Consider the following 57,671-nt stretch of genomic DNA (forward strand, 5'->3'; position numbering starts at 1 on the left):
ACAATTTGATCTTCATTGTTAGTAGGGGCTCTATGCTTGCCACCAGCGCTCAATCACCCGCAACCCATCCAGCTCACCATAAGGCGCGGTCAGCGGCCCATGGCTGACGCGGTTCGAACGCGCCGCCACAGAGCTGGCGAACAGCGGCACAATCGCGCCGCCATCGTCCCGGCACAGGGCCTGCATTTCGTTGTACATCTCCTGGCGCAGTGGCGCGTTCATCTCGCCACGCGCGGCCACGAGCAGTTGGTTGAAGCGCGCGTTGTCCCAGTGGGTTTCGTTCCACGCCGCGCCTTTGGCGTAGCCGATGCTGAACATGCGGTCGGCGGTCAGGCTGCTGTACCAGAACGAGGTGGTGAACGGCTGCTTCATCCACACATTGGAAAAGTAGCCGTCGGCCGGCTCGCGCACCACGTCAATGTCGATACCGGCCTGGCGCGCCTGCTCCTTGAACAGCACCGAGGCGTCCACCGCGCCGGTGTAAGCCGCGTCGGAAGCTTGCAGGCGCACCTTGAGCGACTCCACCCCGGCCTTGCGCAAGTAGAAGCGCGACTTGTCCGGGTCGTAGGCGCGCTGCTCCAGCGCGGCGTTGATAAAGCGGCTGCCCGGCTGGATCGGGTGGTCGTTGCCCACCAGGCCATAACCATGCAGCACCGACGCCAGCAGGGTTTCGCGGTTGATCGCGTGCTTCATGGCCATGCGAATGTCGTTGTTCTTGAACTCGTTGCTGTCGCACAGCATCGGGAAGGTGTAGTGCTGGGCGCCCTTGGTTTCTTCAATCACCAAGCCTGGGTTGCGCTTGAGCAATGCCACGGTCTTCAGGTCGACTTTGTTGATCACATCGACTTGCCCGGTGACCAGCGCATTGACCCGCGCGGCGCCGTCGGCGATGGCGAGCAACTCGGCACTGGCGAAGTGCGCGCGACCGGGTTTCCAGTAATCGGGGTTGCGCTCCAGGTCCATGCGCACGCCCGGTTCGAAGCTTTTCAGGCGATAGCCACTGGTGCCCACACCGGCCTGCCAATCGGCGGCGCCGTCCTTGGCGGGCATGATCACCAAATGGTAATCGGCCACCACATAGGCAAAATCCGCGTTGCCCGAATGCAGCTCGAACACCACCGCGTCGTTGCCGTTGGTGCTGACGCTGGCGACCTCACCGAGCACCGTCTTGGCCGCCGACGTGGAGTCCTTGCTCAAGTGATGATTGATCGACACCACCACGTCTTCGGCGGTCAGGGTTTTGCCATTGTGGAAGGTCACGCCCTGGCGCAAGTGAAAGGTCCACACGCGCGCGTCCGCGGTGGATTCAAAGCGCTCGGCCAGTTCGGGGATTGCACTGCCGTCCACGGCGATTTCAGTCAGGGTGTTGTACACCGCCGAGAAGCCGACGAAGGTAAACGTGTCGACCCAGGAGCCGGGATCGCGCGAATCGGTGGTGCTGCCGCCGGCCAGGCCCAGGCGCAGCACGCCGCCCGGTTTGGGCGCTGCGTCTTCGCCGAAGGCGTGCACGGGCAGGCCCATGGAAAACGCCGCCGCCACCGCGCCGGCCACGGCGCTGTGTTTGAGGAAGTCCCGTCGGTGCATCGCTTGAGTCATTTTGTTGTTGTTTTCGCTCATGGTCTCGCTCCTCTAAAGGTCAACAGGCATAGGCATGTTTCAACTCGATCAAGGTCACGCCATTGCGTTTGAAGCCGTTGCGCAAGTCCGTTTGCAATTCATCCAGGTTCTTTGGCTGGTTCACGGTGCACCCGAACGCCTGGGCGAACAGCGCGAAATCCGGGTTGCGCGGCAGTACGCCGATGGGCTCGATGTCGAGGCTGAGCATGTCATCGCGAATTTGCCCGAGGGCATCGTTGTTCCACAGCAGCACCACCAGTGGGCTGTCCAGCTCTTCAACGGCGGTGGCCAATTCCTGGGCGGTGTAGAGGAAGCCACCGTCGCCCACCAGCACCAACCCTGGCCGCAGAGGCGCGCCGAACGTGGCGCCGATGCCCGCCGGCAAGCCATAGCCCAAGGTGCCGTAGCCGGTGGGGTGCAGCCAGCTGCGCGGGGTGCGGCTGCGGTAGGCATAGTTGCCGGTGTAAGCGAGTTGGGTCATGTCAGTGCTGATAAAAGCATTGGCGGGCAGTTCGGCCTCGATGCGGTCGAGGATGGCTTGGTGGATCGACTGCAAGGGGCCGTGTCCCAGCTCAACGGCCTGGAGCAATGTGGCAACTTTTTTGATTGCCGCTTCAGCGTCTCGCGGCGCCGTCGGCAAGCGCTCCAGCAACGCCAGCACAGTGCTGTTGGCATCGCCGTGCAGCGCCAGCGTGCACGGGTAAAAATCATTGAATTTGCGTGGGTCGATGTCCACGCGCAGCAGCTCACCGGTGATGGGCAAGCGCTCACGCCAGTAATCGGTGTCGGCCATTTCCGTGCCGACCGCCAGCACCACATCGGCCTCGCTGATCAGTTGCCAGCCGGGTTCGACGCACAGGGTTGAACCGGCATTCAGCGGGTCATTGACCGGCACCAAACCCTTGCCCGCGACACTGGTAAAAAACGGCGCCGCCAGTTGCGTGCTCAAGCGCTGCAAAGCCTCCCCCGCCGCCAGCGCGCCGCCGCCGGCAATGATCATTGGCCGTTTGGCCGAAGCGAGCTTGGCCACCGCCTGATCCAGCACCTCGGCCATTGGCACGCCACGCCCTGAACCGCGTACTACCTCATTGCTCCAGTCCCTTTGAATCGGCGCCGCCAACACATCCAGCGGCACCGAGATATGCACCGGCCGTGGCCGCTCGCTGTCGAACACCGCGTAGGCACGCGCGACCAGCTCGGGCAAATCCTCGGCGCTTGACGCCACCGCCGAAAACGCCGTGATTGGCGCGGTGATTGCGCGCTGGTCCTGGGTTTCATGCAGGCTGCCCCACCCCTTGCCAAGGCTGGCGGTGTGGTTGACGCTGGAAATCACCAGCATCGGGATCGAGTCGGCGTAAGCCTGGCCGATTGCGGTTGCCGCATTGGTGACCCCAGGGCCGGTGATCACAAAGCACACGCCCGGCTTGCCGCTGACTCGCGCATAGCCGTCGGCCATGAAACCTGCGCCTTGTTCATGGCGCGTGAGCACATGCCGAATGCCGCTGCCGGGCAAGCCGCGATACAGCTCCAGCGTGTGCACGCCGGGAATGCCGAATACCGTGTCGACGCCATAGTTGGCGAGCAACCGCACCAGCGCTTGGCCACCGGTGATTGTTTTAGCGTGCATGACCATCTCCTAGGCGAATCAATGCATCGACCGCCGTGGCGCCGCGGGCACTGACCAGCAATGGGTTCACATCCAGTTCCAGTAACTGCCCGGCATTCGCGCAGGCGTAGTCGGCCACCGCGCGGATGGCCGCGACCAGCGCGTCCATATCCGCCACCTCACGGCCACGAAAGCCTTGCAGCAACGCCGCGCTGCGCAGGCTGAGCAACGCGTTGCGAATCGCGCCGTCGGTGGTCGGCAACAACAGGCTGCGGCTGTCCTTGAGCAACTCCACGAGGATGCCGCCAGCGCCAATTACCAAGGCCAGGCCGAAGTCGTTTTCACGCTTGATGCCCACGATCAGCTCCGCCAGCGGCTGGGTTGCCATCGACTCCAGCAGTAATTGATCGAAGGCGACACCCGGTGCGTACGCGGCGATTTGCCCGCGCATGCGCTCGAGTGCGGTCGCCAGCGCCACGTCGTCTTCGAGGTTCAGCGCCACGGCACCCGCTTCGGTTTTATGCGGCAAATCAGCGCTGACGGCCTTGAGCACCAACGGGTAGCCCAACAGCTTGGCGTCCACGATCGCCCGCCCCGGCGTGCTCAATACAGCAGCCGGCGTATTCAGGCCGAAGGCGCGCAAGGCTTGTTTGGACGCCCACTCATCCAGCGCCAAACCCTGGCTCTCAAGGGGTTGCGGGCACAGCGGCGCAAGGATCGATTCGCCTCGTTCGAGCAACACGCGACGATTATTTTGGTAGTCGGCGATGCGGCCCCACGCGGCGAACGCGTCCTCCACGCCTTGCAGCGCGGCGATGCCTTGGGCATGCAGACGCTCGCGTGCATGGGCCGGCAGCAATTCGGGAAAGGCTGAGGTGACGAAGCCGGTCTTGCCATGCCGCGCAAGCGCGTCGCAGAACAGCGCCAACAGCACGTCACATTCCTTGCGCTCGCCGGTGAATTCAGCCGGGTAATCCAGCACCAGCATGGCCGCATCCGCGTCGGTACGCAGGGCCGTGTCGAGCATGCTGCCGAGTGCGTCGCGGTCGCCCCAGATGGCGGTGGTGAAATCCAGCGGGTTGACCAGGTTGGCGTAGCTGGGCAACACCTGCGCCAGCTCGCCGCGCTGGCCTTCGTCCAGTTCTGGCAGGGCCAGGTGGTTGCGCTCGGCATAGTCGGCAATCAGCCCTGCATCGCCGCCGGAACAAGCCAGCGCGATGAGGCGATTGCCCGCCGGCAGATGGCCGCACGCGGCGGCTTTCAGGGTTTCGACAAAACTCACCGGGCCGCTGACGCGAATCACGCCCAGCCGTGCAAACAGGCTGTCGTACAGCGCGTCCGAACCGGATAGCGAGCTGGTATGACTCAACGCCAGCTCGGCGCCAATCTGCGACACGCCGGTTTTCAGCGCGATGATCGGGATGCCTTTTTCCAGGGCCTTGTGCGCCGCGCGAGCAAACGCCGGCACATTCTTCAAGCCTTCCAGGTGCAGGCCGATGGCGGTGACGCGCGGCTCATCGAGCAACACGTCCATCAGTTCGGCCACCCCCAGTTGCGCCTGGTTGCCCACCGACGCCATGTAGGCCACCGGCAGCGAGCGGTCGCTCATCGACAGGTTGTAGGCGAAGTTGCCGCTCTGGGTCAGCACCGCCACGCCCTTGTGCACCGCTTTGCCGCCATGGGCCACCGGCCACAGGGCCGAGCTGTGCAGGTAATCGAGCAGGCCGTAGCAGTTGGGGCCGAGCAATGCCATGTCACCCGCGGCCCTCAGCAACTGCTGTTGCAGGGCTAGGCCGGTGGCCCCGGTTTCGGCAAAACCCGAGGCGTAGCAAATCGCGCCGCCGGTGCCGATGGCGGCGAGTTCCGCCACGCAGGTCAGCGTCAGTTCACGGTTGGTGGCGATAAATACCGCATCCGGGCCGCAGGGTAAATCGGCGATGCGGCGCACACACGGGATACCGTCGAGGCTGTCGTGCTGCGGGTTGACCAGCCACATGGGCCCGGTAAAACCGCCGTCGGCGCAGCGCTTGAGCGCGCGCGCCATGCTGCGCCCACCGACGAAGGCCAGGTGCCGGGGCGCCAGCAGGCGCTTGAGGTTGTCGCGAATAGCCTGGGACATAAGCGTTCTCCGCGCCGATCAGCGCAACAGCGGCCGCAGCAGTTCACGGGCGATGATATGGCGCTGGATTTCCGAGGTACCTTCCCAGATCCGTTCGATGCGTGCGTTGCGCCAGATGCGCTCCACCGGCCCTTCGTCCATCAAGCCCATGCCACCGAAAATCTGCACGGCTTCATCAGCGACGTTGCCCAGGGTTTCGCTGGCAAACAACTTGGCCATGCCGGCCTCGCCGTCGGTCATGCTGCCTTGGTCCATCTTCCAGGCGGTGTGCAGGGTCAGCAGCTCGGCGGCGCGAATCTGCGTGGCCATGTCGGCGAGTTTGAAACTCACGCCCTGGTAGGTGCCGATGGGCTGGCCGAACTGCTTGCGGTCGGCGGCCCATTGCAGCGACACATCCAGCGCGCGCTGAGCCTGGCCGACGCAGTTGGCGGCGACCATCACGCGCCCGGCGGTGAGCCAGGCATTGGCAACGTCCCAACCCTTGCCGACTTCGCCGAGCACCTTGGACGCGGGCACGCGGCAGTCGTCGAAGAACATTTCATAGGTGTGATAACCACGGTTGCTCACGCACCTGGGGCCACGGCGGATGGTCATGCCGGGCGTGCCGCGATCGACCAGAAACGAGGTCACCGCATTGCGCTGACGGCCGTTGTGCTCATAGGTGTCGGTCACCGCAAAGACGATGGCGAAATCGGCGTGGCCGGCATGGCTGATGAAGTGCTTGCTGCCGTTGATGACGAAGTCATCGCCGCTGCGCACGGCGCGGGTCTTGATGGCGTTGGCGTCGGAACCGGCACCCGGCTCGGTCAGCGCGAAGCAGTCGATTTTCTTGCCCTGCACGCACGGCAACAGGTAGTCCTCGATCTGCGCGCCGGTGCACGCCATGAGAATTTTCGAAGGCCGCGCAACGAACACGTGCAGTGCCCACGAGACCTTGGACAGCTCCCGCTCGATCAGTGCCTGGGACAGGTAGTCCAGGCCGCCACCGCCCACCTCTTCGGGCATGTTGAAGGCATAGAAACCGGCGGCAATCGCCTTGTCACGGATCTGCGCGGCAAGCTCGGGCGACACCTCATCGGCACGGTCCACCGCCTCTTCGTGCGGCAGCAACTCCTTGGCGACAAAGCTGCGTACGGCGTCCACCAACATGTCTTGTTCTTGGCTGAGTTGGAAATTCATGGCGCTACCTGCTCGGGGTGTTGTTGTTATTGGCCGCAGAAATTCGGTGAACGCTTTTGCATGGACGCGCGCAGGGCTTCGGCGCCATCGACACTGCGCCCGCACAACAGGCCAGCCGCCAGTTCGGCGTGCAATTGCTCGGGCAGGCTGCGGGCGGCGCCTTCGCGAATCAGCGTCTTGGTTTGGGCGAACGCGAAGGTCGGGCCATTGGCCAGGCGGGAGGCCAGCGCCATGGCGTGGGCGTGCAGGTGCTCGTCGGCGACCACCTCACCGACCAGGCCGGCGGCCAGTGCGCGGTCGGCACTCCACAGCTCATCGAGAAACAGCAGGCGCTTGGCTTGCTCGCTGCCGATCAAGCGCGGCAGGTGCCAGCTGGCACCGGCGTCCGGCGAGTAAGCCATGCTGGTGTAGCCGGCCTTGAAGCGCGCCGATTGGGCGGCGATGCGCAAGTCGCAGCACAAGGTCAGGTCCATGCCAGCGCCGACCGCCGTGCCGTTGATCGCAGCAATCGTGGGTTTGTCGAGGGTGTGCAGGCGGGTCATCAGGGCGTGGGCGGTTTCGGTCCAGCCGTAGGTTTCCAGGGCGCCACGCGATTCGGCTTCGGCCCACTCCGCCAGGTCGGCGCCGGCGCAGAAGCTGCGGCCGCTGCCGGTCAACACCACCACGCGCACGGCGGGGTCGCGGTTGAAGGTGTCGAGCAAGGCATGCAGGTGCTTGAGGGTTGGGATATCCAGGGCATTGCGCTGGGGACCACGGTTGAGGGTGATCCAGGCAACGCCTGCTTGCACATCGGTGAGCACGGGCGAATCGGTAGTCATGGCTTCCTCGAATTATTTTAATTGGCGTGAGGGGTGCGACATGGCGAGATACTAAACGAGTGTTCAGCAAGGAGGCAATCGGCAAACTGCAAATATTTTCAGACGGGAAATAGCCGCCTGAACCTTGCGTTCAGACGGCGAGAGAGGCTCAGGGTTTGAGCAGGTAACGCTGGCGACCGCCGCTTTGCAGGCCATCGACCCACGCCTCGCAAATCTGGATGCCCTGCTCCGGTGTGAAGGTGCCGGGGTTGAGCCCCGACTCCAGCCACAGACCGTCGAGCAAGGCGCTGAGGGCGATGGCGGCAAGGTCGGCGTCGAACTGCTGCCAGCCCTCTTCCCTGGCCATGTCGGTCAGGGCGCAGCGCATGATGGTGCGGTACTCGCCGTAGGAGTGTTCGTGGGCCTGGTTGATCGCGGGCGCCGTTTTCACCGCGCCCCAGAACACCAGCCACGCATCGAGCAGTTGCGGGTCGAGCAATTCAGGCGAAAACGACCCCCGGAACAACGCCGACAGGCGCTCGCGAGGCTCGGGCGGCGCCTTGGCCATGGTCTCGCGCAGCAGGCTCATGACTTGGCCGGTGATCGTGCGGTAAGCCTCGGCCACCAGCTCATCCTTGCCCGAGTAGTGGTGGCTGATCAGCCCGACCGACACCCCGGCCTCGGCGCTGATCTTACGGATCGATGCCCCCTGGAAACCGTCGCGCTTGAGGCACGTCAGCGTTGCCTGGACCAGATTGGCCTTGCGCAATTGCGGTTCCATCCTGGAAAAACGGGATTCCTGGGTCATGGGGCGATGTCCTTCGGTTGAGTCGGCTGCACGACTCTACATCAGTCCCTGTAACCGGGCGACACGCGATCGAGCCTCCGCAGCAACGCCGCCCATGCCAACTGCGTGGCGTCCGGATCGGTCAATTCGCCTTCCTGCAGCGCGCGACCGGGGTTGTTGAATTGCTGTTCGGTGTGAGCGCAGACCTCGGCGGGCGGCAGGATCAATGCGCCGCAAGCCTGGGCGGCAATCTGGATATCGCAGGCCTTTTCCAGGTAGTACATGCGCAGGAACGCTTGGCTGACCGTCTCGCCCACCGCCAGCAAACCATGGTTGCGCAGCATCAGCACCGGCTTGTCGCCCAGGTCGTGCACCAGCCGGCGCTGCTCGGCCATGTCCAGGGCGACGCCTTCATAATCGTGGTAGGCGACCTTGCCGTAGAACTCCATCGAGATCTGGTTGACCGGCAATAACCCGCACGCCAGCGCCGCCACGGCGCAGCCCGCACGGGTGTGGGTGTGCAGCACGCACTGGGCGTCTTCGCGCGCACCGTGGATGGCGCTGTGGATGACAAAACCAGCCGGGTTCACCGCATAAGCCGACGGCTCCACCGCGCGGCCATCCAGGCCGATCTTGACCAGACTGGAGGCAGTGATTTCATCGAACATCAGCCCGTAAGGGTTGATCAGGAAGTGATGCTCAGGCCCGGGAATGCGCACCGAGATGTGGGTGAAGATCAAGTCGCTCATGCGGTAGTGCGCGATCAGGCGATAGCAGGCGGCGAGTTCTTCGCGCAGGTGCTTCTCGGCGGAGTCAGTCATTTTTATTCTCCAGGCACGCGGTTGGTGAAGGCGACGCTAAGCCAGGCGCCAGTAAAAAAACAAGTTGATTTTTTACTGGCGCTCGCCTCCTATAGAAAAATAACAATAACAGCGCCTGGAGTATCCGCACCATGTCGCACCCCGCCTTTGCTCACCTGTTCGCGCCGTTGCAGCTGCGCGGAAAACGCCTGAAAAACCGCATCATGTCCAGCGGGCATGACACCTCGATGCCCACCGACAACCGAGTCAACGCGCAGTTGATCGCCTATCACCGTGCGCGAGCCGAAGGCGGCGTGGGGCTGATTGTGCTGCAGGTGGCCGGGGTGCATGACAGCGCGCGGTACACCTCGCATGTGCTGATGGCCACCGACGACGCCTGCATCGAGGGCTACCGCGAATTGGCCCAGACCTGCCATGCCCACGGCACTGTGGTGCTGTCGCAGATCTTTCATCCGGGCCGCGAAATCATGGAGTCGGCAGACGGTTTGCTGGCAGTGGCGTACTCCGCGTCGGGGGTGCCCAACGAGCGGTTTCGGGTGATGCCTCGGGCGCTGGATCACGCGATGATCGATGAGATCGTCACCGGCTACGCAGCAGCGGCCAGGCGCTTGCATCAGGCGGGGATTGACGGGGTGGAAGTGGTTGCCAGCCATGGCTACCTGCCGGCGCAGTTTCTCAACCCACGGGTTAACCGGCGTACCGATCAATACAACGGCGCGCTTGAGCAACGTCTGAGGTTTTTGAGGGAAGTGCTTGCGGCGGTACGAGCAGCGACCGATGAGCATTTCATCATCGGCCTGCGTATTTGCGCTGACGAGCGCGATGCCGAAGGGCTCACCGAAAGCGAATCCCTGGAAGCCGTGCTATGCCTGCAAACTCAACTGGACTATGTGCACATCGTCGCCGGCACGTCGGCGTCAACGGGCGGTGCGATCCATATCGTGCCGCCCATGGCCATTGCTGCCGCGTACCTCGCGGACGAAGCCGCCAGGTTCAAGGCCAGCCTGTCGATTGCGTTGTTTGTCACCGGGCGGATCAATCAGCCTCAGGAGGCCGAGTTGATCCTGGCGCGCGGCCAGGCCGACGTGTGCGGCATGACCCGCGCCTTGATTTGCGACCCGCTGATGCCCGCCAAAACCCTCGAAGGCCGCGTCGAAGATGTGCGCGCATGCATCGCCTGCAACCAGGCGTGCATCGGGCATTTTCACAAGGGTTTGCCGATTTCCTGTATCCAGCATCCTGAAACCGGGCGCGAACTGAGCTTCAGTCGTCTGCAGCCAGCGTTGACGCGCAAACGCATTATGGTGGTCGGCGGTGGCCCGGCCGGCATGAAAGCGGCGGCCGTGGCCGCGCAACGCGGCCATGACGTAACGTTGTATGAGGCCAGTGCGCAATTGGGCGGGCAGGTGCTGTTGGCGCAGTTGCTGCCACGGCGCAGTGAATTCGGTGGCGCCAGCACCAACCTGCAACGCGAGATGGCGCTGGCGGGTGTTCGCGTGGTGCGCAATACCCGCGTCGACCGTGCGCTGGTGGAACAGACGCAACCCGATCACGTCATCATCGCCACCGGCGCCGAGCCCTATTGGCCGGCCTTCGAGCAAGGTGGAGCGTTGCAGGTGGTGGACGCCTGGCAGGTGTTGCGCGATCAAGTCACGCTGGGGCGTTCGGTGGTGGTAGTCGACTGGCGTTGCGACTGGATCGGGCCCGGTATTGCCGAACGCCTGGTACGCGCTGGCCATCACGTGCAATTGGCGGTGAACGGCACCCACTGCGGGGAAAACCTGCCGCTGTACGTCCGCGATCAACTCGCGGGAGAGCTGCATCGACTGGGCATCCCGATCATCCCCTATGCGCGTCTGTACGGCTGCGACGACAACACCGTCTACCTGCAACACACCGCCAGTGGCGAGCCGATGCTGCTGGAAAATATCGACAGCCTGGTGTTGTGCCAGGGGCATCAGCCAGTGGACACTCTGGGCGCAGAACTGGCGGGGCGGGTGCCCTTTGAGCGCATCGGCGACTGCCTCGCACCGCGCACCGCCGAAGAGGCGATTTACGAAGGACTCAAGGTCGCATGGAACCTTTGAACGACGAACCGCAGCAACTGTTTCTCGGCACGCGCATCCGTGGTTTGCGCAAGGCGCGTGGCATGACACTGACCGAACTGGCTCGCAGCAGCGCGTTGACCGCCGGCTACCTCAGCCAGTTGGAGCGAAATCTTGCGTATCCGTCGATCCCGGCGCTGTTCAACATCGCCCGCAGCCTCGGGGTAACGATCCAATGGTTTTTCGCCAGTCAGAGCATGCCCGCCGAGGCGGATGAAGGCTATGTGGTGCGCCAGGACAATCGCCAGAGCATTCGCTATGAAGATGGCATCGTCGACCAATTGCTGACACCGTTGCCCAACCATCAACTGGAAATGCTGCAATCGAGCTTTCCGCCCGGCGCCTACAGCCAGCAGAGCTACAGCCATGAAGGCGAGGAAGCGGGCTATGTGTTGAGCGGGCAGTTTGAGCTATGGGTGGGCGATCGGCATTTTGTGCTGGATGCCGGTGACAGCTTCAGCTTTGCCAGCAGCGAACCGCATCGCTATGGCAACCCGGGCAAGGTCGAGATGCGAGTCATCTGGGTGATTACGCCGCCAACGTTTTGAGCCGCTTGCGCTGATAAACGGTGCGGTATGAAGCTACTGGCCCAGAAAGCGGTAATCGGCGCTGTAGGGCTCGACGTGCAATTGGCCGGCCTGCGCGCAGCTGCCGCTGAACACACCGCCCAAGGTGTGCAAGCGCTCCACCGCCACCACGTGCGCGAGTCCGCCCTCGCCCAGGTGCGTCACCACATCAAGACGCAACAAGGGGATATCGGTTGCACGGGCGCCAGGCGCCTGAGCGATGACTTTGCCGACCACCGCACTGCGATCATCCAGTTGCCACGTTGGCCCCACGAAGTGTCGGCCAACGGTCTTGCCGTTGATCATCAGCGTGGCCAGCGGCTCGCGGAACTGCCAGGTCAATTGGCCGCTGCTGTCCTTGGTGCAGGTGTAGATCTGCACGCCGCTGGCCTGCACGGTCATCAGCACGTTTTTCGCCGTGCCAGCCGCTGGCTCCGGCAAGTCCTGGGCCTGGGCCCGTTGGGCATCGATCGCGCAAATCACCAGCACAATCAGGCCGATGACCTGCAGCACCATCAGTAACAGGCGATTGCGGCGCGCCGCGATAGCGGAGTCGGTGCTGCTCATTTTGCGCCTGCCGAGAGAGGAGTCGAAAAGGGTCGGGTTCGTCATCAAAAAATCCGTCAGTGGCCGAACGTGGCTGGTTATCAGCCTCTGCAGGATGAACATCCGACCCCAAGTGTTTATTCCCGACTATTTTTCAAACCGGGTAAAAACGCCTCGCCTACCAGACCTCGACCTTCAACTCCGCGCGCTGGCTGGTGGGCATGGCAAGCGCCTTACCGCTGTGCACCACGCCATGGCGCGGTGACTCGCGCTTGAGGTTGGGCACCGGTATCCGCCCGCCGCCACGCACGGTCTGCGCGCCATTCATCTGGAACTTGCCGTAGGCGAAATTGAGCCCCACACCGTTTTGACGCTGGAAGTAAATCCACCAGCGCCCTTCTTCGAACTTCATGAAAGCGAACCCGCGCGGATAAGCATCCTCGCCATAATCGTCAAACGTCATGGCCGTCGCGAAGCCCAGCCCGTGCCCGTCAAAACGGTTCAGGTATTCCTTGTTCAGGTAATCGCTGCCGCCCTGCACGTGGAACACGCGGTAGGTGGTGTCATCGATATGATCGATCAGGATCGAGCACCCGCTGAAGTCCGGCGTGAACACATACCCGGTCGCACCGGGGTTGGCGGGGATGTCGCAAAAACTGCCCTGGGGCACCCAATGCGCCATCAGCGGACGCTCGACCTTGCCGTACTCGCCCGGCTTATCCAGGGTCGCCAGCCGATAACCGCCGGCCTTGTGGTCGTTGACGTCAAATACCGTGAGGCCGGCCACTATCCCCGAGGGAATGCGCTTGGCCGTCATGAAGTTCTGTTGCAGGAAAGTCTTGGTGGACGAAAACGCGTTCATGCATTGGGTAGTCATAGGGGCTCCGGGCAGAGGGAGTTGCGGGCGTGTTGCCGGTCCAGCGCAAACGCCGTTCGAATCACGGGAAACCATGAGAAGAACACCCGCCTCGCAGGCTTTATTCCATGATTTCGCTTAATCGAAATCAGCCTTTTCCATGCAGATAATTGTCTTCTTCATACGCCTCTTCAGCCGGTAGCCTTCGGCCCTGCGACGCCTTGCGCACGCACGAACACCGGCTGCACACAACAGCATCGGTGCCAGCCCCCAGCAGCTCGACAGATGGCGCCCACGTGAAAAAACTTTCGATAGCCCTTTTGCTCGCCAGCCTGGCCCAGCTACCGCTGGCGCAGGCCGCGCCAGCCAACATCGGCGTGATCGCCTACGCGGAAAAACCGCTGACGCTGATTCGCGCCACCAGCCTCTACACCGTGGGCCCCGGTACGCGCCTGCAAGGTGGCGATATTGTGCAAACCGGCGCCGCCGGCATACAGATCGAAGGTCTCGCGGCGGCTGACCTGGCATTGGGGCCAAACACGCGCATTCTCATCGCCACCAACAGCAAAGCGGCGCAAATCAACGTGCTCGATGGCTGGCTGAAGCTGCAACCGGTCGCGGGTAACAATCACGCGAACCTGGCGGTGACCACCGGCGGATTGGCGTTCACCCTGACCCACAGCGCCAGCGTGATTCATGTCGGTAAGCGCCAGACCGAGATCTTTGTCGAAGATGGCAGCCAAGTGGTCAGCGAACTCGATAGCCACAGCAAGGCCGGTCGCGATGTCACCCTCGGCCATGAAGATTTCGCCCAAAGGGTCGGTGATGCACCGCTCAGGATCGTGCCACGCCCCGAGCAAGCTTTTATCGACGCCCTGCCCCCGCAGTTCCTTGACCCGCTGGTGCCCCTGGGCAAGAAAACGCCCAAGGCGCCCGAGCTGAAAAAACAGCGTGAGGTGACCTACGAAGACATCGCCCCCTGGGTGGTCAGCCCGCTGAACCTTAGCCAGCAGATGCTCGCCAGCCGCTTTGCCCCGCGCCTCAACGACCCGGCATTTTTGCAGGCGGTGAAAACCAACCGAGGCGGCGTACTGGCGTGGGAGCTGGAACTGTTGCGCCTGGAACGCCGCAGGAATGCGCACTGATCCTCACCACGCCGTTACCCGAAGGTCCTTATGAAATTGTCGCTCGCGGTTAAATTCAACGTGGTGTTCCTGGCGGTGTTTATCTTAGGTTTTATCGCCACCAGCCTCTCCACTCACTACATGCTCCAGCAAAGCGCACGCCGCGAAACCCTGGAAACCGCGCGCATGCTGATGCGCTCGGCCTCTGCGGCCAGCACCTACACCGCCGAGCAGATCGTGCCGCTGTTGGAGAACCGCCTGAAATTTCAGTTCGTGGCGCAATCGGTGCCGGATTTCGCGGCCATTTCGCACTTGCAGGAGCTGCTCAAGTCCTACCCGGACTACGCCTACAAGGAAGCCACCCTCAACCCGACCAACCCTCGCGACCTGGCAAACGACTGGGAAAAAACCCTGATCAACTCGCTGCGCGGTCAGCCGCAAACTGCCGAAATGGTCGGTGAACGCAACGACGACAAAGGCGCCTCGCTGTACATCGCGCGGCCGATTCAGATCAAGGACGGTGCCTGCCTGGCATGTCACAGCACCCCGGACGCCGCGCCGAAAACCATGGTCGATATCTACGGCGCGGTTAACGGTTTTGGCTGGAAGCTCAACGACACCATTGGTGCGCAATTGGTCACGGTGCCACTCGACTTGCCGCTGCAACGCGCCAGGAGCCTGCTGCACAGCTACATGGTGTCGATGCTGGGGATTTTTGCGGTGTTGTTTGTGGCGTTGAACGTGGCGGTGCACCTGTTTGTCACCCGGCGCCTGCGGCAGATGTCAGCGCTGGCCGACCGGGTCAGCCTGGGCGACACCGATGTGCCGCAGATGGACGTCAGCGGCAACGACGAACTGGCGCGCCTGGGCCAGTCGTTCGGCCGTATGCGCACAAGCCTTGTCAGCGCCATGAAGATGCTAGAGGAATAGGTCCGCGATCATGCTTGAACAACTGGGCAAATACCGCATCGACAGCGTGCTCGGCAAAGGCGCGATGGGCACGGTATACAAGGCGTACGACCCGAACATCGCCCGCACCGTGGCGCTCAAGACGATCCGCAAGGAACTGTTCGGTGACAGCCAGCACGCCGAGTTGGTCAGCCGCTTCAAGAACGAAGCCCAGGCGGCCGGCCGGCTGATGCACCCCAACATCGTCGGCGTGTACGACTACGGCGAGGACGAAGGCTCGGCGTACATCGCCATGGAGTTCGTTGAAGGCACACCCCTCAATACGTTGCTGGCGGCGCCAACGCCGCGCGACCTGAGCCACAGCCTCGGCTGGATGCGCCAGTTGCTGTCGGCATTGGAATACGCCCACTCCAAAGGCGTGGTGCACCGCGACATCAAGCCCGCCAACCTGCTGATCACGGCCGAAGGCAAGGTCAAGGTCACCGACTTCGGCGTGGCTCGTCTGGATTCCTCCACGCTGACCCAGACCGGCTCGATGATCGGCACGCCCAGCTACATGTCACCTGAGCAGTTCTGCGGCGACGTGATTGACGGGCGTTCCGATGTGTTTTCCGCCGGCATTGTGCTGTACCAATTGCTCACCGGCGAGCGCCCGTTCTCGGGCTCGGCGACCATGGTCATGCAGCAAATTCTCAACCAGACCCCGGTGGCGCCATCGAGCCTGAACCTGGCGCTGGACCCGGCGCTGGACAGCGTGATCGTGCGCGCGCTGGCCAAACGCCCCGCCGCACGCTACCCCTCGGCACAGGCATTTCTTGACGACCTGGAAGCCTTGCCGGGCACCACCACCGGCACCTGGATCAACGCCGAGATCGACGACGATCGCACCGTGCTGATGCGGCCGAACCCGCCGCTGAGCAGTGGCGTCAACCACCTGCCCAGCGCCACGGTCGCCATGACGCAAGCCGTGGAGACGCTCACCCCGTGGAAGCTCGCGGTGATGCCTGAGCTGGAGTCGCTGCTGTCCCATCAGATCGGGCCACTGGCGCGCTTTCTGGTGCGTAAAAGCCTGAATGGCGCGGACGATTTCGACGCGATTTGCGCGGCGCTGCTGCCGCACATTCCGTCCGAGCGCGGCCGTGAGCAATTCACCCGCGCCAGCCAGTCATTGTTCTTGCGGCTCAACCCACCGACAGCCGTCGAGCCCGTCAGCGAACCCACCGCTGTCGAGTTGCCCGCAACCGTCACCAGCGTCACCGAAGCAATGCCGGAGCCTATTGACCCGGCCCTCTCACACATGGCGGAGAAACGCCTGGCCGTGCTGATCGGCCCCATTGCTCGCATCGTGGTCAGCCGCGCCCTGCGCGCCACCTCACTGCGCCAGCCGTTCCTGCAACAGCTGGCCGAGCACATCGAGAGCGAGGCCCAGCGCCTGGCGTTCCTCAACAGCTTCGAGCCCCTTCCATGACCGATTCTCCACTCAGCGCCTGCGGGCCTCATTGTCTGGCCTCTGCGGTTGCTTATGGGGTCAGTGATGTCGGTTCGGTGCGCCAGCGCAATGAAGACAACTTCCTGATTGAGCCGGCCATGGGGCTGCTGGCCGTGGCTGACGGCATGGGCGGTCACGAAGCGGGTGCGTTGGCCAGCGCCGAGGCACTCACCCGTTTGCGCCAGGCGCTCAAGGCTCACAGTGTCGAGGTGGTCAATGACGGCGCCGACCCGGACGCCACCTGGTCGGACCCGGACATGCAAGCCGCCAGCCTGCTGCACAACGCCATTGATCAGGTGAACCACTGCGTCTACCAGCAAAACGTGGCCCGTCACATGAGCGAAGGCAGCGGCATGGGCACCACCCTCACCGGCGTGTGGCGCCCACAGGGTGAAGGGCCGCTGCTGATATTTCACGTGGGCGACAGCCGCCTGTACCGCTACCGCGACGGCGAGTTGAGCCTGCTGACCCGCGATCAGACCTGGTACCAGCAAGCCCTCGAAGCCGGCAAGGTCGACCGGCTGCCCGCGCGTAATCTGTTGCTGCAAGCCGTTGGCCCCGCACCACGGGTGGAGCCGCAAGTGCGTGTGCAACCCGTGCAACCGGGTGATCTGATGATGCTGTGCAGCGACGGCTTGCACGGCTGCGTGCCCCACCAGGAAATGCTTCAGGTCCTCGCCATGGCCCGTCGCGACACGCTGGAAACCGCGTGCCAACGCCTGATCGACCTCACCCGCGAATACGCCGGGCGGGATAACGTGACGGTATTGCTGGCGTGGTTCGACCGCTGAGCAATGTCACGGCCACTTGAATACCTCATCGACCGGCACGCGATAACCGGTGGCCAGGCGGTTGGTTTGATTGGCCATGCCAACCACCGCCTGCAACTCGCCGAACATCGCGTCCGTCATACCGGCCTTGCGCGCGGCGGCCGTGTGGGAGGCGATGCAATAGGGGCAATTGTTGGTCACGCTGACGGCCACGTAGAGCAACTCCTTGGTCAGCGGGTCCAGTGCGCCGGGGGCCATGATTTCCTTGAGGCTTTCCCAGGTGCGGCGCAGGGTCGGCGGGTGGGCGGCCAGGCATTTCCAGAAGTTATTCACCTGGTCAACCTTGCGCGTCTGCATGATGTCGTCATACACCGCGCGCACCTCGGGGCTGGCGTCGGCGTATTCGGTCAAGTGTTGGGTCATGGCATGTTCCGGGCTGACAATGGGTGTTCTGGAATACCGTGCGGCGCCCACCTGTGGCAAGTGAAGCCGCATTTTTTATCGCGGCGAGACTCGTGACTTCTGGTAAAGAGTCCTTTTCGGGATCGGCGGTTTTTCCAAAGGAACGTCGGGTGGATACTCGACTCCATTGTTCACCCCCCTTCAGGAGTTACAGATGTCTATCCCTACGCAAAACGTTCCCGCCTTCGGCCTTGGCACCTTCCGCCTGCAAGGCCAAGTGGTAATCGACTCTGTGAGCACGGGCCTGGAACTGGGCTACCGGGTCATCGATACCGCGCAGATCTACGAGAATGAAGCGGATGTCGGCCAAGCCATTGCCGCCAGCGGCGTGCCACGTGATGAACTGTTCATCACCAGCAAGATCTGGATCGCCAATTTCGCCGAGGGCCAGTTGATTCCCAGCCTGCGTGAAAGCCTGCGCAAACTGAAGACCGACTACCTGGACCTGACCCTGATCCACTGGCCGTCGCCGGAAGACCAGGTGCCTGTCGCCCAATTCATGGGCCAGTTGCTGGAAGCCAAGCGCCTGGGCCTGACGCGCCAGATCGGGATTTCCAACTTCACCATCGACCTGATGAAGCAGGCGATTGCTGCGGTGGGCGCCGAAAACATCGCCACCAACCAGGTCGAACTGCACCCCTACCTGCAAAACCAGAAGGTGGTGGATTTCGCCACCGCCCACGGTATCCAGATTACGTCGTACATGACCCTGGCCTACGGCGAAGTGCTCAAAGACCCGGTAATCCAGCAGATCGCCGAACGCCACCAAGCCACTGCGGCGCAAGTGACCCTCGCGTGGGCCATGCAATTGGGCTATGCGGTGATTCCGTCGTCAACCAAGCGCGCCAATCTGGACAGCAACCTCAAGGCCCTGCAATTGACCCTGAGCGCCGCCGACATGGCGCAGATCGCCGGTCTGGAGCGCGGCCATCGCCTGACCAGCCCTAAAGGCATCGCCCCGAAATGGGACTAAACCCCGGCCGCCGGCGTGCGGGATAGCTCCCGCAGCCACGGCAATACCCGCAGGCCCCGGTGGGCCTCGGGCGGGTCGATGATGTCCATGAAGTGCTCAAGGTTGACGGTGTCCGGCATGCCGGGCAGCCGGACCAGCAGCGTCGGCGGTACGCCGCCTGGAATATCCAGGTCCTGATGGTCATAAACCAGTACATGGCGCACCTGGGGCTGCGGCTCGCCGGCCTGGGCCGCCAACCCCGCATTAATGATCAGTACGTCGAATGGCTCGGCCGGGATGGCGGTAAGAACCTCCACTTCTTCAAGGGTTTGCACCGGAACAATCCGGTGGTACCCCAGTTGGTTGAGCATTTTTTCGATGTACAGCCGTTGCAGGTGCTGTTCATCGGCAATCAGGATGGTCAGTGCTTTGTTCGGCATGGCAAACCCCTGGGCAGGCTGTGCTCGTCAGTGAGCGTGGCCCATTTTCCAGACATATCCCGAAGACAAAATCAGGTATGTTCCCCCTTGATGTAGGAGTTCTCCCAAATCCACTGAACGGCCATCAACCGCGCTCAGCGCCGAGCGTAAAACTGCTCAGCCGCCGATGCAGATCGTCGAGGGCTTCGCCTACCGCTTCAACCGCCATGCCCAGTGCGTCGCCCTCCTGGCGTTGACACACCTCCTCAAGCGTTTCGCAACGGGTTATCAGCGTGTGCGCCTTGACCAGCCGTGCGCCGCCCTTGGCGCGGTGGGCGAGGTCATGCAGTTCGTGAAAATTCAATTGGCGGTGCAGCACCGGCAGCAGCGCGCGGTCTGCCTCAAGGCTTGAGAGCAAGGGTATCAACAGTTCATGGAGCGCCGCGTCATCGTCCCCCGTCAGCGTGATCAGGGCGCTCAAATCAAATGCCTGCTCAACGTCTGATACCCCTGGGCTGGTCGCAAGCGCAGCCAGTGCCGAGCGCAAGTCCTCAAGACCTGCGGGTTTGAACAAGCACGTATCCATGCCTGCCTGTCGGCAGCGCTCGGTTTCCTCCGGTTGCGCGTTAGCGGTAAAGCCCAGCAGCAAGCACGGCACCAAGCCTTGAGCACGCTCCTGCGCGCGGATATCACGCGCCAAGGTGTAGCCATTCTTGAGGGGCATGTTGCAATCGGTGATCACCACATCCGGGTGCTCGGCTTGCCAGCATTCAAGCCCTTGCACACCGTCTTCGGCCAGGGTGATGCGATGCCCCAGAAAGCGCAATTGGCGCGCCAGCAGCAAGCGATTGGCCGGGTAGTCGTCGACCACCAAAATGCTCAGTACACGGCCCGGTCGGGCCACTGGCGCCGGCCCGGCACGCTCGACCGGCGCTGCGGTGGCCCTGGCCAACGTCAACGTCATGTCCACGCGCGTGCCCTGCCCGGGCACACTGCTCAACTGCAGCGTGCCGCCCAGCATTTCACACAGGCTGCGGCTGATCACCAGCCCAAGCCCCGAGCCGCTGCGCGCTGATTGTTCGGTGTTGCTGCCCTGGAAAAACGGGTTGAACAGACGCTGCTGGTCTTCACTGCTGATGCCAATGCCGGTGTCTTCCACCCATAACACGAGGTCCAGATGGCCAGTGTCATACCCCGATGCACTGCGCCCGCCCAGACGTACCTGGCCCTGGGCCGTGAACTTGATCGCATTGCTCAGCAGGTTGGACACCACCTGCTTGAACCGCAAGGAGTCGATCAACACCGGATAATCAATCAGCGGGTCGAGTTCCACCTGCAACGCCAGGCCTTTGGTTCGCGCCAGCCCCTCGAACACCCGCGCCACCGAGGTGAGCAATTCATGCAGATTGGCCGGCGCCAGGGTCAGGGACAAGTGACCGGATTCGATCCGGGAAATGTCCAGAATATCGCCAATCAGCTCCAGCATGCCGCGCGACGCAACCGAGGCGACCTCCAGGGCATCGCGGTCGACGCGCCCCTGTTCGGCGTTGGCGAGCGCCAGTTCAATCATGCCGATCACCGCGTTCATCGGTGTGCGAATCTCATGGCTCATGGTTGCCAGAAACGTGGTCTTGGCGCGGTTGGCGGCATCGGCGTCTTCCTTGGCCTCCTGCAACTGGCCCAACAGCCGTTGGCGTTCGCTCACATCCACCCAGCCGGCAATCATGCCCACCACGTTTTCGTCCCCATCACGGTACGGCAGCATCCAGTGGTAAATGGTCAGCACCTTGCCACTCGGCAACGTGAGTAGCCGGTCATTGATCTGCGGCTCGCCGCGCGCCATCAACCGCAGGTAATCCTCATGGAAGGACCGCGACTGCGCAGGGTTGCCGCTGTCGGCTTCTATCACGGTCTTGCCGATCACCGCCTCGGCCTTGAAGCCGAACACGTCCAGGTAAGCGCTGTTGCACGCCATCAGCCGGCCCTGGCGGTCGCGCACATAAATGGGATAGGGCGTGCCGTCGATCAATACGCCCATAAAACGCATCTGGTCGCTCAACGCCCGTTCCGCCTGCGCGCGCTTGCGGATCAGGCTGCGCAGGTAAATCGCCCAGCCGGAGGTGATCAGCAGCAACAACGCCGCCAGGCCAAAGCCTTGAATGATCGCGCTGCGGTGACGCAACCAATGGTCTTCAATGATCACATCCGTGCGCCATTGGCTGACCAGCTCATCCATCTCCTGCGGAGGGATACTCAGCAACGCTTTGTCGAGTATCGAGTACAGCTCCAGCTGGCCGCGATTGACGCCGAACGTCATGCGTGCCGGCTCGGCGCCGACGGTACTGGTCACGCGCAAGCGGTCGCGGTACTGCTGGGCGATCAGGTAACGCGCATTGATCAATGAGTTGACTGCCCCTTCGGCAGCGCCGCTGGCCACCAGCGCCATGGCTTCGGTGGGGTTTCGCGCCGTCACAAAGTTAATCCCCGGGTAATCGCGGTTGATGACGTCGCGCACGGCATTGCCACTGCTGATCGCGAGGCGTTTGCCGACCATGTCCTCCAGAGTCATCGTGCCGGGGTCGTCATTGCGGGTGACCAGCACCACGGGGTTGGTCAGGTAGGGTCGGGTAAAGCGCACCTGATCAGAGCCTTCGATACTGGGCGTTACCACCGCCATCATGTCGGCGCGGCCTGTACTGACCGCGTCAATCTGCTGAGGCATCGAGCCGCCGGACACGACATCGAACTTCAAGCCGGTACGCAGGCTGATCCGCGACAGTACATCGGCACTCAAACCCTCCAGTCGCCCTTGTGCGGTGAAGGACGCCAACGGCAGCATCTGTTCGGACGCCACTACCCTGACCCGCGGGTGTTTCTCCAGCCAACGCTGCTCACTGGTGCTCAAGTGCAACCGCTCGGCACCGAGCAGGCCCAGGTTGTCACCGTTCCAGCGACGCAATATTTCCATCTGTTCGTTCGCCGGGATAGCCCTCAGCGCAGTGTTGACGATGCGCAGCAAGCGCGTGTTGTCCCGGAGCACGGCAAAGGCGAAGGAATTGGATTCCAGCGTGGAAAAATCCGCCATTTGCACATTGTTCAAGTGGTTGCGGTTGATCTGGTAATTGGCAGAGATGGCGTCGCCCAGGTAGACATCGGCGCGACCGAACGCGACGGCGCCAATGGCTTCGAAAATAGACGGAAACAGCTCCACGTGGGCCTTGGGGTAAAAAGCCTCTACCACGTCGGGCGGCATGTAGTGATAGAGCATGGCGATGCGCTTGCCTGCGAGGCCGACACTCAGGGATTGGCTGTCGCCGGTGCGGGTAACCAGCACCGGCTGGTCATTGGCGTAAGAACGCGAAAGCACCAGTTGCGGGTCGCCCGCCTCAAAACCATTGGACGTCCCAAGCAGGTCAATGGCGCCTTGCTTAAGGGCTTCGAGCACCTCATCGCGGGTGTCGTAGCGCCGCACTTCAACGCTGATATTCAGCGCCTGGGCGAGCAACCCGGCATAGTCCGCCGTGATGCCTTCGATTTCGTCGTTGTTGTTGGTCAGTTCGAAGGGCCCGTAGTCGGGCGCGGAAACGCCCATCAGCAACACACGCCGCCCCCGCAACCACTGCCAGTCGGCTTCGCCCAGCGTTACGGAGTGGCCATTGAGGCTGGAGTGCCCCAGCAGGCGCAGGTTTTGCGGCTGATCAAGGGCACTGGCGATCATCGGCAGCACGCCCATCAACAGCGCAATGATGAACCGCCGCATCGGCGCAAGGATCATGTCGAATCAGATCAGATGATTACGCTGTGCAAACTTGGCCATGTGGACCACAGACGACATGCGCAGCTTCTCCTTGAGTCGCGTTTTATAGGTGCTGATGGTCTTGTGGCTGAGTAACATCTGATTGGCAATTTCGTTATTGCCCAAGCCCAGGGCCAGCATCTGCAACACCGCCAACTCGCGATCTGAAAGGGCTTGCACCAGTTCCTGTTCCGTGGACTGCAGATCGTCACGGCGCACCGAACTGCTCGGCAAGCTGGGGAAGCAACTGTAGTTGGACATCACCGCTTTGATAGCCTTTTGCAGCTCATCGAGCTCACCGGTCTTGGCCACGAACCCCATGGCCCCGGCACGCATGCAACGCGCCGAAAAAAACTCCGGAAGGTACGAAGTCAGTACCAGAATCTTGCACGGCAGCCCCAACGCCTTGACCCGGCTGATCACCTCAAGCCCCCCCAGCTTCGGGATGGCCAAATCAAGAATGATCAACGCCGGACGCCCCTCTCTGGCCTTCTGCACAGCGTCCGCACCGTTGCCCGCTTCATCGATTTCGGTGAACCCTTCCAGCGTCAGCAGGTGCCGGACGGTTTTACGGATAAACGGATGATCATCAACTATTAGCGCTTTAGTCATAAAACTCCCCTGAGAGGATAAGTACCCTTACACATGACACGGGACACAGGTACCTGTGAGAAATGACAGTGCCGACCAGCGGTGCTGCACCTACTCAGGACAATAACCAGGCTGTTCCTGGTCCCTTCGATTGAAACCGGCCGAACACGTACAGCCAAACCGATGCCGCCGGCTAGCTGCAAGCGCGCAACCTTAGCAACGAAATGACGTTTCATCGGAAGGGATAGTCCCAAGCGTATGTAGGACTTTTCCTCACGAAACATGACCAAGCCAGCGCCTGGTCATGCGTGAGGCGCGCCGGTCAATCAGTGGTACTCGGGCTCCAGAAGGCCTGCACCACCAGGGTCGATGTGGAAATACGCGCTACCAGCGCATCCAGTTCGTCGCCGTCTACCGAGGTGGCGACCAGGGTGGCCTCGATCTCCACTTCCTCACTGCCAAATGGCCGAACGTCAACGTCGCTCGCCGGGTAGTTGCAGCGCGCCAGCTCGGCTTCGAGCAACACCATCACCGCCTGTTGCTGGCTGCGCCGCGCGATGACATAGAGGATGTTGGTCACCTCTGCCGACACCACGTCCAGAGGCTGACGGTTGATGTTGTTGACGATCGGGCGCAGCAGCGTGTTCGCCGCCAGCACAAACAGCGTGCCCAGCAACGCTTCGAGGATCAGGTCGGCGCCCGCACAAGCACCCACGGCTGCCGAGGCCCAGAGGGTGGCGGCAGTGTTGAGCCCGCGCACGTTGCCTTCTTCGCGCATGATCACGCCAGCGCCCAGAAAGCCGATGCCCGAGACCACATACGCGACCACCCGAACCGCGCCTTCCGCGCCGCCCAGCCGGTTGGCCATGTCGACAAAAATCGCCGCGCCCACGGCCACCAGCACATTGGTGCGCAAACCCGCCGTGCGTTGGCGGTACTGACGCTCGAAGCCGATCAAGCCACCGAGGATAAACGCCGCGCTGAGGCTGACGACCGTATCGACCAAGGAATTGAGGTTGATGTTGTTGATTGCTTGCATAGGAAATCCTCCCTGTTTATTGCCAGCCAAACTTACAGATATAGAAACCCTTCCCCGCCTGGGTCAGCGACTGTGCAGAAACGGGATGTTTGAGGTGCGGATCATGCGCACGATCAGCGTCCGGGTCGGCAGCCGGTTGAATGGGTGCCACACGGGCACTCGCCGCACCAGCAGCCTGCTCGTGCTCGACCTCATTGAGACCGTACTGCACGCGCAAGGCAGTGGCATTACGGGTGCTGACACCCTCGCACGAGCGACAGGCCCGGTCCGCAGCAAGCCGGCGAAGAACGCCCTGAGCCGTATGAGATGCATGGTGTAACTCCTGCGCGAGGAAACCTTCGTGCAGGTACGACCGTGTGCGCCGCACCGGTTTGACCGGCACAGTCAGCTTGGCCCGCCCACCGTAAAAGGCAGGCGCGTCCGTAGCAGCCTGAATGCTTTCAGGTGCTGGTCAGCGTCGATGAGAGGGATGCAGGCAGGTGCCAGGACTGGCCGCTGCCGGAATGCCGCTTCTCGCTTTTTTCAGGCGAGACAACGGCACAGGAAGAATGCGCGTTATCTTGCCAAGGATGTGCCGGTTACTGAAACCGGCCGACAACTGTCACTCGAACAAGTACCCACTGAGGGTCTCCGCTATTGATGAAAACGCGCGGAGTTTACGCCGCGTTTTCGCGTGAGTAAACCGTAGGAAAGTTTACCGATGACGAACAGGCCGCTTCTTCAGGGTGAGTTCAGGAACCCTTCTCCGGACGTCACCCCGATCAAAGATGAGAGTGAAATGGCCCCTGTGCACCAGGTTTATGTACACCGGTTATGACGGCGTACCCGGCCGATCGCGCTCGACCTTCTCCAGGTATTCATCCATCCGGCCACCCGCCACTGCCTTGACCTGAATCGACACTGTATTCACCTGTCGCCCCATCGTGATGCCCTCGCGGGTACGCACCTGCACATACCCAAGCTTGGGCCAGAACCGCTCGGCCCTGGTGTTGCCGACCACCACCGTCAGCCGCAGCCATTGGGCGCCTTTGCTCGCCGCCCAGGATTCGAGATCGGCATGCAACTGTCGCGCAAGCCCGGTGCCGTGCAAACGCGTATGCACCAGCAGCAATCCGATATGCCAGACCCCGGCGGCGAGCAAGTCCGCGGCAATGTTCACCACGGCGACCAACTGATCCTGCGCATCGCGGTAACCCAGCCAGTACATCCGGCTGCAGCGCCACCCTGCCGGCAAATAACCCTGCAGTTCTTCGCGCGCTTCAGTCGGCGTGGCCGGCTCGCCATTGACCGCGATGAAATAGGCCGGCGCCTGTTCGAAAAAATGCTGCAGCTCAGCCGCATCGCTGCCCAGCAATTCGACCACCCGGATGCCCGCGACGCAGCAGCCCGGCAGCGCCTCAACATCAACGTCCATGTTCATTTTCCCTCAGTCATCGCGCGTCAGCACTTCCAGCAACTCGATTTCAAAACGCAGATTGCTGTTGGGTTTGATGTGCGCGCCCATCGAACGCTCGCCATACGCCAGGTGCGCCGGTACATACAATGTGCGTACACCGCCAACGCGCATGCCCATCAAGCCTTGGTCCCAGCCTTTGATCACGCGTCCGGTGCCGATCACACACTGAAACGGCTTGCCGCGTTCCCAGGAGGAATCGAACACCGTGCCGTCTTCCAGGGTGCCGGTGTATTGGGTGGTGATCAGTGCGCCCTTGACCACGGTTTTACCGTCGCCCAGGCGGATGTCAGTGATCTGAAGGTCTTGGTTGCTCATGGGGTGCTCGTTGAATACCAGAAAGTGGGCGTTTTCCCAGAATCACCGGCGTTTGGCAAGTACCTGCGCACGGCCCAACAAAGTGCGGGCAGCAATGCCCCCTGCCCGCTCGCAGCCACTTAAGGCGCCGGGCGCAAGCCCATGTGGAGTTGCAGCGCCTCGATCAAATGGAATTGATAAAGATAGCGCTCGTGTTGGAGCGGCGCCCACCGATCAATAAAGAAGTGCCCGCGCTCATCCACCTGAATCGGCGTGGTGACGATGTCGCCGCTGCGCGAGCGATGCACCAGCAGCGTCTGGTCGGGCGTCGGACGCTCGATCAAAAAATGCCCGGTGTGCCTCAGACGTGAGCGGTCGGCGGGCTTGAACGCCTCCGGCGGTGTGCGGCCGGCCACCGCGACATCAAGGGCAAAGTCACTGCGCATGGCTACCCATTCATCGGGGCGCAGGGGCTTGTTGGCCGCCTCCCATTTTCCCACCCGCAAGCCGACAGGCTGGCTGGGCGCCACTTCGTTGACATGCAGGCTGATGGCGCCCTGCAACCTTGCCAGGCCAGGCACGCCCAGGAACGTGTCGGTGTGGGTGTTGCCCATCAACGCCACCCAGCGATGCGGGCCATGGGCAACTTGATCCTGAGTGATGACCTCATTGGCAAAATAGCTGAACATCGCCGTGCGCGACGTCGCTTTATCCGGCATGCCATCGACGCAGTAACTGGCGAAGCAATCCAGCGCACGCACGCGAATCTTGTACTTGGCGGCCGTTTCGATCACCGCGGCGTAAGTGTGCGGCCCTTTATAGCCCAGCATGTGCCCACGGTCCTGTATCCGCAGATAGTCCTTGAGCGCCTTGGACATCGGACTGCCTTGGTACAAGGCATCAAGGTCCCCCTGATGCAGGTCCGTCAGCAGGTGCTCAACATAGAGCGTCTTGACCTTCATGGTCTTCAATTCCTTGATCAACAGCGCCTTGCTCGATTGCAGGCTGTGCGCCTCGCCGATCAATACCCCGTTTGAATGGGCGTAGGCGCGCTCGAAGAACTCCCGCACGGTGAGGCCCGGCGCCAGCTGTGGCTGCGGCGCGCTGGCGGGCGACGCATAGGTTTTGAAGTGCGCGCCGGCCGCCGCGTCGAGACGTTCGCGAGTCCGTTGGAAGGCCGCGTAGGCCGGTCGAAGCGCTGGGTTGCCGGGGAAGTACCGCGAATCCAGACCCTTTGGCGAGTCTTTCAGCGTGCGCAACGCTTCACGCAGCGCGCAGGGCATTTCGAACACACTGTAACCGTGCTGCGCCGGGGGCGCCAACGCCTGCGCCTGGGGCTGGGAGTAAGCGGTCTGCAGGGTGATCCTGAAATCAGCCTTGGCCAACGCATCGTCGGGAATCGAGCCGGGTGTGTCCTTCCACACCCCGACCGGCGTGCCAACGCTGACATCCTCGACACGCAGGCTCACGGCGCTGTGCAGATCGGCCAGGCCAGGGACTTGCCCGTGGGTACTCATGCGCCGGTGATCCACCAGCGCCACCCAACTGTCGTCAGGGTGGGCCGCCACGTCGGCGGCGATCACCTTGTGTGAATAGAAGTTGCGCAGCCGGTTCTCCCGAGGCGTGAGCACCGAGGTGGTGCCTCCCGCCAACGCATCGTCCAGATAGTAGGAAGTGGACGCATCCAGTGCCCTTACCTCGATGCCGTTGTCAGACGCCGCCTGCACCAGCGCCTGATAGGAATAGGCGCTGTCCTTGGGCATGCCCAACGCTTTATCGACGCTCTTGAGGTGCGTGTCGATGCTCTTCGACGCCTTGGCGCTGTGGCGTGTTTGCAGCTTGACCCGAAACACATCGGCGGGCAGGTACTCGATGTACAGACGCCGCACGCCACGCTCATGCAAGGTTTGCAGGGTATCGATCAGGAACTGCTTGCTGGCAATCGAATCCACACTCGCGCCGATCACCAGCCCTTTGCTTTCACTGAGCAGCTTTTGCAGGATGACCTCATGCAGGGCGTCAGGCTCAACACTCAGTACATCGGCCCGGGGCACAATCGGGGCCAAGGCATCAAAGTAAGCGTTGGCGTCACGGGTCAGGTTGTCCACTGCCGTGCCATACGGCGCGCGCAGGTGGAACAGCTGCTTGCCCATGATATCCCTGGCGACCTGTTCGCCATACGGGTCGGCGATGCGCGCGAAGGCCGCCTCCACGGCGCCAGGGGTCACCACATGCTCAAGGTCTTTCAACAGCGCCTGCGGGGTTTCGTAACGCTCCAGCGGGCTGGCGGCGACGGGCAGTTTTTCATATTTGGGGGCACCGCCCGTAACACCGGCACGCCTCCACTGGCCTTAAGTATTACGCTGGACCAGCCTGCCAGTGGACTGCAAATGCCCGGTTGCAGCATCCTGCCTGAGCAGCAGGAAACGCCCCAGAGCGTCGGGCGTTTTGCGGGTCCATAACGCCTGGCCTTGGAACATCACCGCTTGCAGATCATCGAGGGCCGGCGTTGGCGCCTCCAATTGCTTGATCAACGACAACGCCTGTTCCTGCGGCGCGGTATGCCGCAGCGGACGTATCGGCTTGCCCAGCGGGCTGATCAGCGCCGGGCGCAAATCGGTGAATACCGCGCCGGCGCTGTTGAGCAGGTAGCCAAGGTAGTGCCCGAAGGCTTCACCCATCTGCCCTTGGTTATACGCGTGCAGCGCGAGCATCCCATCCTTGAAAGCCAGCAGCATGCCCAGGCTCAGGCTCAGCACCGGGTAAGGCGCGGTGGCGACGGCAACGAGGGGTTCGATAACGCTCCACACCAGGTCCATGATCATGTGCGCACGGTTGACGAAGGTTGCCTCGACGTCGTCTATCTTGCGCTGCAACTTGGCGTCGTACAGCGCCTGGCGCAGGTTGATCACCACCGTCTCACGACTGATCGGATCATACCGGCCAGGGCTGGGATGGCTGCGATCCAGGATTTGCGGCAGTTGTTTTCTGGCGTTCTCCAGAAACCCAAGCACCCGGGCCTGTGCCTGCGTGCCCACCCGCTCGGCGAGGTAACCGACCATGCCATCCACGTGTTTCAACACATAGTTGAACAGGCGTGCATGGCGAAAGGTGACGCCATCCGGCGCATTCGGGGTGTACAGCAGCACCGGGTCATGCCCGCGCTTGAACAGGAAGGTGTCGATCACCCATTCGCCGTCCACGAACAGCCGGTGCACCTGGTAACTTTCGCGCACCTGGGCCGAGGTATTGCCCAGGCTCTGCAGGCAGGTGTTCAGCCAGTCCAGGTCAGCCTGGGAGAGGTGGCCTTGCAGGCGTGATTCGAGCGCAGCGTTGCGCATCTGCAATTGGCTGATGGCCAGCGTTGCGTTACGTCGGAATACATAGCCGGGGCTGCTGGGGCTTTGCAGGGTGTTGCGCACCAGGTCGACATAGCGCTGGCCGATCCACACGCCCCGCACCGAGCGCGATACGGCTTCAGGCGTCAAGCGCCTGAGGTCGACGCCGGCTGGGCCGGTAAAGGTCGCCGAGGTTTCAAACTTGGGGTCCAGAAACCCCACGCTGTCGTGATAACCGTCGCGCAACAATCGGGTGTACGTGACGGAGTCCGGCGTCGTAAGCCCGGGAAACGCCTGGGGATAATGGACGTGGACCGTATTGGGGTCGACGTCTTGCGCGGCACGCCCGAGCAGCGCATTCAGGCGAAGTTTGGCCTGCTCATGCACAAAGGTCGCAAAGGTCGGGAACAACGCCTGGCCGTGCGGATCGGCAGTGTAAGTGCGCAAGGCGCCCTCGGCGTCCTGCGCCAGGCCGGTGAGGGTCTGGCGCTGCGCCTGGCTGGCGGAACTGAACCATAGCGGCGTGGCGAATGTGCGGTCGTCGTCCAGCGTAGCCAGCATGTGGTGCGCCATGGCGTTGAGACCGCTGGCGTAATCGGAAAAAAAGGTGAACCTGACCTCGTGGTACTCCTGCGCATGCGGCTTGAGGCTCAGGCCCGTGAGAATCCGTTGCATGGACGGGCGGAAACGCAACGCCAGTGTACGGATGACATACCCCTTCATGGCGGGCTGGGTGCACCAGCCAAGCAGGTGCGCCTTGCAGCTGGCCTCGCAGTCAAATGCCTGGAACTGCGTCGCGCTGGGGGCTTCGGGCGTGCACAGCAACAAGCGTTTGACCGCACCCTTCGCGTCCGTCTGGCGCAGCAGCCACACCCCATTGAGCTGTGCCTCATGCAGCGACACGGTAGCCGCACTGAGGTTCTCGCCGGAGCCCTCGCGCAGCGCCTGGATCAATCCGTAGTCGGCCTCGCTCACATGGTTTTGCAACAATGCCGTGTACGCCAGGGCGTTGAGCCGGTGGTCGAACATCGATTCGATCGCCTGCTTGACCACCGGGCTGGTGTGACTTTCTTTCTGCACGGCTGCAAACGCCAGACGCGGTTGCAGGCGGCCCAGCAAACTCGCCAGGTAGGCCGGCGTCAGGTCCTGATACTCAGCGCCCAGCGGCGTCTGGTCATAGGTCAACGTGGTTCTGGTGAGGAAGTCCGACCCCGGCGCATCATCGCCCTCGTGCAACCCGCGCAAGGCCAACAGGGTCAGGCTTAGCTGCTGCTCATAGTCGCCCACACCCGCCACGCTACGCCCTGTGCGGACCTGCAGCAGATCCGGGTCCAGATCGTGGATATCCAGTTCGTCGGCCAAGTGCTCGAGCACTTGATAACGCGCCAGGGCCGGCGGCGTGGCAGCCGGGCCCAACAGGTCGAGCATCGTCGCGCGCGCCTGGTTATAGCGGGCCAGCAACTGGGCCAGAAGGGTTCGTTGCGCAGTATTGGCGCTGCGGTACCAATCCGGGGCGCTGTAGCGCAAGCAGCGGTCAAGCAGGCGCTGGGCGTGCAACGCCAGGCGCGGGCCGAGGTCGGGCAGCGTCGCCTGGATGGCCTGATCGAGGTCAGCGACCACCTCGCGTGCCGTGCGCCCCGGGTTCTCCACCAGGTCGAGCGCCCAGTCGATATCCTGCTCACGCTTGGCCGTCAACGCGTCAACCGTGTGCTCGAACAGCGGCTCCGCGTCGATCGGTTCCAGCGCCAGCGGCCAGATGCCGGCCGGGCCCAGGGACTGGTAGCGTCTGGGCAGCAACGCCATGAATTCGCTGCGCCACGCCGCGTTGTCCATGGCGTTCAGCAGGTAACGGTCGAGTTCTTCCAGCGAGTTGAAGGACTCGATCCCGCGCAGCGGGTTGAACATCAGCACGTTGCCGACCGATTCGCCGCCGGTCAGCGAATTCACGCCTGGATGATTGAGCGTGGTCAGCACAAACGCCCCGGCGAACTCAATACGCCGCGCCTGGTAGGTAAAAGTCAGCGCATACAGCCCGGGACGAAACGCCGGGCCCAGTGAAATCTGCGTGATCTGGCGCGCCATCTGCGGGTGCAGCAGCCGGTCGTTGAGGTCACGCTGCGCCTCCTGCTCCAACGCGGTAATGCCCGCTTCGTCGCTGAGGAAACTGCGCAGCCCTTTGCCACTGATCACGCTGCGCGCTTGCACCGCGTGCACTTGAGCGTTCAACTCGCGCCGCAGACGCGCCAGCAATGCCTTGCCGTCGGCATGCTGCAGGTCGGCGGTTGCCAGGGGCTGATACAACGCGCGCAGCGCGGTAGCGAGCGCCTCGAAGTGGCTTCGTAGCGTGCGGTGCAAACGCTGCAAATACGCCTGCTCGGCGCCGACTGGTTGCTCGGGCAACAGCGGCGCCGGGTGCTCAAAGACGTGATGGCCGATCTGGTTGAGGTAACCCTTGATCTCGCTGAAAGAAGGAACGGATGTGACAGAAACGGCGGTGCTCATTGGTCGTGGCTCCATGCGATGAAAGAGGCATCAGCATGGAGAGCGGCCGGTACGCGCGGTGTTAGATAGATAGTGGCGAGCGTGCTTTTTCCCGCGCCACGGCTACATCGTTGAGCCTTCAACGAGTGGCCGGGTCGCGCCGTTGTTTACAGCCAATGCCAGAACCGGCTCCAGAACCCTCGCCCCAAATCATTCTTGCAGCCTGCATATTGCGCCGCGTACATCTGCGAACGCGCCTGCACTTTGCTGGCCACCGGCGGCAGCCAGGCTTTGGCGGCGTAAGTGCGCTGGCGGTAACCGCCCCAGCCCTCGTGGTAGTTCAGGTACTGGCCGTAGGCGTCGTATTTGTACACGCCGTTGATGGTGTAGGTCTTGTCCATGTACCAGCCGATAAAGTCGATGGCGTCGTCGAAGTCCTGGCGACTGGCGCCGCTGCGGCCCGTGCTTTTGCGGTAGTCGTTCCACACTTCATCCTTGGCCTGGGCATAGCCGGCGGCGGTAGAGACGCGGCCCCAGGGAATGATCCACAGCAAATATTTGCGCGGGGCCAGGGCGTCCTGATGGAAACCGGACTCCTGGTACATGATCGCGAACGGCACCTGGATCGGCACACCCCAGCGCTTTTGCGTGACTTTGGCAGCGTCGTACCAGTCGTCCTTTTCACGGAAGATGCCGCACAGATCATTCGGCGTGCGTGGCGGCGAGGTGCCGCACGCCGCCAGCATTGAGGTGAGGAGTAACAGTCCGACGGCTTTGCCTGCGCTCAAGGGGCACCTTTGCGTGATTCGCGTAAAAGGCCGCTATTTTACGCATTCATTCAGGCACATAGGTTATCGGCTTGGCGCTATAACCTGTGGGAGCGGGCAGCACCGGGCCCAAGGCAGCGATGCGGCCCCGAAGGCTCATGAATGCGCCTCGGCAAATTCCACCGGCCCACCCAGCCAGCACCCTTGAACCTGCCCCGCCGCATCCCGGCGAAACCGCAGGGAAATCTGCGACGGCCGCCCCATCGCCCTGCCCTGGCGAATATGCACCGGGCGCTCATCGGCGCTGACCAGCTGATTTTCCAGCAGGCCAAACGCCAGCGCGGCGGCGGCGATGCCGGTAGCAGCGTCTTCGGGGTAGCCAGAAGACTTGGGAAATTGCCGTGCATCGAATTGTCGGCCTTCAAGGTCGGACTTCGCGTAGGGGTACAGGCCGGTGGAGCCGATGCGCTCGCACAGTTGCTCAATACGGCGATAGTCGGGGTTGAGGCTGTCCAGCACCGCCACGCTTTTGAGCGCGATCAGGGTTTTCACACGGCTGGTGCAGGCGTTCTGAATCGGCAACGGCGCCAGTTCGTTGGCGGTGATGCCCAGCACCGAGAGAATGTCGGCTTCGACATCGGCATCGCCCAGGGTGGCGACCTGGCCCTTGGGCTGACTGATTTCGACCTGAACCTGTGGCATACCTGCGTCAATCACGCGCGCATCGACCCGCCCACTCAAGGTCCAGAGCGCCAGTTGCTGCTTGTGCAACAGGCCGAGCCGGTCCAGCAACCAGATGGCGCCAACCGTGGCGTGGCCGCACATCTGCATTTCGTGGTTGGGCACCCAGAACCGCAGGGCAAAATCGAAGTCGCTGCCCACGGGGGCGGCGAACACAAAACCACATTCATGCCCATAGGCGCGGGCGACCTGCTGCATGTCCGCATCGCTCATGCCATCTGCCAGCACCACCGTGGGCGCCGGGTTGCCGCCGCGCGGGGCGGCGCAAAATACATTGACCAGGTGAACCTCGGGCGTCATTCGCCTCTCCCTTGAGTGGGTGAAGAACACAGGATGAACCGATGACCGCCGTGTAGCGCACGGGATCGGGCCGAATCATGCGCGGGATCGGGCCATGAAAAATTGGCAATCGATTTGAAGGAACCGAACCAACTGTGGCAGCTGGCTTGCCTGCGATGCAGGCAGCTCGGTTGTTCAGTCAGACCGCGGTGATGCTATCGCAGGCAAGCCAGCGCCCACAGGGGGCGAGTGTGACCCAGGCATGTCAGCCGCGCCGCCACTCATCCGGCGACCTGCCCAGCACCCGCCGAAACACGTGGGCCAGGTGCGACGGTGATTCGTAGCCGACGCTGTGGGCGATCTCCAGCACCGACATGCGCGTATGCCGCAGCAGGGTTTGTGCGCGCTCCACACGCAAGCGCTGCACGAACGCCAGCACCGTCTCGCCAGTGTGCAAGGCAAACAAGCGGGTCAGGTGCCGACGCGACAGATGAAACACCGCAGCCAATTCGTCCAGCCCCGGCGCCTGCTCAAGATTGCCCTCGACATACGCTTTCACGTCACGTACCAGCCTGGCGCCATGGCGCTCTGTGCAGGAGCGTTGCAGGCTTGGCTGGCTGAGGGTAATCGTCAGGCATTCGAGCAGTAACAAGTGATCGACCTGGGCCAGTTGGCGGCGGCGATCAACGAAGGGGTCGGGTTGGCTCAAGGCTTTCTTCGCCAGCAACAGAGGGTGCAGCGGCGCAGAGGTTTGCCAGATGCCCAGGGTGGGCGCACGCAGCAGGCGGTTGGCGTCCCCGGCCAGATCGCGCAGCGCGTAACGCATGTAGTCAGGGTCGACGTACAACGCCAGGTGGCCCTGGCGGGCAGTGAGTGACGAGGAGGAATGGCTGCGCTGCGGCGGCACGCACACGAACTGGCGGTTGAGCACCGCGCTGCGCCCGCTGTCTTCATCCTTGAAACGCAACACACCACGCTCGGGCACCATCAGCATGAACGCGTCATGGGCGTGGGCCGACGTTTCATAGGTGTCGTTGGCGTTGAAGACGCTGTAGATATCACGCATCGCCAGGCACTGCACGGGAATGGAGCGCTGACACTAGCATGTTTGGGATCAGTGGAAAGCGGCGTCCCTGCCGCTGACACGGTTAAGCCAACGGTACGCGGCGTGTGGTCAACGCCGTGCGGCCGACGAAGAAGCTCAGGGCCGCACCCAACAGCAGCATGGCCAGGGTGCTCCAGGCTGCACGCGAGAGCTGTTTGGCGGCGACTTCGCCTGCTTCACGGGCCTTCTGCTCGGCCTGTTGCTTGAGCTCATCGACCTTTTGCATGGCTTGCTGATAAGCCTGCGCATAGTTGTCGACGATTTGCGTGGCTTGCTCTTTGCTCTTGCCGGTACGGGCCGCAACGATGTTGACCAGCGCGTCTTTATCCGCCGCATTCAACGCAGGTTCACCGGAGGCTTTCACGCGCTCGAACCACTGCTTGAGCTGATCACCGGCCTGGGCCGGGTTGGTCGCGGCATCCGTGGCCGTCTGCTTGCCATCGGCGGCAGCCTGGTCGGTTTTCTGCTCGACGTTGGCCGGGTCCAGTTCAGGCTTGCCACTTTGCTTGAGCAAGGTGTCGAGTTGGCCTTGCAGGCTGTTCCAATCCAGGTGGATGCCCTGCTCGTCCAGCTGCTGCTTGACGCTGTCGCTGATGCCTGGCGCTGCGGCGGCGATGCCGCTGCCGGCAGCCGACAGGCCTTTGCCGACGACATTGCCCGCCGTGCCCACCACGCTTGACGCCAGCGCCGCCAGCAGCCAGGTGGTGAAGAGCGTGGTCAGTGTCCAGGTCAGCACACCATGCAGGCCGCCGCGATCCGGCGCGGTACGCCCCGCTACAAATGCACCGACTGCAATGGCGACCAGCGTCGACACAAACAGCCAGATCCCGGCGCCCGTGCCGAAGCCACGCAACGGGTTACCGGCTTGCATCGGGTCGACCGCGCTGGCGCCGATGGCCGTGCCCAGCACGCTGAGCACCAGGTAGGTCACCAGGGCAATTGCACTACCGGCCAGCACAGAGCTCCAGGACACGCGAAACGGTGAACGATTGGTTTCATAGACAGTGGTCATGATTAATCCTTTGAGTGATTGACCGTTTTAGTCTGGCGAGCGCAGGGACGGCCGTCCTCGCGCAAATGCACCAGGGCGTCTGGTGCATTCGCACCCCGCGCCGGGCAATTTCTCTGCACTATCCTCAAGCCCGAGTGTCGTAACTGCCATGCGCCCATACTCCGGAGAGACCATGACCCAGGACGTTCTTGCCAAAGAAACCAACCGCCGCCAATTGCAGCAGATCATCTCCGGACTGTCCGACGGCGTGATCCTGGCCGAGGTTGACCAGACTATCCTCTGGGCCAACGAAGCGGCGTTGACCATGCACGGGGTCAGCGAGATTGAGGCGTTGGGGGTCAATACTGCGCAATACGCCAAGCGGTTCGCGCTGCGCTATCGCAACAACCATCCGTTGCCGCTGGACAGCTACCCGCTCAGCCGCGTGGCAGCTGGTGAAGAGTTCAGCGATGTGGTGGTGGAAGTCACCCCCGCCGCCGACGAAAACCGTAGCTGGGTGCACCGCTTGCGCAGCCTGGTGCTGACCGACACTCAGGGTGAGCCGGAGCTGCTGGTGCTGATCCTCAGCGATGCCACCGAGTGGGCCAGCGCCGAGCAGCGCTTCGAGAAAACCTTCAACGCCAACCCGGCGCCCGCCGTGATCTGCCGCTTGAGCGACCTGCGCTATATCAAGGTCAACCAGGGGTTTCTGGAAATGACCGGCTACAGCCGCGATCAGGTCATCGGGCGCTCGGTGTATGAACTGGACGTGCTGGAACAGGCCGAGCGCAAGGACCTGGCCATCCAGCGCCTGGGTGAAGGTGCAACCATCCCGCAGATGCAGGCCGAGCTGCGCCTGCCCGAAGGCGGCAGCAAACTGGTGATCGTCGCGGGCCAGCCGCTGGACATGAACGAGGAAGACTGCATGCTGTTTTCCTTCACCGACCTGGAGCCAAGGCGCAAGGCGGAAATTGCCCTGCGCCAGAGCGAGGAACGCTTTGCCAAATCGTTCCGCCTGACGCCGGTGCCGACCCTGGTGTGCAGCGCCGCCAACCGGCAGGTGGTGGATATCAACGAAGCGTTCATGAACATCACGGGCTACACCAGTGAAGAGCTGATCGGCAAGACCATCGAAGACATTCACTTCATCGACAATCCCCAGGCAGGCGCGCAGCTGTTTGCGACGCTGGAAAAAGCCGGCAACCTCGACGGCCTCGACCTCAAGGTGCGCAAAAAAGGCAGCGAGGTGATCGATTGCGTGGTCTCCGCCGACACGGTGCTGATCCAGGATGTGCCGTGCTATTTGCTGGTAATGATGAACATCACCGAACGCAAACGCTCGGAGCTGGAGCTGGTGGCGGCCATCGAGGAAGTGATGCAGGACGCCTCCTGGTTCAGCCAGACGCTGATCGAAAAACTGGCCAACGCCAAGAGTGTCAACAGCCCCAATTTGCCGAACGTGGCCTTCACCGACCTGACGGCCCGTGAACGCGATGTGCTGGGTTTGATCTGCGAAGGCCTGGCCGACAAGGAGATCGCCTCGCGCCTGAAACTGGCGCCCAACACCGTGCGTAACCACGTGGCCACGGTGTACTCCAAACTGGGGGTGCACAGCCGCAGTGCGGCGATTGTCTGGGCCCGTGAACGCGGGCTGTTCGCCGGGGAATTACGCGTAAAAAGCAAGAAATAAAGTGCAAATGCACTAGTAGGACCGGTGCAAATTCGCCTTATTTGCGTAGATCGAGGTGCTTAACCTTGAAGGGTGGGCACAGGGCTTTGAGTCCCGTGCCGTATTGGTTTGATCTCTTGAAGGAATGCACTATGAAAAGCGAACAAGTCAAAGGCGCCGTCGAGAAAGTTGCAGGCAAGGCCCAGGGTTTTCTTGGCGACCTGACCGGTGATGAGCATTTGCAAGCCGAAGGCGTTGCGCGCCAGGCCGCCGGGCAACTGCAGCAGACCTATGGCGACGCGCTGGATACCGTCAGTGATTTCACCCGCAACAAACCGCTGGCTACCGTCGCTGTCGTCGCCGGTGTAGGCCTGCTGGTGGGCCTGTTGCTGCGCCGTCGTTGAGGAGGCTGAGCAAGATGTTCACCCTTTCTCAACTGCGCAATTGCATCGAAGAAGGCCTGTCGCCGCTGACCTGCGAGTTCACCTTGTGCCGGGACGCTTCACTGACCCTCAAGGTGTTCGACGCCCAGACCGGTCGGGTCGACCTGGTGGTGACCGGGATCAGCACCAATCGGCTGCAGACCCCGCAGGAAGTGGAAAAAATGGTGGAAGAGCTGCGCTACGAATTGCAAAGCAACAACGTCGGCAAGCTCACGTTGGATGATTTGCCTTCAACGACGCACCCATGAAATAGAACACCCCACCACCGACGGTAAACGCCCCCAGCATGTAAAACATGTAGTGGGCCGGCAGGCTGGCCAACACCAGCCCACACAACACCGGCCCCAGCGCGGCGCCCAGGCTGGACAGGTTCTGTGCCCCGTAATACATGCCGCGCAGGTGGTCAGGGGCGATTCGGTCGATAAACATGTACTCGGCCGGAAACACGATAATCTCCCCCACGGTAAACACCGCCATTGCCAGCACCCACCACAGCACGCTGGTGGCCAGGGCAAAGCCGATCACCCCCAGCATAAACATGCCCAGGCCAGCGATCAGCCACTGGCTCAGGTGGCGGTGCGAGATGCGCCGGCCAATCACATACTGCAAGGCAATCACCAGTGCGGCGTTGGTGGTGAGCACGGCGCTGATCACGGTGTAGGTATATTGCGCGGTGGTGGTTGTCACCAGGTACTGCGACAGATACGCCGTGAACTGACCGAACACCACTGCACTGAGCACGCCACCAAAGGTGAAACACACCAGGCGATGGTCGCTCAGCAGCACACGACCGACGGCGAGAAACGCCAGCGGTTTGTGCGTGGCATCGACGCTGGCCAGGCTGCGATCACCCCAGCGCCAGTACAGCAGGAAAAACCCCAGGCCCAGGAGCGCCGAGAGGACGAAAGGCAAGCTGATATCCACCTTGGCCACCATTGCGCCAAAGAACGGGCCGACGGCATAGCCGATATTGGTCAGGGTGTATTTGATGGAAAACACTTCGCTGCGCGCGTCTTCGGGCAGCAAGCTGGCGAAGCCGGCCTTGATGGCGATGTCGATGACCGCATAGGCCAGGTTGATCAGGATCAGGCAGCTGTAGAACAGCCAGATGCCCTGAGCCACGACGGTGCCGATAAACCCCAGCACAAACAGCGCGCTCAAGCCCAACAACAGCCTGTAGCTGTTCACGCGGTCCACCAGAAAGCCGCCATACACGCTGAGCAATGAGCCGACAATCAGCGAACTGCCGATCACCAAGCCAACCTGAGTAATGTCGAGGCCGAAGTGACGGGTGAGGTAAATCACCAGATAGGGAAAGGTAATGGCCTTGGCCAACGTCAGCAGTAACGTGGCGGACAGCAACAGGTTAACGGTGCGCGGGTAGTTTCTGATGGTGGCAAGCATCCTGCTCTCATCCGTTTGAGGTAACGCGACTTGTGGGGTCGGTTACCTTAACGCAAGACCAGGCAAAAAAGACCGGTCATTTCTTGACGGGCGTGATCTCGAGAATCGTGCCGTTGGTGGTTTTGAGCAGCACGAACTTGTCACCCACGCGAGCCCATTGGCTGTCTTCTTCGGGTTGCTTGAGGCCGCGTTTCTTCCAGTCGCTGACGGCCGACTCCTTGCGCATCAGCATGTCCGGGGCGCGGTCGCCTTCTTTCAAATCGCGCGCGTTGATGCTCGAAGGCTTCACCGTTTCCTGCGGGGTATCACCGGCCTGCACGACAAAGCTGGCGGTGGACAGGCCCGCGGTCAGCAACAGGCAAGCAGCTAGGGTTTTGGACTTCATGGGTGCTCCTTCAATGAATGATGCGTACCCAGGTTCGGACCGCGAGCGCACGGAATCATTCAGCCCGCCTTCAATCCTTGTGGCGAGGGGTTACACCGGCGTGCCTTGATGGAACACCATCCGCCACTGCCCTTCTTCCTGCCGCCACACTGAACTGCGCAACGATTCCCCGACGCCTTCGCGGCAACCGCGATAAGTCACCAGCGCCACCCCGTCACTGAGTGCTTTCACCGCAAACTCCGTCATGCGGCGCGCACTGAAAGCCTCATCCTGCAACCCGGCAATCACTTGGGCCTTACTGCTCCAGACATTGCCACTGGCGCCAAATTCGACAAAGTCATCCGCCAGCAAACGTTCAAGCTGCGCGGCATCGCTGCGTATAGAGCTCTGCTGCAGCGCTTGCTCTAACGAAAACAGATGCGCTTCAAGTTCCATCAGCCTTGCCCCCATGAAATTAATCCTGTAATTTTTCATGAAATTTCTCGACATAAATTTCATGAACCAACAACAAGAACTCGCCACCCTGGCCGCGCTGATCCACGACCTGCGCAAACACAAGAAACTCACCCTGGCGCAACTTGCGCAAAAAATCGAGCGCTCGGTGGGTTTCCTGTCTCAGGTCGAACGTGGCCTGTCGCGCCCGACCGTGGCCGACTTGACCGCCATCAGCCATGCCCTCGACGTGCCCACCACGTACTTCTACAGCCTGCCCAAACCCAAGGCGGTGGACTGGGTCACGCGCCCCAACGAGCGACGCACGGTGTACTACGCCAACGGCATCACCGACATCCTGGTCTCGCCGAGCATGAACGGCGCCTTTTCGATGCTCGACAGCCTGCTCGCACCCGGCGCCAACAGCGGTGAACAAACCATGAGCGACCGCGCCGAGCAGGCCGGGTTTGTGCTGGAGGGCGAGTTGACGCTGTGGGTGGAAGGCCAGCCGGACTCGGTCACCCTCGGCCCTGGCGACAGCTTCCACCTGGCCAGTTTCGCCCATTGCCGTTACGCCAACCTGACTGACCTGCCCGCCCGCGTGCTGTGGGTTTACAACTAGGAGCAACACCCGTGAAAAACCAGTCTTCCACATTGCTGGCCGAAGTACGGACCTTTCGCCAGAACCACCCCGAGGTGCGTTACGTCGACCTGATCGCCCTGGACATTCCGGGGCATTTCTACGGCAAGCGCTACCCGGTGGACATGCTGGAAAAGGTCGCCGCAGGCAGCCCGCTGAAGCTGCCGCAAAACGCCGTGCTGCTCGGCGCACAGGGCGGGCTGTTCAAGATTGGTGATTATTGCTTCCACGACGGCGATCCGGACGCCAACCGCCGTCTGGTGCCAGGCACTCTCAAGCCGGTAAGTTGGGAGTCGCAGCCGCTGGGGCAGATGCTGATCACCTCGGACGGCACCGAGGCGCCGATCGAGTTCGAACCGCGCGAAGTGCTGGCCAAGGTGCTCGAACGCCTGCAGCACAAGGGCATTCATCCGGTGGTGGCCTTCGAATTGGAGTTCTACCTGTTCGACAAAAAACTCGACAACGGCCTGCCGCAATTCGCCCGCGACCCGCTGAGCGAGGACGCCGATGACCAGCCCAACTTGCATATCGAACGGCTGTCGCGCTTCAGCGAGGTGCTCGACGACATGGCGCAAACCGCCAAGGACCAAGGCATCGATATTACGGTGATCACCGCCGAAATCGGCCCGGGCCAGTTCGAAATCAATTTCGGCCACCTCGATGACGGCCTGCGCGCCGCCGACTGGGCCGCCCTGTTCTGCCGCAGCACGCGTGGCGTGGCGCTCAAGCACGGTTACCGTGCCAGCTTTATGGCCAAGCCTTACCTGCAATTTCCCGGCAGCGGCATGCATGTGCATGTCAGCCTCTACGACGCGGCGGGCAATAACCTGCTCGCCGCGCACCAGCAGCAACCGCTGCGCCATGCCGTGGCCGGGTGCCTGGAATTGCTGCCGCACTGCATGCCGATTTTCTCGCCCAACCACAACGCCTTCCGCCGCCTGGGTGGCACGGTCAACGCCGCGACCCGCGCCAGCTGGGGCTTTGAAGACCGCGATGCGTGCGTGCGCATTCCCGAATCAGACCCGCGCAACCTGCGTATCGAGCACCGCCTGGCCAGTGCGGATGCCAACCCGTATCTGGTTCTGGCGGCGATCCTGGCAGGGCTTGAGCATGGCCTTGAAGCCAGGCAAGAACCCATCGCGCCCTTGAACGAAGACCGCCTCAGCGGCACCGACTTTCCCCTTGAGATGCTCGACGCCGTGCGCGCCATGCAACATCAGCCGGTTGTGCGCGATAAGCTGGGCGCAGAATTTGTCGACGTGTATTGCGAGAACAAACGCCAGGACCATCTGGCTTTTCAACAAGAGATCAACGCGCGGGAATACCGCTGGTTTCTCTAACACTCAGGAAGCACCGATGCCCGAGCAAAGCGCGCCAGCCCTCAAGGAAATCTTCAACGCAGAACGCCTGCAGCACATCGCCCGAGAGATGTCTGCGGTGTACCCCGCGTTCGACGCCAAGGGTTTTCTCAAGCACGCCAAGGCCGGGCTTGCCGAGTTGTCGGTGATGCAGCGCGTGGCGCGGGTCAGCGACAGCCTGCACGCCGCGATAGCGCTGGATTACGCGCAAACGCTCAAGCTGCTTTACGCCCTTGCGCCGCGCCTGAACAGCGCGTTTGTGTGCCTGTGCCTGCCGCACTACGTGGCAACTTACGGCCAGGGTGACTTCAGGCGATCCATGGCCGCGCTCAAGTACTTCACCACTTTTGGCTCTGCCGAATTTGCCATCCGCCCTTTCTTGCTGAACGACTTCCAGCGCACCCTGGCGGTCATGCAGCAATGGTCGCTGGATGCCAACGAACACGTGCGCCGCCTGGCCAGCGAAGGCTCGCGCCCTCGCCTGCCGTGGTCTTTTCGCCTGGCCGAGGTGCAGGCCAACCCCGCGCTGTGCGCGTCGATTCTCGACAACCTCAACGCCGACAGCAGCCTGTACGTGCGCAAGTCGGTGGCAAACCACCTCAACGACATCACCAAGGACCATCCGGAATGGGTACTCGGCCTGATCGAAGGCTGGAACCTGGACAACCCGCATACCGCCTGGATCGCCCGCCACGCCTTACGCAACCTGATCAAGCAAGGCAACACCCGCGCACTGACGATCATCGGCGCCGGGGCCAAGGCCGAGGTGAAGATTCATCACCTGGCCGTCACGCCAGCCGTGATCAACCTGGGCGAACGCATCACGCTGTCATTGAGCCTCGAATCCACCGCTGCCGCGCCCCAAAAACTGGTGGTGGATTACGCCATCGACTATGTGAAAAGCGCCGGCCACAGTGCGGCCAAGGTGTTCAAACTCAAGGCATTCACCTTGGGCGCGGGCGAACACCACAGCATTCGGCGCGAACACCCTATTCGTGAGCTGACCACGCGTAAGCACTACCCAGGCACGCATCGGGTGCATGTGCTGGTCAATGGCGAGCAACTCGGCAGCGCGGAGTTTGAACTGCTAAAACCCTGACCCAAATCAAGCAAAAGGCTCTAGCACGGGCCTTTCAGCCAGATAAATTGTCGAACAATCCTGGCCTTTGTTGTTGCGATCCATTATCATCCGGCGCCTTCTCACTGCCCGTTGGGTAGTTGTTTCAATGTTTCACCCGAGGCGCCAATGTACCGTTTGCACCGTTTTTCGTTTCACCGCTGTTTGATTGTCATCAGCCTGGGGCTGGTTACCCATCCTGTTAACGCCGCACTCCAACCCATGGCCGAAGCGCCGCTGGCCAGTGACACCGAGCTGCATTGCCACTTCAACCGCGACGCCAGCACCGACTGCACCACCACCCAGCACTACACGATCCTCAAACCCAACGGCCGCGAAATGCTCTCGCGCATTGACTTCGATTACGCCGAAGGCGACACCTTTGAGGTCATCAGCGCGCACTCCACCCAGCCAGGTGCCAAGCCGGTGGCGCTGGACGCCACGCAAATCGACACCCGCACCGCGCCCAATCCGGACCAGGGTTTCAGTCGCGACAAGCAGACCTCCCTCGCCTTCCCGAACCTGCGCGTGGGCACACAGATTCGCTTCACCGTGCGCGAACATCGCGCGGCCAAACCGCTGGTGAGTCAGTTTCACTATGCCCTCACCTTCGGCCCCAGCGCGTTCCGTCGCGACCACGTCAAGGCGCGCTTTACCGCCGAACGGCCGATCCAGTGGCGCAGTGAGCTGTTCGACGGTTTCACCGTAACCCCGTCGGCCAACGGCAAGACGCTGGACGTGGAGCAAGAAGCCCCGACCTACCTCAACTACATCAACGAATCGTCCAGCGCTGCGCTACAGCGCATTCCGCGCCTGGAAGTGGGCAGCACCGTGGATCGCCAGGCGTATTTCGGTGATTTTGCCCAGCGTTACAACCAGATACTTGCCGCCAGGCTGCCTGCGCAAGCCGCCGCCGCAGTGGCTGCAGCCGGCGGCCTGGCGCCGGCAGAACAGGTGGCCGCGCTGATGCAGCACATCAACGATCACTACCGCTACCTGGGCGATTGGCGCGCTACAGAGCGCGGCTACGTGCCGTTCAACCTGGCGGAAATCGAGCAGCACGGTTATGGCGATTGCAAGGACCTCGCTATTCTGCTGACGGCGATGCTCAAGGCCATCGGCATCAAGGCTGAAACCGCCTGGGTCAGCCGCGGCGACGTGGCATATGCCTTGTTGATCCCCGGCACCAATGCACCGAACCATGCGATCGTGCGCGCCGAAGTGGACGGCCAGGTCTGGTGGCTCGACCCGACCAACCCGGTGTTCGCCCCAGGCCAGACCTTGCCCGACATCCAGGACCGCTGGGTGCTGGTCAACAATGCTCAGGGCCAAGTGCGCGAAGAACAGATCCCGCTGGAACGCCCCGAAACCGCCCTGCGCCTGGACAAACAGGTGCACTTCGACAAACAGGGCAATGGTGCCACCCAGGCGACCATCACCTTCAGCCGCCTGCCGCTGATGCAAATGAGCGTGGATGACCGCCAACAAGGCACCACTGCCACCGACCAGAACCTCTGCGCGCACTTTGGCAACGAGATCAGCGACTGCCAGATCACCCGCCAACCCACGGCCTTTGTGGTGCACGACGGCTACGCTGTTCACGCTACCCTGAACGACCAGCGTGCCCTGGAAAAACTCGCGAATGACTACGTCTATACCGATGAGTCACTCAACGGGCGCTGGGATGGTTTCATCAACTACCGCCGTCACAATCAACAGGCCGACCTGTACCTGGGCAACCCGCAGACCTACGACTACAGCTTCACGCTGACTGGCGCGAAGATGGAAAAAGCCATCCCCGGCTGCCAGGTGCGCTCGCCCTGGTACGACCTGGACCTGGACGGTACGCGCACGGACGACGGGCTGCGTTATCACTATCGCCTGAGCCAGAAAACGCGTTGGCTGACTCACGCCGAGGTCGCCAGCGAAGCGTTTGGCAAAATGATTGACGAGGCGCGCACCTGTGCCGAACAGGTGCATCAGGTGGTAAAGCTCTGAAGGCAGCGTAAACGCAAATCCAATGTGGGCACTGGCTTGCCTGTGATGGCATCCACTGGTCATGCCTGATCGACCGAGGTGTTTGCATCGCAGGCAAGCCAGCGCCCACACGTGGATCTCATGCCATCAGAAGGATGCCGTGTTGCAGGCAAGCGCTGCTCCCCACAGGTGTGATCCGGTTGCTTCAGCTGGATTCGCCGAGCAGCAACCCCTGCTCCCTTGCGCACAACTCCACCACGTAATCCCACAACACCCGCAGCCGTACCGACTTGTGCAGCTCCCGGCGTGAGCTGATCCAGTAGCTGCGCTGAATGCCCTCCGTCGGCAACAACGCCACCAGGTCCGGATCACCCGCCGCCATAAAGCACGGCAACACAGCGATGCCCAACCCCGAGCGTGCCGCCTGGTGCTGGGCGATCACGCTGGTGCTGTGGAACACCACTTTGGGGTTGCGGCAGAAGCTGCTGAGGAATTTGAGTTCCTGGCTGAACAGCAAGTCATCCACGTAGTCGATCCACGCATGTACGGCCAGGTCTTCGCGCTTTTCAATCGGCGGGTTGCGCTCCAGATACGCGCGGCTGGCATACAGCGCGAGGCGGTAGTCGGTGAGTTTGCGCGTGACAAGCTGGTCGACGCTGGGGCGTTCGAGGTGAATGCTGATTTCCGCTTCCCGGTTCAGAATGCTGACAAAGCGCGGCACGGCCACCAGTTCGACTTCCAAGCCTGGGTAACGCTCAAACAGCCCGCCCATGCGGCTGGCAAGAAACATCACGCCCAGCCCTTCAGCCACGCCGAGGCGGATCTTGCCCAGGGGCGCGGCGCAATGGGTGAGTTCGTCTTCGGCCAGCAACGCGACGTTTTCCATGGCCTCAGCGTGTTTGAGCAGGGCTTCGCCGGACGGTGTCAGCTCGTAACCCTGTGCGTGCTGCACAAAAAGCGCAGTCCCCAGGCTCTTTTCGATGGCCTCGATATGCCGGGCGACGGTGGCGTGCGTGGTTTTCAGGCGCTGGGCAGCGGTGAGCAAGCGGCCGCTGCGTTGCAATTCGAGAAAGAACCGCAGGTCGTTCCAGTCGAACATATCGCCTCCCTTGCGTGGACAGTCAGTAGTTGCGCTCATGTCAGTGGTTACAGGCACTGTTTAAAAACGCACAGCAGCTGGGTAAAAACTAACATTTTTAAGACGAAAACTAACAACTAGGATGGAGCCAATAAGAAAAACAAGCGAGGCCTCAGATGCCCATTGCAGCTGCTGAATACGATTACGTGGTAGTAGGCGCCGGCCCCGCAGGCTGTCTGCTGGCCAATCGACTGTCCGCCAACCCCGCCCACCGCGTGCTGCTGCTTGAAGCTGGCGGCCGCGACAATTACCCCTGGATCCATATTCCCGTCGGCTACCTGTTCTGCATCGGTAACCCACGCACCGACTGGTGCTTCAAGACCGAAGCCCAGGAAGGCCTGCAAGGCCGTGCGTTGAGTTACCCACGCGGCAAGGTGCTGGGTGGCTGCTCATCGATCAACGGCATGATCTACATGCGCGGCCAGGCCCAGGATTACGACGGCTGGGCGGCCGAGGGCAACCCGGGCTGGGCCTGGAAAGACGTGCTGCCACTGTTCAAACAAAGCGAAAACCACTTCGCCGGCGATTCGCAATTTCACAGCGACGGCGGCGAGTGGCGCGTGGAGCAACAGCGCCTGCACTGGCCGATCCTGGATGCCTTTCGCGATGCAGCGGCGCAAAGCGGCATCGCGCCGATCAGCGACTTCAACACCGGCGATAACGAGGGCTGCGGCTATTTCCAGGTCAATCAGAAGGCCGGCGTGCGCTGGAATGCGGCCAAGGCGTTTCTCAAGCCGATCCGCCAGCGGCCCAACCTCACCGTGCTGACCGAGGTCGAAGTGGACCGCGTGTTGCTGGAAAACGGCCGAGCCTCTCAGGTGCTCGGGCGTCAGAACGGCCAGCAGATGAGCTGGAAAGCGCGCAAGGAAATCGTGCTGTGCGCCGGCTCCGTGGGCTCGCCGGGCATCCTGCAACGCTCGGGGATCGGCCCTGCCAATGTGCTCAAACCATTGGGCATCGACGTGGTGCATGAGCTGCCCGGCGTGGGCGGCAACCTGCAGGACCATCTGCAACTGCGCCTGATCTACAAACTGGAAAACGCGCGCACCCTGAACCAGATCGCGGGCACCCTGTGGGGCAAAATGGGCATGGGCCTGCGCTACCTGTATGACCGCAGCGGCCCGCTGTCGATGGCGCCCAGCCAGCTCGGCGCGTTTGCCCGCTCCGGCCCCGAACAGACCTCGGCCAACCTTGAATACCATGTGCAGCCGCTGTCACTGGAGCGTTTTGGCGAGCCGTTGCATGCGTTCCCGGCGTTTACCGCCTCGGTCTGCGACCTGCGCCCGCAAAGTCGCGGCCGTATCGACATTCGCTCGGCCAACCCGGCAGATGCGCCGTTGATTCGGCCCAACTACCTCAGCCATCCGCAAGATTTGCGCGTGGCCGCCGACGCGATTCGCCTGACGCGCCGCATCGTCGCCGCACCCGCCTTGAGCCAGTTCAAGCCGGTGGAATACCTGCCGGGCGATTCATTGCAGACCGAAGCGCAACTGCACGAAGCCGCCGCGCGCATCGGTACGACGATTTTCCATCCGGTGGGCACCTGCCGCATGGGCAGCGACAAAGACGCTGTAGTCGATGCTCAACTGCGCGTACATGGCGTGCCGGGTTTGCGCATCGCCGATGCTTCGGTGATGCCACGCATCACGTCGGGTAACACCTGCTCACCTACACTGATGATTGCGGAGAAAGCCGCGCAGTTGATCCTTTCGCCGAACACAAGGAATCTTGCCCCGGAAAGAGAAATGACCACACCCGCGTGACCTGCAGGCGTCCGGCTGGCCGGCGCCTACAGAGAGACAACCGGCGCCGAGGTTGGCGCCGACAGTGGAACAACAATAAATAATCACTGTGAGGGTTACCCGATGTCAGAACATGCTCAACCCCTGGGCTCGGCCGTTCGTGCGAGCACCGGCAGCGAATCAAGAAAAGTCATCTTCGCCTCGTCTCTGGGGACGGTGTTCGAGTGGTATGACTTTTTCCTCTACGGCGCTCTGGCGGCCGTGATCAGCAAACAGTTCTTTGCCGGGGTCAACGACACCACGGCGTTTATCTTTGCCTTGATGGCCTTCGCGGCCGGCTTTGTGGTGCGGCCGTTCGGCGCGCTGGTGTTTGGTCGCCTGGGTGACATGATCGGGCGCAAGTACACCTTTCTCGTCACCATCATCCTGATGGGCGTGGCGACGTTTTGTGTCGGGCTGCTGCCGACCTACGCCAGCATTGGCATTGCCGCGCCGGTCATCCTGATCGTGCTGCGCATGTTGCAGGGCCTGGCGTTGGGCGGTGAGTACGGCGGCGCTGCCACGTATGTGGCCGAGCACGCGCCGGCCGGCAAACGCGGCCTGCACACCAGCTGGATTCAATCCACCGCCACCCTCGGCCTGCTGCTGTCGCTGCTGGTGGTGCTGGCTTGCCGTTACTTCACCGGCGACCAGTTCGAAGTCTGGGGCTGGCGGATTCCGTTCCTGTTTTCCATCGTGCTGCTGGGCATTTCCACCTGGATCCGCATGAGCCTGCACGAGTCGCCGGCGTTCCTGAAAATGAAAGAGGAAGGCAAGGCCAGCAAGTCGCCGATCCGCGAGTCGTTCGGCAAATGGGAAAACCTCAAGGTGGTGCTGATCGCGCTGTTCAGCATCAACGGTGGGCAAGCGGTGACGTTCTACGCGGCGCAGTTCTATGTGCTGTTCTTCCTCACCCAATTCCTGAAAATGGACCCGGCGCTGGCCAACATGCTGCTGATTATCAGCGTGGTGATCGGCGCGCCGTTTTTTATCCTGTTTGGCTGGCTGTCGGACAAAATCGGGCGCAAACCGGTGCTGATGCTCGGTCTGCTGCTGGCGACCGCCCTGTACTTCCCGATCTTCAAGGGCCTCGCGCATTACACCAACCCGGCGATGGACCAGGCCAGCCATCAGGCGCCGATTACCGTGCTGGCCGACCCGGCCACGTGCACCTTCCAGTTCGACCCGGTGGGCAAGGCGCGTTTTGACAGCCCGTGCGACAAGGTCAAGACCTTCCTGGTCAAGCAAGGCCTGCCGTACAGCAGTTCTGCGGCGCCGGCCGGCAGCCCGGTGCAGGTAAGCGTGGGTGACGTGCGCATCGACGGTTACGACGAAGCGGCCCTGCGCGGTGCGGTGACACTCGCCGGCTACCCGACTTCGGCGGATGTGGCACAGGTCAACAAGGTCATGGTGGTGGTGCTGATCGTGGTGCTGATCCTGATCGCGGCCATGTGCTACGGCCCACTGGCAGCGTTGATGGTGGAACTGTTCCCGACGCGTATCCGCTACACCTCGATGTCGCTGCCCTATCACATCGGTAACGGCTGGTTTGGCGGTTTCCTGCCGACTGTGTCATTTGCTCTGGTGGTGTACACCGGCGACATTTTCTATGGCTTGTGGTACCCGGTGGTGGTGACCGGCGTGAGTCTGATTGTGGGGTTGTTCTGCCTCAAGGAAACCCGACATGTGGACATCAATAACAACTGATCTTCACGACGCCTGAGACCCCTTGTGGGAGCGGGCTTGCCCGCAAAGGCGGTGTGCCAGTCGACACATTCGTTGACTGATCCTCCGCTTTTGCGAGCAAGCCCGCTCCCACTTTTGCTTTGTGGCACTCACACACTTTGCTGTACATCCATACAGATAATGGTTGCTCAAATCCCTCTGACTCAGCATCCTGCAAGGCATCAACCCGATCTGATGTGATGACCATGCGGCTGTACCTCTGTGAAAAACCCTCCCAGGCCAAGGATATCGCGGCCGTGCTCGGCGCCAGCCGGCGCGGCGACGGTTGCTGGCTGGGCAATGGGGTCACAGTCACCTGGTGCATTGGCCACCTGCTGGAAACCGCCCCGCCCGACGCCTACGACGCCAAATACAAGCGCTGGGTGCTGGCCGATCTGCCGATCGTCCCGGAAAAATGGAAGATGCAGGTCAAGCCCAAGACTGCCAGCCAGTACAAGGCAGTCAAGCGTTTGCTGGGAGAAGCCCAGGACCTGGTGATCGCCACCGACGCCGACCGTGAGGGCGAGATGATCGCCCGGGAGTTGGTCGAGCATTGCCGTTATCGCGGCCCGATCCAGCGGCTATGGCTGTCGGCGCTGGATGACGCCTCCATTCGCAAAGCCCTGGCCGCGCTCAAGCCGGGCGCCGAAACCTTCAGCCTGTACCACTCGGCGCTGGGTCGCTCGCGCGCCGACTGGCTGATCGGCATGAACATGAGCCGTCTGTTTACCTTGCTTGGGCGCCAATCCGGCTATCAAGGCGTGTTGCCGGTGGGCCGGGTGCAAACGCCAACCCTGCGCCTGGTGGTGGACCGCGACCGCAGCATCGCCGACTTTGTGCCGGTGGCTTATTGGGCCATCGATGTCGATCTGCGCCATGAGCGCATGACCTTCACCGCCCAATGGCGCGCCACGGATGATGCGTGTGACGACCAAGGCCGCTGCCTCAACCCGCAGGTGGCCCGCGACGCTGCCGATGCCATGCGCAACGCCGCCACTGCGCGGCTGGTGAAGTTGCGCACCGAGCGCATGCGCGAGGTGGCGCCCCTGCCCTTCGATCTTGGCACCCTGCAGGAAATCTGCTCCAAAAAACTGGGGCTCGGTGCCCAGGAAACCCTGGATATCGCCCAGTCACTCTACGAAACCCACAAGGTCATCACCTACCCGCGCAGTGATTGCGGCTACCTGCCGTTGAGCCAGCACAGCGACGCGCCGAAAATTTTAGCTGCGCTGGGGCGCGCGGACCCAGCAGTGAATGAACTGATGCCGCATATCGATCCCCAGCGTCGTTCACGGGCCTGGAACGACGCCAAGGTCAGCGCGCACCACGGCATCATTCCCACCGGGGCCGGTAAGGATGTGGGGCAGCTCACCGGTAAACACCGTGCGGTCTACACCCTGATCCGCGCACGTTACCTGGCCCAGTTCCTGCCTAACCATGAATACGATCGCACCCAGGCGGATTTCGACTGCGCAGGCCAAGCGCTGCGCGCGGTCGGCAAGGTGGTCATCGAGCCGGGCTGGAAACGCGCGCTGCCCGAAGCGCTGGCCCCGGCAAAGGGGCGCGAGGCACCCGCGCCGCAAGCCTTGCCGGCGTTGGCGCAGGGCCAGGACTACGCGGTGGCCAAGGTCAATCTCAAAGACCTGTGGACCCAACCGCCCAAACCATTCACCGAAGGCGACCTGATCAAGGCGATGAAAAACGTCGCCAAGCTGGTGGAAGACCCGCTGCTCAAGCAAAAACTCAAGGACACCACCGGCATCGGCACCGAGGCCACCCGCGCCGGAATTATCCAGGGGCTGTTGGACCGTGGTTACCTGATCAAAAACGGTAAGTCACTCTCGGCCACTGCGGCCGCATTCAGCCTGATCGACGCCGTACCTCGAGCCATTGCCGACCCAGGCACCACTGCGATCTGGGAACAGGCGCTGGACATGGTGCAAAGCGGTGAAATGAGCCTGGAAGAATTCGTCGCCAAGCAGGCGGCGTGGATGAGCAAGCAAGTGGCGCGCTGCAATGGTATGCGCATGACCATCACCGGCCCAGCCAGCCCGGCAGGTCGAGGCGCCACGCCATGGAAAAAGAAACGCAAGACGGCGCCACGCAAGCCTACGGCCGGTACCAAGCGGGGGAAAAAGCCGACAAATGCCGGCTGAAAGACGAAAAAATCCAGCGAATGACGTTTTTCGACGGGTTTAACGCCGCTTTGGACCTTGCAGCCCCGTAGCCCGTCTAGGATTCTGTAAGGGACCTGCTGACTTCCTAACAACAACACCGGAGTGGCCGCCATGAAAACCGTCGCACAAGTGCTCAAAGCCAAGGACCAGAAGAATCAGGAGGTCCACACCATCAAGTCGCACCAGACGGTGATGGAGGCATTGATCCAGATGGCTGCCAAAAACGTCGGGGCCTTGCCGGTTGTGGACGAAGGCAAAGTCGTGGGAGTGATCAGTGAGCGCGATTACGCGCGCAAGTTGATCCTCAAGGGGCGTTCTTCCGCGACCACTGCTGTGAGTGAAATCATGAGTTCGCCGGTGATTACCGTCGATACTCACCAGAGCGTCGAAAAGTGCATGAACATCATGACGGACGGTCACCTGCGCCACCTGCCCGTGGTCGAAGATGGCAAGCTGATCGGCTTGTTGTCCATCGGTGACCTGGTAAAGGAAGCCATTGCCGAGCAGGCTGACTTGATCAAACAACTGGAGCAGTACATCCGCGGCGAATAGGGGACCCCATGCTCGACACGCTGGAACATCAAGAAGACCACCTCGATACCCTGCACCGGGCGATGGCTGAGCGGCGCTTTGTGGTGCTGACCGGTGCGGGCATCAGTACGTCGTCGGGCATTCCTGATTATCGCGACAGCGAAGGTGTGCGTCGGGGCAAGGCGCCGATGATGTACCAGGAGTTCCTGGCCACGCCGCAAGCGCGGCGCCGCTACTGGGCGCGGGCAATGCTGGGTTGGCCACGGGTGCGCGTGGCGCAGCCGAACAAGGCTCACCTGGCACTGGCCACGCTGCAACAACGCGAGCGTATCAGCGGGCTGATTACACAGAACGTCGATACCTTGCATGACCAGGCCGGTAGCCAGGATGTGATCGAGCTGCATGGAAGTCTGCATCGAGTGCTGTGCCTGGATTGCCAACAGCGCAGCGAGCGCGATGTGATCCAGCGGGTGATGGAAGATCAGAACCCCTACCTGGCCGGCGTCGATGCCGTGCAAGCGCCCGATGGCGATACGCTGCTCGATCCTGCCTTTGAAGAACGCTTCCAAGTTCCCCACTGCCCGCACTGCAATGGCCAACGGTTGAAGCCCGACGTAGTGTTTTTCGGTGAGAACGTCGCCCAGGCCACAGCGGCCAAAGCAATGGCGGCGGTGCAGCAGGCTGAAGGGCTGCTGGTGGTGGGCTCATCGCTGATGGCCTATTCGGCATTTCGCCTGTGCAAGGCGACGGTGGAGCAAGGCAAGCCGGTGATTGCCATCAACCTGGGCAAGACACGCGGGGATGAGCTGTTGCAGGTCAAGATCGAGGCGTCCTGTGAGCGGTTGTTGCCGTTGCTGGTCGAGCGATTGAGCCAGTAACACCGCCACAAACCAACGATGAACAGGGCTGTATGTGGGAGCGGGCTTGCTCGCGAAGGCGGCGCGTCAGTCAAAAGCGCTCCGGCTGACCCACTGCCTTCGCGAGCAAGCCCGTTCCCACAGGTTTCCATACTGAATTGATGACCTCGCCCCCTTCGACCAACCGCACAAAAAATGACGCCCAAGTCACGTTTTTCCGCATTCCCCCGCCCCCACAACGATTTATGTAGTGCTCAAAAAAAATCACTACATAATCGTTGACGTAACCTTTTTACCCTTGCATTATCGAGACGTCTCCCGGATCGGGAGCGTTGGTAACACGTGTTTTGAACAAGCTCGTCTGACCGCCGAGCTGTTTTTCCGGATGTGCACTGCCCACAAGGCAGATTGATGAAACTGACCGGCCCGCAAGGATCGGTACAAGAAGCTAAAACGCTGCTTGTCTTCGCGATGAAACCATTGCGTAGCCGTTCATCAGCAAGACTACATGCATCAGGTTCAAGACCCTGCCCGTATTCGGCAGACAGTCACTGACGCCCGGCTTTCAAGCCGGAGACAACTAAGCAGTTTTAACGGAATCAACTGATAGATCGCCAACTGGTCAAGGGGCTTACATTATGAATCTGAACAACCAACCAACTATCGATGAATTGGCTGAGATGTTCGCAGCGCAGAAAGACACACTCGACGACCATATTCTGTGGGTCGAAAAATCGGGTCAAGTCCATATCGACTGCGTGGCGCCCCATACCCTTGAGGAAGAGTTCGATAAAAACAACCGCAACCTGGCGGCGCGCCTGAAAATGTATCGCCGCGGCCAGGGTTATGTTGGCAAGAAAGCGGCTGCCGATCAAAACTTTATCGAGCAGGTATTCGACACACTTAACAATGCCTGGGCATCTTTCAAAGACAGCTCGAACGTTAAAGTAATCGACCGCTATTACTAAGTAATATTCGACAACTAGTGGGCGCTGGCTCGTCGGCGATGACGGTTTAATATTCAACACTGATGTTGAGTTTTAAATAGCCATCGTCGACGAGCCAGCGCCCACATTTGTTTTGCGTCGTGATCAAAACGATGGGAATCGGCCTTTGGCGGCCTCATCGCGAAAAATATCGAACAAGACCTGCGCAGCTGCCGATAATTCATGGCCCGGCTTGGTCAACACACCAATCGGTCGCTCGATCACCGGATCGCTCAACGTGATGCAATAGGCGCCCGCCTCTTCCATCTGTTTCGCGCACAACGCGGGTACGGCGCTGACGCCAAGGCCATTGGCAACCATCTTGCCCACCGTCGCCAATTGATGGCTCTCCAGCGCCACCGGCAATTTCATCTGCAACGCGCCCAGGTGCTCCTCAAGCATCACCCGTACCGTGGAAGGCCGCTGCAGGGTAATGAACGGCTGCTCCAGCAAGGTTTGCCAGTCGATTTCGCTTCGCTGGGCCAACGGGGAATCTCCCGGCACTACCGCAATAAACCGGTCCAGATACAACGGGGTGAACGCCAGAGACGAACCCTCGGACGGCTCGAACGCCACGCCCAGTTCCACCTGACGGTCACGCACCATCTCCAGCACCTGCTCGTTGATGAGGTCATGCACCGTCACGTTCACTTGCGGGTAACGGGCGCGGAATATCTTCAGGATCGGTGGCAGCAAGTTGCCCGCAAACGACGGCATCGCCGCCACGGTGACCCGGCCACGCTGGAGGGTGAAACGCTGGCGCAGCTCGTCCTCGGCGTTGTCCCAATCGGCGATCAAGCGACGCGCCAGAGGCAACAACGACTCACCTTCAGGCGTCAGCGCGACATTGCGCGTATTGCGGCTGAACAAGCGCCCGCCTAACCCCTCCTCCAGCCCTTTGATGGTCAGGCTCAGCGCCGATTGAGAGAGGTGCAGGCGTTCGCAAGCAGCGGCGAAACTCAGGCTCTGGGCCACGGCGAGAAAGGCACGCATCTGTTTAACGGTCATAGGAAGCTCCACGCTGCCAATCGGATGCTGCAAGTGAGGTTGCCGCATGTCTATGCTTGAAGCTTGCGGCTTAAAACCGATTATGCTGTTTTTCAAACCAATCAACCTTAAAAAACAACTTAACAAATCAATCCGTCGGCGCAACACTCGTGTCATTGGCTGGCCCACACACAATAAAAGAGGTGCATATGGCAGGTTTCGATAAACGCGTGGCGTCCTATGAAGAAGCACTGGCAGGCCTGGAAGACGGGATGACCGTGCTCTCCGGTGGTTTTGGCCTGTGCGGCATTCCGGAAAACCTCATTGCCGAGATCAAGCGCAAAGGCACCCGCGACTTGACGGTGGTTTCCAACAACTGCGGCGTCGATGGGTTTGGCCTCGGCGTGCTGTTGGAAGAAAAACAGATCAGCAAAGTGATCGCGTCCTACGTCGGTGAAAACGCCCTGTTCGAGAAGCAACTGCTCAGCGGCGAAATCGAAGTGGTATTGACGCCCCAAGGCACCCTGGCAGAAAAAATGCGCGCAGGCGGTGCTGGCATCCCGGCCTTCTTCACGGCCACCGGCGTCGGCACCCCCGTCGCCGAAGGCAAGGAAACCCGCGAATTCAATGGCCGTCCCTACCTGATGGAAGAGTCCATCACCGGCGACTTCGCCATCGTCAAAGGCTGGAAAGCCGACCATTTCGGCAACGTCATCTATCGCCACACCGCCCAGAACTTCAACCCGCTGGCTGCCACCGCCGGCAAGATCACCGTGGTCGAAGTTGAAGAAATTGTCGAACCGGGCGAGCTGGACCCGGCGCAGATCCACACTCCAGGCATCTACGTCGACCGGATCATCTGCGGCACCTTCGAGAAGCGCATCGAACAGCGCACTGTCCGCAAATAATCCGCCAGCCCAAATAATAAGGAGACAAACAATGGCCCTTACCCGCGAACAAATGGCTCAACGCGTCGCACGTGAAATGCAGGACGGTTTCTACGTCAACCTCGGCATCGGTATTCCGACCCTGGTGGCCAACTACATTCCCGAAGGCATGGAAGTGATGCTTCAGTCGGAAAACGGCCTGCTCGGCATGGGCCCGTTTCCTACCGAAGAAACCATCGATGCCGACATGATCAACGCCGGCAAGCAGACCGTGACTGCGCGCATTGGCGCCTCGATCTTCTCCTCCGCCGAGTCCTTCGCGATGATTCGCGGGGGCCACGTCGACCTCACCGTGCTCGGCGCGTTTGAAGTGGACGTACAAGGCAACATCGCCTCGTGGATGATTCCCGGCAAACTGGTCAAGGGCATGGGCGGCGCCATGGACCTGGTGGCCGGTGCAGAAAACATCATCGTGATCATGACCCATGCGTCCAAGGACGGTGAGTCCAAGTTGCTCAGCCAGTGCAGCCTGCCGCTGACCGGCGCCAAGTGCATCAAGCGTGTATTGACGGACCTGGCTTACCTCGAGATCGAAAATGGCGCTTTTGTCCTCAAGGAACGCGCACCTGGCGTCAGCGTTGAAGAGATTGTGAGCAAGACCGCCGGTAAACTGATCGTCCCGGACCACGTTCCAGAAATGCACTTCCAGTGAGGACAGATTCCATGCAAGACGTCGTGATTGTTGCTGCCACCCGCACCGCCGTGGGCAGCTTTCAAGGTTCGCTGGCCAGTATCCCGGCACCGGAACTGGGCGCGGCCGTGATCCGTCGCCTGCTGGAGCAGACCGGCCTGGACCCGGCTCTAGTGGATGAAGTCATCCTCGGCCAGGTACTCACCGCAGGCAGCGGCCAGAACCCTGCGCGCCAGGCCTCGATACTCGCCGGTCTGCCCCACGCCGTGCCGGCCCTGACCCTGAACAAAGTCTGCGGCTCGGGCCTCAAAGCCCTCCACTTGGGCGCCCAGGCCATCCGTTGCGGCGACGCCGACGTGATCATCGCCGGCGGCATGGAGAACATGAGCCTGGCGCCTTACGTATTGCCCGCTGCACGCACCGGACTGCGCATGGGCCATGCCAAAATGCTCGACAGCATGATCACCGACGGCCTGTGGGATGC

50 protein-coding genes (1 of these 50 cut by a window edge) are annotated in these 57,671 nt (G+C 61.8%); 23 read left to right on the plus strand and 27 right to left on the minus strand.

Annotated elements, in window-relative coordinates; all coding sequences use genetic code 11:
• Positions 1 to 30 precede the first annotated feature (30 nt).
• From AACV02_RS15655 to AACV02_RS15685, 7 genes are all read right to left on the minus strand, one after another.
• Positions 31 to 1,617 (minus strand): ABC transporter substrate-binding protein, encoded by a 1,587-nt coding sequence (locus AACV02_RS15655; protein ID WP_119735485.1) that lies wholly within the window; start codon positions 1,615 to 1,617, stop codon positions 31 to 33.
• 19 nt (positions 1,618 to 1,636) lie between these two features.
• On the minus strand, positions 1,637 to 3,244 hold the full coding sequence (locus AACV02_RS15660) for a 5-guanidino-2-oxopentanoate decarboxylase (protein ID WP_119735486.1): 1,608 nt from the start codon (positions 3,242 to 3,244) through the stop codon (positions 1,637 to 1,639).
• Positions 3,234 to 5,342, minus strand: coding sequence for an acetate--CoA ligase family protein (locus tag AACV02_RS15665; protein ID WP_119735487.1), 2,109 nt, complete (start codon positions 5,340 to 5,342; stop codon positions 3,234 to 3,236). The genes AACV02_RS15660 and AACV02_RS15665 overlap by 11 nt, the downstream gene beginning before the upstream one ends.
• Positions 5,343 to 5,360: 18 nt before the next feature.
• Positions 5,361 to 6,521 (minus strand): acyl-CoA dehydrogenase family protein, encoded by a 1,161-nt coding sequence (locus AACV02_RS15670; protein WP_119735488.1) that lies wholly within the window; start codon positions 6,519 to 6,521, stop codon positions 5,361 to 5,363.
• Between the two features lie 26 nt (positions 6,522 to 6,547).
• Positions 6,548 to 7,339, minus strand: coding sequence for an enoyl-CoA hydratase/isomerase family protein (locus AACV02_RS15675; RefSeq protein ID WP_106579973.1), 792 nt, complete (start codon positions 7,337 to 7,339; stop codon positions 6,548 to 6,550).
• A gap of 148 nt (positions 7,340 to 7,487) precedes the next feature.
• The gene (locus AACV02_RS15680) at positions 7,488 to 8,126 is read right to left on the minus strand and encodes a TetR family transcriptional regulator C-terminal domain-containing protein (RefSeq protein WP_106579972.1); all 639 of its coding nucleotides are present in this window, start codon (positions 8,124 to 8,126) and stop codon (positions 7,488 to 7,490) included.
• A 41-nt stretch (positions 8,127 to 8,167) separates the two neighbouring features.
• Positions 8,168 to 8,926: a class II aldolase/adducin family protein gene (locus tag AACV02_RS15685; protein WP_119735489.1), complete on the minus strand. Its 759-nt coding sequence runs from the start codon at positions 8,924 to 8,926 to the stop codon at positions 8,168 to 8,170.
• 131 nt (positions 8,927 to 9,057) lie between these two features.
• On the opposite strand from AACV02_RS15685, the gene AACV02_RS15690 reads away from it, so the two are divergent.
• Positions 9,058 to 11,013, plus strand: coding sequence for an oxidoreductase (locus tag AACV02_RS15690; RefSeq protein WP_119735490.1), 1,956 nt, complete (start codon positions 9,058 to 9,060; stop codon positions 11,011 to 11,013).
• On the plus strand, positions 11,001 to 11,579 hold the full coding sequence (locus AACV02_RS15695; RefSeq protein ID WP_119735491.1) for a cupin domain-containing protein: 579 nt from the start codon (positions 11,001 to 11,003) through the stop codon (positions 11,577 to 11,579). The genes AACV02_RS15690 and AACV02_RS15695 overlap by 13 nt, the downstream gene beginning before the upstream one ends.
• Before the next feature lie 33 nt (positions 11,580 to 11,612).
• Here the strand turns inward: AACV02_RS15695 and AACV02_RS15700 are convergent, their stop codons facing one another.
• Entirely contained in the window at positions 11,613 to 12,164 is a 552-nt protein-coding gene (locus AACV02_RS15700) for a DUF3455 domain-containing protein (RefSeq protein WP_119735492.1), read from the minus strand.
• 157 nt (positions 12,165 to 12,321) lie between these two features.
• Positions 12,322 to 13,020 (minus strand): hypothetical protein, encoded by a 699-nt coding sequence (locus AACV02_RS15705; RefSeq protein ID WP_119735493.1) that lies wholly within the window; start codon positions 13,018 to 13,020, stop codon positions 12,322 to 12,324.
• A 275-nt stretch (positions 13,021 to 13,295) separates the two neighbouring features.
• On the opposite strand from AACV02_RS15705, the gene AACV02_RS15710 reads away from it, so the two are divergent.
• The 4 genes from AACV02_RS15710 to AACV02_RS15725 are packed head-to-tail and all read left to right on the plus strand — an operon-like array spanning position 13,296 to position 17,312.
• Positions 13,296 to 14,144, plus strand: coding sequence for a hypothetical protein (locus AACV02_RS15710; RefSeq protein WP_106579966.1), 849 nt, complete (start codon positions 13,296 to 13,298; stop codon positions 14,142 to 14,144).
• Positions 14,145 to 14,174: 30 nt separating this feature from the next.
• The gene (locus AACV02_RS15715; protein WP_119735494.1) at positions 14,175 to 15,053 is read left to right on the plus strand and encodes a c-type heme family protein; all 879 of its coding nucleotides are present in this window, start codon (positions 14,175 to 14,177) and stop codon (positions 15,051 to 15,053) included.
• Between the two features lie 10 nt (positions 15,054 to 15,063).
• Positions 15,064 to 16,500, plus strand: coding sequence for a serine/threonine-protein kinase (locus AACV02_RS15720; RefSeq protein ID WP_119735495.1), 1,437 nt, complete (start codon positions 15,064 to 15,066; stop codon positions 16,498 to 16,500).
• A complete protein-coding gene (locus AACV02_RS15725; RefSeq protein WP_106579963.1) occupies positions 16,497 to 17,312 on the plus strand; it encodes a PP2C family protein-serine/threonine phosphatase in 816 nt (271 codons plus the stop codon). The genes AACV02_RS15720 and AACV02_RS15725 overlap by 4 nt, the downstream gene beginning before the upstream one ends.
• A gap of 6 nt (positions 17,313 to 17,318) precedes the next feature.
• Here AACV02_RS15725 and AACV02_RS15730 read toward each other — a convergent pair whose 3' ends face one another.
• Positions 17,319 to 17,714, minus strand: a complete 396-nt coding sequence (locus AACV02_RS15730) for a carboxymuconolactone decarboxylase family protein (RefSeq protein WP_106579962.1) — start codon at positions 17,712 to 17,714, stop codon at positions 17,319 to 17,321.
• A gap of 193 nt (positions 17,715 to 17,907) precedes the next feature.
• On the opposite strand from AACV02_RS15730, the gene dkgB reads away from it, so the two are divergent.
• Entirely contained in the window at positions 17,908 to 18,726 is an 819-nt protein-coding gene (dkgB, locus tag AACV02_RS15735) for a 2,5-didehydrogluconate reductase DkgB (RefSeq protein ID WP_119735496.1), read from the plus strand.
• On the opposite strand, the gene AACV02_RS15740 is transcribed toward dkgB, so the two are convergent.
• From AACV02_RS15740 to AACV02_RS15795, 12 genes are all read right to left on the minus strand, one after another.
• Complete coding sequence (locus AACV02_RS15740; protein WP_106579960.1) at positions 18,723 to 19,145, minus strand: chemotaxis protein CheY; 423 nt, start codon at positions 19,143 to 19,145, stop codon at positions 18,723 to 18,725. The two genes, dkgB and AACV02_RS15740, sit on opposite strands and share 4 nt — an antisense overlap.
• Positions 19,146 to 19,269: 124 nt before the next feature.
• Entirely contained in the window at positions 19,270 to 22,899 is a 3,630-nt protein-coding gene (locus AACV02_RS15745) for a transporter substrate-binding domain-containing protein (RefSeq protein WP_119735497.1), read from the minus strand.
• Positions 22,900 to 22,905: 6 nt separating this feature from the next.
• The gene (locus tag AACV02_RS15750) at positions 22,906 to 23,532 is read right to left on the minus strand and encodes a response regulator transcription factor (RefSeq protein ID WP_106579958.1); all 627 of its coding nucleotides are present in this window, start codon (positions 23,530 to 23,532) and stop codon (positions 22,906 to 22,908) included.
• Between the two features lie 301 nt (positions 23,533 to 23,833).
• Positions 23,834 to 24,550, minus strand: a complete 717-nt coding sequence (locus tag AACV02_RS15755; RefSeq protein WP_119735498.1) for an MgtC/SapB family protein — start codon at positions 24,548 to 24,550, stop codon at positions 23,834 to 23,836.
• 811 nt (positions 24,551 to 25,361) lie between these two features.
• Complete coding sequence (locus AACV02_RS15760; protein WP_119735523.1) at positions 25,362 to 25,964, minus strand: GNAT family N-acetyltransferase; 603 nt, start codon at positions 25,962 to 25,964, stop codon at positions 25,362 to 25,364.
• A gap of 12 nt (positions 25,965 to 25,976) precedes the next feature.
• Entirely contained in the window at positions 25,977 to 26,321 is a 345-nt protein-coding gene (locus AACV02_RS15765; protein ID WP_119735500.1) for an FKBP-type peptidyl-prolyl cis-trans isomerase, read from the minus strand.
• Positions 26,322 to 26,440: 119 nt separating this feature from the next.
• The gene (locus AACV02_RS15770; RefSeq protein WP_119735501.1) at positions 26,441 to 28,549 is read right to left on the minus strand and encodes a membrane-targeted effector domain-containing toxin; all 2,109 of its coding nucleotides are present in this window, start codon (positions 28,547 to 28,549) and stop codon (positions 26,441 to 26,443) included.
• A gap of 102 nt (positions 28,550 to 28,651) precedes the next feature.
• Entirely contained in the window at positions 28,652 to 32,140 is a 3,489-nt protein-coding gene (locus tag AACV02_RS15775) for a dermonecrotic toxin domain-containing protein (RefSeq protein WP_119735502.1), read from the minus strand.
• 146 nt (positions 32,141 to 32,286) lie between these two features.
• Positions 32,287 to 32,907, minus strand: coding sequence for a transglycosylase SLT domain-containing protein (locus tag AACV02_RS15780; protein WP_119735503.1), 621 nt, complete (start codon positions 32,905 to 32,907; stop codon positions 32,287 to 32,289).
• A gap of 135 nt (positions 32,908 to 33,042) precedes the next feature.
• Positions 33,043 to 33,927 (minus strand): PhzF family phenazine biosynthesis protein, encoded by an 885-nt coding sequence (locus AACV02_RS15785; protein ID WP_119735504.1) that lies wholly within the window; start codon positions 33,925 to 33,927, stop codon positions 33,043 to 33,045.
• 244 nt (positions 33,928 to 34,171) lie between these two features.
• Positions 34,172 to 34,972, minus strand: coding sequence for an AraC family transcriptional regulator (locus tag AACV02_RS15790; protein WP_119735505.1), 801 nt, complete (start codon positions 34,970 to 34,972; stop codon positions 34,172 to 34,174).
• Between the two features lie 82 nt (positions 34,973 to 35,054).
• Positions 35,055 to 36,023, minus strand: a complete 969-nt coding sequence (locus AACV02_RS15795) for a hypothetical protein (protein ID WP_106579945.1) — start codon at positions 36,021 to 36,023, stop codon at positions 35,055 to 35,057.
• A 172-nt stretch (positions 36,024 to 36,195) separates the two neighbouring features.
• On the opposite strand from AACV02_RS15795, the gene AACV02_RS15800 reads away from it, so the two are divergent.
• The 3 genes from AACV02_RS15800 to AACV02_RS15810 all read left to right on the plus strand — a co-directional run bounded on the left by AACV02_RS15800 (position 36,196) and on the right by AACV02_RS15810 (position 38,362).
• Positions 36,196 to 37,692: a PAS domain S-box protein gene (locus tag AACV02_RS15800; RefSeq protein ID WP_106579944.1), complete on the plus strand. Its 1,497-nt coding sequence runs from the start codon at positions 36,196 to 36,198 to the stop codon at positions 37,690 to 37,692.
• Between the two features lie 131 nt (positions 37,693 to 37,823).
• A complete protein-coding gene (locus tag AACV02_RS15805) occupies positions 37,824 to 38,075 on the plus strand; it encodes a CsbD family protein (protein WP_106579943.1) in 252 nt (83 codons plus the stop codon).
• Between the two features lie 14 nt (positions 38,076 to 38,089).
• Positions 38,090 to 38,362: a DUF1652 domain-containing protein gene (locus tag AACV02_RS15810; RefSeq protein WP_106579942.1), complete on the plus strand. Its 273-nt coding sequence runs from the start codon at positions 38,090 to 38,092 to the stop codon at positions 38,360 to 38,362.
• On the opposite strand, the gene AACV02_RS15815 is transcribed toward AACV02_RS15810, so the two are convergent.
• The 3 genes from AACV02_RS15815 to AACV02_RS15825 form a co-directional block, all read right to left on the minus strand.
• Complete coding sequence (locus tag AACV02_RS15815) at positions 38,325 to 39,518, minus strand: MFS transporter (protein WP_119735506.1); 1,194 nt, start codon at positions 39,516 to 39,518, stop codon at positions 38,325 to 38,327. The two genes, AACV02_RS15810 and AACV02_RS15815, sit on opposite strands and share 38 nt — an antisense overlap.
• Before the next feature lie 76 nt (positions 39,519 to 39,594).
• The gene (locus AACV02_RS15820; RefSeq protein ID WP_106579940.1) at positions 39,595 to 39,903 is read right to left on the minus strand and encodes an RcnB family protein; all 309 of its coding nucleotides are present in this window, start codon (positions 39,901 to 39,903) and stop codon (positions 39,595 to 39,597) included.
• A gap of 90 nt (positions 39,904 to 39,993) precedes the next feature.
• Complete coding sequence (locus AACV02_RS15825) at positions 39,994 to 40,401, minus strand: nuclear transport factor 2 family protein (protein WP_256680204.1); 408 nt, start codon at positions 40,399 to 40,401, stop codon at positions 39,994 to 39,996.
• Here AACV02_RS15825 and AACV02_RS15830 point away from each other — a divergent pair.
• The 4 genes from AACV02_RS15830 (at position 40,400) to AACV02_RS15845 (ending at position 45,448) form a co-directional block, all read left to right on the plus strand.
• On the plus strand, positions 40,400 to 40,957 hold the full coding sequence (locus tag AACV02_RS15830; protein WP_106580015.1) for a helix-turn-helix domain-containing protein: 558 nt from the start codon (positions 40,400 to 40,402) through the stop codon (positions 40,955 to 40,957). The two genes, AACV02_RS15825 and AACV02_RS15830, sit on opposite strands and share 2 nt — an antisense overlap.
• A gap of 11 nt (positions 40,958 to 40,968) precedes the next feature.
• Complete coding sequence (locus AACV02_RS15835) at positions 40,969 to 42,315, plus strand: glutamine synthetase family protein (protein WP_119735508.1); 1,347 nt, start codon at positions 40,969 to 40,971, stop codon at positions 42,313 to 42,315.
• A gap of 16 nt (positions 42,316 to 42,331) precedes the next feature.
• Entirely contained in the window at positions 42,332 to 43,432 is a 1,101-nt protein-coding gene (locus AACV02_RS15840) for a DNA alkylation repair protein (protein WP_119735509.1), read from the plus strand.
• Between the two features lie 156 nt (positions 43,433 to 43,588).
• The gene (locus tag AACV02_RS15845) at positions 43,589 to 45,448 is read left to right on the plus strand and encodes a DUF3857 domain-containing transglutaminase family protein (RefSeq protein WP_119735524.1); all 1,860 of its coding nucleotides are present in this window, start codon (positions 43,589 to 43,591) and stop codon (positions 45,446 to 45,448) included.
• A 184-nt stretch (positions 45,449 to 45,632) separates the two neighbouring features.
• Here the strand turns inward: AACV02_RS15845 and AACV02_RS15850 are convergent, their stop codons facing one another.
• Complete coding sequence (locus tag AACV02_RS15850; protein WP_119735510.1) at positions 45,633 to 46,526, minus strand: LysR family transcriptional regulator; 894 nt, start codon at positions 46,524 to 46,526, stop codon at positions 45,633 to 45,635.
• Between the two features lie 155 nt (positions 46,527 to 46,681).
• On the opposite strand from AACV02_RS15850, the gene AACV02_RS15855 reads away from it, so the two are divergent.
• The 6 genes from AACV02_RS15855 to AACV02_RS15880 all read left to right on the plus strand — a co-directional run bounded on the left by AACV02_RS15855 (position 46,682) and on the right by AACV02_RS15880 (position 54,604).
• Positions 46,682 to 48,328, plus strand: coding sequence for a GMC family oxidoreductase (locus AACV02_RS15855; RefSeq protein ID WP_119735511.1), 1,647 nt, complete (start codon positions 46,682 to 46,684; stop codon positions 48,326 to 48,328).
• A 102-nt stretch (positions 48,329 to 48,430) separates the two neighbouring features.
• Complete coding sequence (locus tag AACV02_RS15860) at positions 48,431 to 50,053, plus strand: MFS transporter (RefSeq protein WP_119735512.1); 1,623 nt, start codon at positions 48,431 to 48,433, stop codon at positions 50,051 to 50,053.
• Between the two features lie 224 nt (positions 50,054 to 50,277).
• The gene (locus AACV02_RS15865; protein WP_119735525.1) at positions 50,278 to 52,227 is read left to right on the plus strand and encodes a DNA topoisomerase III; all 1,950 of its coding nucleotides are present in this window, start codon (positions 50,278 to 50,280) and stop codon (positions 52,225 to 52,227) included.
• 132 nt (positions 52,228 to 52,359) lie between these two features.
• Entirely contained in the window at positions 52,360 to 52,800 is a 441-nt protein-coding gene (locus tag AACV02_RS15870) for a CBS domain-containing protein (protein ID WP_106579933.1), read from the plus strand.
• An 8-nt stretch (positions 52,801 to 52,808) separates the two neighbouring features.
• Positions 52,809 to 53,657 carry an NAD-dependent protein deacetylase gene (locus AACV02_RS15875; RefSeq protein ID WP_119735513.1) on the plus strand — a complete coding sequence of 283 codons (849 nt, stop codon included), beginning with the start codon at positions 52,809 to 52,811 and terminating at the stop codon, positions 53,655 to 53,657.
• 617 nt (positions 53,658 to 54,274) lie between these two features.
• Entirely contained in the window at positions 54,275 to 54,604 is a 330-nt protein-coding gene (locus AACV02_RS15880) for a hypothetical protein (RefSeq protein ID WP_106579931.1), read from the plus strand.
• 123 nt (positions 54,605 to 54,727) lie between these two features.
• Here AACV02_RS15880 and AACV02_RS15885 read toward each other — a convergent pair whose 3' ends face one another.
• Entirely contained in the window at positions 54,728 to 55,630 is a 903-nt protein-coding gene (locus AACV02_RS15885) for a LysR family transcriptional regulator (protein WP_106579930.1), read from the minus strand.
• 188 nt (positions 55,631 to 55,818) lie between these two features.
• Between AACV02_RS15885 and AACV02_RS15890 the strand changes: the two genes are divergently transcribed.
• The 3 genes in view from AACV02_RS15890 to AACV02_RS15900 are tightly spaced (at most 31 nt apart) and all read left to right on the plus strand, a layout consistent with a single transcriptional unit that may run on beyond the window.
• Positions 55,819 to 56,517, plus strand: a complete 699-nt coding sequence (locus AACV02_RS15890; protein WP_010211319.1) for a CoA transferase subunit A — start codon at positions 55,819 to 55,821, stop codon at positions 56,515 to 56,517.
• A 31-nt stretch (positions 56,518 to 56,548) separates the two neighbouring features.
• A complete protein-coding gene (locus tag AACV02_RS15895; protein WP_017135011.1) occupies positions 56,549 to 57,208 on the plus strand; it encodes a CoA transferase subunit B in 660 nt (219 codons plus the stop codon).
• Positions 57,209 to 57,219: 11 nt separating this feature from the next.
• Positions 57,220 to 57,671, plus strand: partial view of an acetyl-CoA C-acetyltransferase gene (locus AACV02_RS15900; protein ID WP_119735514.1) — the 5' portion only. The gene runs 730 nt beyond the window's last position; 452 of the gene's 1,182 nt are visible here — the first part of the coding sequence; the start codon lies at positions 57,220 to 57,222; its stop codon lies beyond the right edge, outside the window.

Origin of the sequence: Pseudomonas sp. Larv2_ips, from assembly GCF_963879675.1 — a bacterium.
Taxonomy (GTDB): Bacteria; Pseudomonadota; Gammaproteobacteria; order Pseudomonadales; family Pseudomonadaceae; genus Aquipseudomonas.

What these genes read in the sequence shown, in the direction of transcription:
- AACV02_RS15655 (WP_119735485.1), bottom strand. Translation starts at nt 1,617, where the DNA reads ATGAGCGAAAACAACAACAAAATGACTCAAGCGATGCACCGACGGGAC.
- AACV02_RS15660 (WP_119735486.1), bottom strand. Translation starts at nt 3,244, where the DNA reads ATGCACGCTAAAACAATCACCGGTGGCCAAGCGCTGGTGCGGTTGCTC.
- AACV02_RS15665 (WP_119735487.1), bottom strand. Translation starts at nt 5,342, where the DNA reads ATGTCCCAGGCTATTCGCGACAACCTCAAGCGCCTGCTGGCGCCCCGG.
- AACV02_RS15670 (WP_119735488.1), bottom strand. Translation starts at nt 6,521, where the DNA reads ATGAATTTCCAACTCAGCCAAGAACAAGACATGTTGGTGGACGCCGTA.
- AACV02_RS15675 (WP_106579973.1), bottom strand. Translation starts at nt 7,339, where the DNA reads ATGACTACCGATTCGCCCGTGCTCACCGATGTGCAAGCAGGCGTTGCC.
- AACV02_RS15680 (WP_106579972.1), bottom strand. Translation starts at nt 8,126, where the DNA reads ATGACCCAGGAATCCCGTTTTTCCAGGATGGAACCGCAATTGCGCAAG.
- AACV02_RS15685 (WP_119735489.1), bottom strand. Translation starts at nt 8,926, where the DNA reads ATGACTGACTCCGCCGAGAAGCACCTGCGCGAAGAACTCGCCGCCTGC.
- AACV02_RS15690 (WP_119735490.1), top strand. Translation starts at nt 9,058, where the DNA reads ATGTCGCACCCCGCCTTTGCTCACCTGTTCGCGCCGTTGCAGCTGCGC.
- AACV02_RS15695 (WP_119735491.1), top strand. Translation starts at nt 11,001, where the DNA reads ATGGAACCTTTGAACGACGAACCGCAGCAACTGTTTCTCGGCACGCGC.
- AACV02_RS15700 (WP_119735492.1), bottom strand. Translation starts at nt 12,164, where the DNA reads ATGAGCAGCACCGACTCCGCTATCGCGGCGCGCCGCAATCGCCTGTTA.
- AACV02_RS15705 (WP_119735493.1), bottom strand. Translation starts at nt 13,020, where the DNA reads ATGACTACCCAATGCATGAACGCGTTTTCGTCCACCAAGACTTTCCTG.
- AACV02_RS15715 (WP_119735494.1), top strand. Translation starts at nt 14,175, where the DNA reads ATGAAATTGTCGCTCGCGGTTAAATTCAACGTGGTGTTCCTGGCGGTG.
- AACV02_RS15720 (WP_119735495.1), top strand. Translation starts at nt 15,064, where the DNA reads ATGCTTGAACAACTGGGCAAATACCGCATCGACAGCGTGCTCGGCAAA.
- AACV02_RS15725 (WP_106579963.1), top strand. Translation starts at nt 16,497, where the DNA reads ATGACCGATTCTCCACTCAGCGCCTGCGGGCCTCATTGTCTGGCCTCT.
- AACV02_RS15730 (WP_106579962.1), bottom strand. Translation starts at nt 17,714, where the DNA reads ATGACCCAACACTTGACCGAATACGCCGACGCCAGCCCCGAGGTGCGC.
- dkgB (WP_119735496.1), top strand. Translation starts at nt 17,908, where the DNA reads ATGTCTATCCCTACGCAAAACGTTCCCGCCTTCGGCCTTGGCACCTTC.
- AACV02_RS15740 (WP_106579960.1), bottom strand. Translation starts at nt 19,145, where the DNA reads ATGCCGAACAAAGCACTGACCATCCTGATTGCCGATGAACAGCACCTG.
- AACV02_RS15745 (WP_119735497.1), bottom strand. Translation starts at nt 22,899, where the DNA reads ATGATCCTTGCGCCGATGCGGCGGTTCATCATTGCGCTGTTGATGGGC.
- AACV02_RS15750 (WP_106579958.1), bottom strand. Translation starts at nt 23,532, where the DNA reads ATGACTAAAGCGCTAATAGTTGATGATCATCCGTTTATCCGTAAAACC.
- AACV02_RS15755 (WP_119735498.1), bottom strand. Translation starts at nt 24,550, where the DNA reads ATGCAAGCAATCAACAACATCAACCTCAATTCCTTGGTCGATACGGTC.
- AACV02_RS15760 (WP_119735523.1), bottom strand. Translation starts at nt 25,964, where the DNA reads ATGGACGTTGATGTTGAGGCGCTGCCGGGCTGCTGCGTCGCGGGCATC.
- AACV02_RS15765 (WP_119735500.1), bottom strand. Translation starts at nt 26,321, where the DNA reads ATGAGCAACCAAGACCTTCAGATCACTGACATCCGCCTGGGCGACGGT.
- AACV02_RS15775 (WP_119735502.1), bottom strand. Translation starts at nt 32,140, where the DNA reads ATGAGCACCGCCGTTTCTGTCACATCCGTTCCTTCTTTCAGCGAGATC.
- AACV02_RS15785 (WP_119735504.1), bottom strand. Translation starts at nt 33,927, where the DNA reads ATGACGCCCGAGGTTCACCTGGTCAATGTATTTTGCGCCGCCCCGCGC.
- AACV02_RS15790 (WP_119735505.1), bottom strand. Translation starts at nt 34,972, where the DNA reads ATGCGTGATATCTACAGCGTCTTCAACGCCAACGACACCTATGAAACG.
- AACV02_RS15795 (WP_106579945.1), bottom strand. Translation starts at nt 36,023, where the DNA reads ATGACCACTGTCTATGAAACCAATCGTTCACCGTTTCGCGTGTCCTGG.
- AACV02_RS15800 (WP_106579944.1), top strand. Translation starts at nt 36,196, where the DNA reads ATGACCCAGGACGTTCTTGCCAAAGAAACCAACCGCCGCCAATTGCAG.
- AACV02_RS15805 (WP_106579943.1), top strand. Translation starts at nt 37,824, where the DNA reads ATGAAAAGCGAACAAGTCAAAGGCGCCGTCGAGAAAGTTGCAGGCAAG.
- AACV02_RS15810 (WP_106579942.1), top strand. Translation starts at nt 38,090, where the DNA reads ATGTTCACCCTTTCTCAACTGCGCAATTGCATCGAAGAAGGCCTGTCG.
- AACV02_RS15815 (WP_119735506.1), bottom strand. Translation starts at nt 39,518, where the DNA reads ATGCTTGCCACCATCAGAAACTACCCGCGCACCGTTAACCTGTTGCTG.
- AACV02_RS15820 (WP_106579940.1), bottom strand. Translation starts at nt 39,903, where the DNA reads ATGAAGTCCAAAACCCTAGCTGCTTGCCTGTTGCTGACCGCGGGCCTG.
- AACV02_RS15830 (WP_106580015.1), top strand. Translation starts at nt 40,400, where the DNA reads ATGAACCAACAACAAGAACTCGCCACCCTGGCCGCGCTGATCCACGAC.
- AACV02_RS15825 (WP_256680204.1), bottom strand. Translation starts at nt 40,401, where the DNA reads ATGAAATTTATGTCGAGAAATTTCATGAAAAATTACAGGATTAATTTC.
- AACV02_RS15840 (WP_119735509.1), top strand. Translation starts at nt 42,332, where the DNA reads ATGCCCGAGCAAAGCGCGCCAGCCCTCAAGGAAATCTTCAACGCAGAA.
- AACV02_RS15850 (WP_119735510.1), bottom strand. Translation starts at nt 46,526, where the DNA reads ATGTTCGACTGGAACGACCTGCGGTTCTTTCTCGAATTGCAACGCAGC.
- AACV02_RS15855 (WP_119735511.1), top strand. Translation starts at nt 46,682, where the DNA reads ATGCCCATTGCAGCTGCTGAATACGATTACGTGGTAGTAGGCGCCGGC.
- AACV02_RS15860 (WP_119735512.1), top strand. Translation starts at nt 48,431, where the DNA reads ATGTCAGAACATGCTCAACCCCTGGGCTCGGCCGTTCGTGCGAGCACC.
- AACV02_RS15865 (WP_119735525.1), top strand. Translation starts at nt 50,278, where the DNA reads ATGCGGCTGTACCTCTGTGAAAAACCCTCCCAGGCCAAGGATATCGCG.
- AACV02_RS15870 (WP_106579933.1), top strand. Translation starts at nt 52,360, where the DNA reads ATGAAAACCGTCGCACAAGTGCTCAAAGCCAAGGACCAGAAGAATCAG.
- AACV02_RS15875 (WP_119735513.1), top strand. Translation starts at nt 52,809, where the DNA reads ATGCTCGACACGCTGGAACATCAAGAAGACCACCTCGATACCCTGCAC.
- AACV02_RS15880 (WP_106579931.1), top strand. Translation starts at nt 54,275, where the DNA reads ATGAATCTGAACAACCAACCAACTATCGATGAATTGGCTGAGATGTTC.
- AACV02_RS15885 (WP_106579930.1), bottom strand. Translation starts at nt 55,630, where the DNA reads ATGACCGTTAAACAGATGCGTGCCTTTCTCGCCGTGGCCCAGAGCCTG.
- AACV02_RS15890 (WP_010211319.1), top strand. Translation starts at nt 55,819, where the DNA reads ATGGCAGGTTTCGATAAACGCGTGGCGTCCTATGAAGAAGCACTGGCA.
- AACV02_RS15895 (WP_017135011.1), top strand. Translation starts at nt 56,549, where the DNA reads ATGGCCCTTACCCGCGAACAAATGGCTCAACGCGTCGCACGTGAAATG.